This window comes from Anaerostipes hadrus ATCC 29173 = JCM 17467 (assembly GCF_030296915.1).
Lineage (GTDB): Bacteria > Bacillota > Clostridia > Lachnospirales > Lachnospiraceae > Anaerostipes > Anaerostipes hadrus.
The window spans coordinates 2,345,685-2,401,373 of the sequence record NZ_AP028031.1 but is presented as its reverse complement, the minus strand read 5'-3'; the positions used below and the strand labels follow the sequence as shown (position 1 = coordinate 2,401,373).

General features: G+C 37.2%; 70 protein-coding genes, 1 tRNA gene, 3 pseudogenes and 1 other annotated feature (2 of these 75 running past the window's edge). Of the genes and pseudogenes, 67 read left to right on the top strand and 7 right to left on the bottom strand.

Annotation, left to right across the window (positions count from 1 at the left end; genetic code table 11):
• Window positions 1-131 carry the start of a TetR/AcrR family transcriptional regulator gene (locus QUE18_RS11595; RefSeq protein WP_022091242.1) on the bottom strand. Its footprint begins 469 nt before the window's first position, so only the first 131 of its 600 coding nucleotides appear in the window; its start codon is at window positions 129-131; its stop codon lies beyond the left edge, outside the window.
• Between the two features lie 153 nt (window positions 132-284).
• Between QUE18_RS11595 and QUE18_RS11590 the strand changes: the two genes are divergently transcribed.
• The 17 genes and pseudogenes from QUE18_RS11590 (at window position 285) to QUE18_RS11510 (ending at window position 20,756) form a co-directional block, all read left to right on the top strand.
• On the top strand, window positions 285-2,354 hold the full coding sequence (locus QUE18_RS11590) for an efflux RND transporter permease subunit (RefSeq protein WP_040344394.1): 2,070 nt from the start codon (window positions 285-287) through the stop codon (window positions 2,352-2,354).
• A 13-nt stretch (window positions 2,355-2,367) separates the two neighbouring features.
• Entirely contained in the window at window positions 2,368-4,338 is a 1,971-nt protein-coding gene (locus QUE18_RS11585; RefSeq protein WP_009204001.1) for a YhgE/Pip domain-containing protein, read from the top strand.
• Between the two features lie 93 nt (window positions 4,339-4,431).
• A pseudogene (locus QUE18_RS11580) lies at window positions 4,432-4,902 on the top strand (PD-(D/E)XK nuclease family transposase); the annotation flags it as partial.
• A 110-nt stretch (window positions 4,903-5,012) separates the two neighbouring features.
• Window positions 5,013-5,316 (top strand) — a binding site (T-box leader).
• Between the two features lie 147 nt (window positions 5,317-5,463).
• Window positions 5,464-6,921, top strand: a complete 1,458-nt coding sequence (trpE, locus tag QUE18_RS11575) for an anthranilate synthase component I (RefSeq protein ID WP_009204003.1) — start codon at window positions 5,464-5,466, stop codon at window positions 6,919-6,921.
• Entirely contained in the window at window positions 6,918-8,561 is a 1,644-nt protein-coding gene (locus QUE18_RS11570) for a bifunctional anthranilate synthase component II/anthranilate phosphoribosyltransferase (RefSeq protein WP_009204004.1), read from the top strand. The genes trpE and QUE18_RS11570 overlap by 4 nt, the downstream gene beginning before the upstream one ends.
• 12 nt (window positions 8,562-8,573) lie before the next feature.
• Window positions 8,574-9,353, top strand: a complete 780-nt coding sequence (gene trpC / locus QUE18_RS11565; RefSeq protein ID WP_040344395.1) for an indole-3-glycerol phosphate synthase TrpC — start codon at window positions 8,574-8,576, stop codon at window positions 9,351-9,353.
• On the top strand, window positions 9,350-10,009 hold the full coding sequence (locus QUE18_RS11560; protein WP_009204006.1) for a phosphoribosylanthranilate isomerase: 660 nt from the start codon (window positions 9,350-9,352) through the stop codon (window positions 10,007-10,009). Before trpC ends, QUE18_RS11560 begins: the two co-directional genes overlap by 4 nt.
• Window positions 10,002-11,192 (top strand): tryptophan synthase subunit beta, encoded by a 1,191-nt coding sequence (gene trpB / locus QUE18_RS11555; protein ID WP_009204007.1) that lies wholly within the window; start codon window positions 10,002-10,004, stop codon window positions 11,190-11,192. The genes QUE18_RS11560 and trpB overlap by 8 nt, the downstream gene beginning before the upstream one ends.
• On the top strand, window positions 11,182-11,970 hold the full coding sequence (gene trpA / locus QUE18_RS11550) for a tryptophan synthase subunit alpha (RefSeq protein WP_009204008.1): 789 nt from the start codon (window positions 11,182-11,184) through the stop codon (window positions 11,968-11,970). The genes trpB and trpA overlap by 11 nt, the downstream gene beginning before the upstream one ends.
• Window positions 11,971-12,083: 113 nt before the next feature.
• Window positions 12,084-13,274, top strand: a complete 1,191-nt coding sequence (locus QUE18_RS11545; RefSeq protein WP_008390649.1) for a pyridoxal phosphate-dependent aminotransferase — start codon at window positions 12,084-12,086, stop codon at window positions 13,272-13,274.
• 26 nt (window positions 13,275-13,300) lie between these two features.
• The gene (hisC, locus tag QUE18_RS11540) at window positions 13,301-14,356 is read left to right on the top strand and encodes a histidinol-phosphate transaminase (RefSeq protein ID WP_009204009.1); all 1,056 of its coding nucleotides are present in this window, start codon (window positions 13,301-13,303) and stop codon (window positions 14,354-14,356) included.
• Window positions 14,357-14,524: 168 nt separating this feature from the next.
• Window positions 14,525-15,406 (top strand): DUF5688 family protein, encoded by an 882-nt coding sequence (locus QUE18_RS11535; RefSeq protein ID WP_009265331.1) that lies wholly within the window; start codon window positions 14,525-14,527, stop codon window positions 15,404-15,406.
• Between the two features lie 89 nt (window positions 15,407-15,495).
• Window positions 15,496-16,641: an AI-2E family transporter gene (locus QUE18_RS11530; RefSeq protein WP_008390646.1), complete on the top strand. Its 1,146-nt coding sequence runs from the start codon at window positions 15,496-15,498 to the stop codon at window positions 16,639-16,641.
• Window positions 16,638-17,486: a thymidylate synthase gene (gene thyA / locus QUE18_RS11525; protein ID WP_009204010.1), complete on the top strand. Its 849-nt coding sequence runs from the start codon at window positions 16,638-16,640 to the stop codon at window positions 17,484-17,486. Before QUE18_RS11530 ends, thyA begins: the two co-directional genes overlap by 4 nt.
• Before the next feature lie 15 nt (window positions 17,487-17,501).
• Window positions 17,502-17,987 carry a dihydrofolate reductase gene (locus QUE18_RS11520; protein WP_008390643.1) on the top strand — a complete coding sequence of 162 codons (486 nt, stop codon included), beginning with the start codon at window positions 17,502-17,504 and terminating at the stop codon, window positions 17,985-17,987.
• 274 nt (window positions 17,988-18,261) lie between these two features.
• The gene (locus QUE18_RS11515; protein WP_009204011.1) at window positions 18,262-18,966 is read left to right on the top strand and encodes a M15 family metallopeptidase; all 705 of its coding nucleotides are present in this window, start codon (window positions 18,262-18,264) and stop codon (window positions 18,964-18,966) included.
• A gap of 131 nt (window positions 18,967-19,097) precedes the next feature.
• Entirely contained in the window at window positions 19,098-20,756 is a 1,659-nt protein-coding gene (locus QUE18_RS11510) for an AAA family ATPase (protein WP_009204012.1), read from the top strand.
• Window positions 20,757-20,820: 64 nt separating this feature from the next.
• Here QUE18_RS11510 and QUE18_RS11505 read toward each other — a convergent pair.
• Window positions 20,821-21,213: pseudogene (locus tag QUE18_RS11505) on the bottom strand (peptidoglycan-binding domain-containing protein); the annotation flags it as partial.
• 405 nt (window positions 21,214-21,618) lie between these two features.
• Window positions 21,619-23,082, bottom strand: a complete 1,464-nt coding sequence (locus QUE18_RS11500) for a recombinase family protein (RefSeq protein WP_009204015.1) — start codon at window positions 23,080-23,082, stop codon at window positions 21,619-21,621.
• 259 nt (window positions 23,083-23,341) lie between these two features.
• Here QUE18_RS11500 and QUE18_RS11495 point away from each other — a divergent pair, with 259 nt between their 5' ends.
• Window positions 23,342-23,554: a helix-turn-helix transcriptional regulator gene (locus tag QUE18_RS11495; protein ID WP_009204016.1), complete on the top strand. Its 213-nt coding sequence runs from the start codon at window positions 23,342-23,344 to the stop codon at window positions 23,552-23,554.
• Between the two features lie 225 nt (window positions 23,555-23,779).
• Here the strand turns inward: QUE18_RS11495 and QUE18_RS11490 are convergent, their stop codons facing one another.
• Window positions 23,780-24,838, bottom strand: a complete 1,059-nt coding sequence (locus QUE18_RS11490) for an exonuclease domain-containing protein (RefSeq protein WP_009204018.1) — start codon at window positions 24,836-24,838, stop codon at window positions 23,780-23,782.
• Window positions 24,839-24,865: 27 nt separating this feature from the next.
• Window positions 24,866-25,255 (bottom strand): helix-turn-helix domain-containing protein, encoded by a 390-nt coding sequence (locus tag QUE18_RS11485; protein WP_009204019.1) that lies wholly within the window; start codon window positions 25,253-25,255, stop codon window positions 24,866-24,868.
• Window positions 25,256-25,453: 198 nt separating this feature from the next.
• Between QUE18_RS11485 and QUE18_RS11480 the strand changes: the two genes are divergently transcribed.
• Window positions 25,454-25,618: a hypothetical protein gene (locus QUE18_RS11480; protein WP_009204020.1), complete on the top strand. Its 165-nt coding sequence runs from the start codon at window positions 25,454-25,456 to the stop codon at window positions 25,616-25,618.
• On the opposite strand, the gene QUE18_RS11475 is transcribed toward QUE18_RS11480, so the two are convergent.
• The gene (locus QUE18_RS11475) at window positions 25,599-25,832 is read right to left on the bottom strand and encodes a hypothetical protein (RefSeq protein ID WP_009204021.1); all 234 of its coding nucleotides are present in this window, start codon (window positions 25,830-25,832) and stop codon (window positions 25,599-25,601) included. The two genes, QUE18_RS11480 and QUE18_RS11475, sit on opposite strands and share 20 nt — an antisense overlap.
• A gap of 110 nt (window positions 25,833-25,942) precedes the next feature.
• Here QUE18_RS11475 and QUE18_RS11470 point away from each other — a divergent pair, with 110 nt between their 5' ends.
• Both QUE18_RS11470 and QUE18_RS11465 read left to right on the top strand, forming a co-directional pair.
• Window positions 25,943-26,164: a hypothetical protein gene (locus tag QUE18_RS11470; RefSeq protein ID WP_040344396.1), complete on the top strand. Its 222-nt coding sequence runs from the start codon at window positions 25,943-25,945 to the stop codon at window positions 26,162-26,164.
• 658 nt (window positions 26,165-26,822) lie between these two features.
• Complete coding sequence (locus QUE18_RS11465) at window positions 26,823-27,350, top strand: hypothetical protein (protein ID WP_242852734.1); 528 nt, start codon at window positions 26,823-26,825, stop codon at window positions 27,348-27,350.
• Window positions 27,351-27,354: 4 nt separating this feature from the next.
• Here QUE18_RS11465 and QUE18_RS11460 read toward each other — a convergent pair whose 3' ends face one another.
• Window positions 27,355-27,666, bottom strand: coding sequence for a hypothetical protein (locus tag QUE18_RS11460; protein ID WP_009204026.1), 312 nt, complete (start codon window positions 27,664-27,666; stop codon window positions 27,355-27,357).
• A 314-nt stretch (window positions 27,667-27,980) separates the two neighbouring features.
• Between QUE18_RS11460 and QUE18_RS11455 the strand changes: the two genes are divergently transcribed.
• The 46 genes and pseudogenes from QUE18_RS11455 to QUE18_RS11230 form a co-directional block, all read left to right on the top strand.
• Window positions 27,981-28,130 (top strand): hypothetical protein, encoded by a 150-nt coding sequence (locus QUE18_RS11455; RefSeq protein WP_009204027.1) that lies wholly within the window; start codon window positions 27,981-27,983, stop codon window positions 28,128-28,130.
• Window positions 28,131-28,175: 45 nt separating this feature from the next.
• On the top strand, window positions 28,176-28,307 hold the full coding sequence (locus QUE18_RS11450; protein ID WP_009204028.1) for a hypothetical protein: 132 nt from the start codon (window positions 28,176-28,178) through the stop codon (window positions 28,305-28,307).
• 28 nt (window positions 28,308-28,335) lie between these two features.
• Window positions 28,336-28,563 carry a hypothetical protein gene (locus QUE18_RS11445; protein WP_009204029.1) on the top strand — a complete coding sequence of 76 codons (228 nt, stop codon included), beginning with the start codon at window positions 28,336-28,338 and terminating at the stop codon, window positions 28,561-28,563.
• 93 nt (window positions 28,564-28,656) lie between these two features.
• Entirely contained in the window at window positions 28,657-29,121 is a 465-nt protein-coding gene (locus QUE18_RS11440; protein ID WP_009204030.1) for a hypothetical protein, read from the top strand.
• Window positions 29,114-29,563: a hypothetical protein gene (locus QUE18_RS11435; protein ID WP_009204031.1), complete on the top strand. Its 450-nt coding sequence runs from the start codon at window positions 29,114-29,116 to the stop codon at window positions 29,561-29,563. The genes QUE18_RS11440 and QUE18_RS11435 overlap by 8 nt, the downstream gene beginning before the upstream one ends.
• A 10-nt stretch (window positions 29,564-29,573) precedes the next feature.
• The gene (locus QUE18_RS11430; RefSeq protein WP_167541477.1) at window positions 29,574-29,750 is read left to right on the top strand and encodes a hypothetical protein; all 177 of its coding nucleotides are present in this window, start codon (window positions 29,574-29,576) and stop codon (window positions 29,748-29,750) included.
• Window positions 29,751-29,928: 178 nt separating this feature from the next.
• Window positions 29,929-30,474 carry a rolling circle replication-associated protein gene (locus QUE18_RS11425; protein WP_009204033.1) on the top strand — a complete coding sequence of 182 codons (546 nt, stop codon included), beginning with the start codon at window positions 29,929-29,931 and terminating at the stop codon, window positions 30,472-30,474.
• A gap of 219 nt (window positions 30,475-30,693) precedes the next feature.
• Window positions 30,694-31,149 carry a VRR-NUC domain-containing protein gene (locus QUE18_RS11420; RefSeq protein WP_009204035.1) on the top strand — a complete coding sequence of 152 codons (456 nt, stop codon included), beginning with the start codon at window positions 30,694-30,696 and terminating at the stop codon, window positions 31,147-31,149.
• Window positions 31,137-31,325 carry a hypothetical protein gene (locus tag QUE18_RS11415; protein ID WP_015530768.1) on the top strand — a complete coding sequence of 63 codons (189 nt, stop codon included), beginning with the start codon at window positions 31,137-31,139 and terminating at the stop codon, window positions 31,323-31,325. Before QUE18_RS11420 ends, QUE18_RS11415 begins: the two co-directional genes overlap by 13 nt.
• Window positions 31,326-31,344: 19 nt before the next feature.
• A complete protein-coding gene (locus QUE18_RS11410; RefSeq protein WP_009204037.1) occupies window positions 31,345-31,557 on the top strand; it encodes a hypothetical protein in 213 nt (70 codons plus the stop codon).
• Between the two features lie 36 nt (window positions 31,558-31,593).
• Window positions 31,594-32,415: a ParA family protein gene (locus tag QUE18_RS11405; protein WP_009204038.1), complete on the top strand. Its 822-nt coding sequence runs from the start codon at window positions 31,594-31,596 to the stop codon at window positions 32,413-32,415.
• Window positions 32,416-32,432: 17 nt separating this feature from the next.
• Window positions 32,433-33,902: a ParB/RepB/Spo0J family partition protein gene (locus QUE18_RS11400; RefSeq protein ID WP_009204039.1), complete on the top strand. Its 1,470-nt coding sequence runs from the start codon at window positions 32,433-32,435 to the stop codon at window positions 33,900-33,902.
• Window positions 33,899-34,210 (top strand): annotated as a pseudogene (locus QUE18_RS11395) (single-stranded DNA-binding protein); the annotation flags it as partial. The gene QUE18_RS11400 and the pseudogene QUE18_RS11395, both read left to right, overlap by 4 nt.
• A gap of 5 nt (window positions 34,211-34,215) precedes the next feature.
• Window positions 34,216-34,683 carry a hypothetical protein gene (locus tag QUE18_RS11390; RefSeq protein WP_009204041.1) on the top strand — a complete coding sequence of 156 codons (468 nt, stop codon included), beginning with the start codon at window positions 34,216-34,218 and terminating at the stop codon, window positions 34,681-34,683.
• Window positions 34,684-35,052: 369 nt separating this feature from the next.
• Entirely contained in the window at window positions 35,053-35,460 is a 408-nt protein-coding gene (locus QUE18_RS11385) for a transposase (protein WP_009204042.1), read from the top strand.
• 8 nt (window positions 35,461-35,468) lie between these two features.
• On the top strand, window positions 35,469-35,810 hold the full coding sequence (locus tag QUE18_RS11380; protein ID WP_009204043.1) for a hypothetical protein: 342 nt from the start codon (window positions 35,469-35,471) through the stop codon (window positions 35,808-35,810).
• The gene (locus tag QUE18_RS11375; RefSeq protein WP_009204044.1) at window positions 35,810-36,013 is read left to right on the top strand and encodes a hypothetical protein; all 204 of its coding nucleotides are present in this window, start codon (window positions 35,810-35,812) and stop codon (window positions 36,011-36,013) included. Before QUE18_RS11380 ends, QUE18_RS11375 begins: the two co-directional genes overlap by 1 nt.
• A 40-nt stretch (window positions 36,014-36,053) precedes the next feature.
• The gene (locus tag QUE18_RS11370; protein WP_009204045.1) at window positions 36,054-36,287 is read left to right on the top strand and encodes a hypothetical protein; all 234 of its coding nucleotides are present in this window, start codon (window positions 36,054-36,056) and stop codon (window positions 36,285-36,287) included.
• Window positions 36,288-36,320: 33 nt separating this feature from the next.
• Window positions 36,321-36,737 carry a helix-turn-helix domain-containing protein gene (locus QUE18_RS11365; protein ID WP_009204046.1) on the top strand — a complete coding sequence of 139 codons (417 nt, stop codon included), beginning with the start codon at window positions 36,321-36,323 and terminating at the stop codon, window positions 36,735-36,737.
• 10 nt (window positions 36,738-36,747) lie between these two features.
• Complete coding sequence (locus tag QUE18_RS11360) at window positions 36,748-37,053, top strand: hypothetical protein (protein ID WP_009204047.1); 306 nt, start codon at window positions 36,748-36,750, stop codon at window positions 37,051-37,053.
• 8 nt (window positions 37,054-37,061) lie between these two features.
• Window positions 37,062-37,430: a hypothetical protein gene (locus tag QUE18_RS11355; RefSeq protein ID WP_154663016.1), complete on the top strand. Its 369-nt coding sequence runs from the start codon at window positions 37,062-37,064 to the stop codon at window positions 37,428-37,430.
• A 141-nt stretch (window positions 37,431-37,571) separates the two neighbouring features.
• Window positions 37,572-37,985: a hypothetical protein gene (locus QUE18_RS11350; protein ID WP_009204049.1), complete on the top strand. Its 414-nt coding sequence runs from the start codon at window positions 37,572-37,574 to the stop codon at window positions 37,983-37,985.
• 153 nt (window positions 37,986-38,138) lie between these two features.
• Window positions 38,139-39,371, top strand: a complete 1,233-nt coding sequence (locus QUE18_RS11345; protein WP_009204050.1) for an N-6 DNA methylase — start codon at window positions 38,139-38,141, stop codon at window positions 39,369-39,371.
• Window positions 39,368-39,805: a restriction endonuclease subunit S domain-containing protein gene (locus QUE18_RS11340; RefSeq protein WP_009204051.1), complete on the top strand. Its 438-nt coding sequence runs from the start codon at window positions 39,368-39,370 to the stop codon at window positions 39,803-39,805. Before QUE18_RS11345 ends, QUE18_RS11340 begins: the two co-directional genes overlap by 4 nt.
• A 4-nt stretch (window positions 39,806-39,809) precedes the next feature.
• Window positions 39,810-39,883: transfer RNA gene (locus QUE18_RS11335), tRNA-Ile, on the top strand.
• A gap of 18 nt (window positions 39,884-39,901) precedes the next feature.
• Complete coding sequence (locus QUE18_RS11330) at window positions 39,902-40,369, top strand: hypothetical protein (RefSeq protein ID WP_009204052.1); 468 nt, start codon at window positions 39,902-39,904, stop codon at window positions 40,367-40,369.
• Window positions 40,370-40,450: 81 nt separating this feature from the next.
• Entirely contained in the window at window positions 40,451-40,939 is a 489-nt protein-coding gene (locus tag QUE18_RS11325; RefSeq protein WP_009204053.1) for a phage terminase small subunit P27 family, read from the top strand.
• The gene (locus QUE18_RS11320) at window positions 40,936-42,669 is read left to right on the top strand and encodes a terminase large subunit (RefSeq protein ID WP_009204054.1); all 1,734 of its coding nucleotides are present in this window, start codon (window positions 40,936-40,938) and stop codon (window positions 42,667-42,669) included. The genes QUE18_RS11325 and QUE18_RS11320 overlap by 4 nt, the downstream gene beginning before the upstream one ends.
• 8 nt (window positions 42,670-42,677) lie before the next feature.
• The gene (locus QUE18_RS11315; protein WP_040344398.1) at window positions 42,678-43,925 is read left to right on the top strand and encodes a phage portal protein; all 1,248 of its coding nucleotides are present in this window, start codon (window positions 42,678-42,680) and stop codon (window positions 43,923-43,925) included.
• Window positions 43,922-44,767 carry a head maturation protease, ClpP-related gene (locus QUE18_RS11310; RefSeq protein ID WP_009204056.1) on the top strand — a complete coding sequence of 282 codons (846 nt, stop codon included), beginning with the start codon at window positions 43,922-43,924 and terminating at the stop codon, window positions 44,765-44,767. The genes QUE18_RS11315 and QUE18_RS11310 overlap by 4 nt, the downstream gene beginning before the upstream one ends.
• Window positions 44,760-46,061, top strand: a complete 1,302-nt coding sequence (locus QUE18_RS11305; RefSeq protein WP_242852735.1) for a phage major capsid protein — start codon at window positions 44,760-44,762, stop codon at window positions 46,059-46,061. The genes QUE18_RS11310 and QUE18_RS11305 overlap by 8 nt, the downstream gene beginning before the upstream one ends.
• 3 nt (window positions 46,062-46,064) lie before the next feature.
• Window positions 46,065-46,364, top strand: a complete 300-nt coding sequence (locus QUE18_RS11300) for a head-tail connector protein (protein WP_009204058.1) — start codon at window positions 46,065-46,067, stop codon at window positions 46,362-46,364.
• Window positions 46,357-46,716 (top strand): phage head closure protein, encoded by a 360-nt coding sequence (locus QUE18_RS11295; protein ID WP_145983801.1) that lies wholly within the window; start codon window positions 46,357-46,359, stop codon window positions 46,714-46,716. Before QUE18_RS11300 ends, QUE18_RS11295 begins: the two co-directional genes overlap by 8 nt.
• Window positions 46,676-46,861 carry a hypothetical protein gene (locus tag QUE18_RS11290; protein ID WP_040344399.1) on the top strand — a complete coding sequence of 62 codons (186 nt, stop codon included), beginning with the start codon at window positions 46,676-46,678 and terminating at the stop codon, window positions 46,859-46,861. The genes QUE18_RS11295 and QUE18_RS11290 overlap by 41 nt, the downstream gene beginning before the upstream one ends.
• Window positions 46,851-47,321: an HK97 gp10 family phage protein gene (locus tag QUE18_RS11285; RefSeq protein ID WP_009204061.1), complete on the top strand. Its 471-nt coding sequence runs from the start codon at window positions 46,851-46,853 to the stop codon at window positions 47,319-47,321. Before QUE18_RS11290 ends, QUE18_RS11285 begins: the two co-directional genes overlap by 11 nt.
• Window positions 47,318-47,776, top strand: a complete 459-nt coding sequence (locus tag QUE18_RS11280; protein ID WP_009204062.1) for a phage tail terminator family protein — start codon at window positions 47,318-47,320, stop codon at window positions 47,774-47,776. The genes QUE18_RS11285 and QUE18_RS11280 overlap by 4 nt, the downstream gene beginning before the upstream one ends.
• On the top strand, window positions 47,757-48,815 hold the full coding sequence (locus QUE18_RS11275) for a phage tail sheath subtilisin-like domain-containing protein (RefSeq protein WP_009204063.1): 1,059 nt from the start codon (window positions 47,757-47,759) through the stop codon (window positions 48,813-48,815). The genes QUE18_RS11280 and QUE18_RS11275 overlap by 20 nt, the downstream gene beginning before the upstream one ends.
• 9 nt (window positions 48,816-48,824) lie before the next feature.
• Window positions 48,825-49,259 (top strand): phage tail tube protein, encoded by a 435-nt coding sequence (locus QUE18_RS11270; protein WP_009204064.1) that lies wholly within the window; start codon window positions 48,825-48,827, stop codon window positions 49,257-49,259.
• A gap of 13 nt (window positions 49,260-49,272) precedes the next feature.
• Window positions 49,273-49,677, top strand: coding sequence for a phage tail assembly chaperone (locus QUE18_RS11265; protein WP_009204065.1), 405 nt, complete (start codon window positions 49,273-49,275; stop codon window positions 49,675-49,677).
• 26 nt (window positions 49,678-49,703) lie between these two features.
• Window positions 49,704-49,847 (top strand): hypothetical protein, encoded by a 144-nt coding sequence (locus QUE18_RS11260; protein ID WP_009204066.1) that lies wholly within the window; start codon window positions 49,704-49,706, stop codon window positions 49,845-49,847.
• Complete coding sequence (locus QUE18_RS11255) at window positions 49,837-52,032, top strand: phage tail tape measure protein (RefSeq protein ID WP_009204067.1); 2,196 nt, start codon at window positions 49,837-49,839, stop codon at window positions 52,030-52,032. Before QUE18_RS11260 ends, QUE18_RS11255 begins: the two co-directional genes overlap by 11 nt.
• 10 nt (window positions 52,033-52,042) lie before the next feature.
• The gene (locus QUE18_RS11250; RefSeq protein WP_009204068.1) at window positions 52,043-52,726 is read left to right on the top strand and encodes a LysM peptidoglycan-binding domain-containing protein; all 684 of its coding nucleotides are present in this window, start codon (window positions 52,043-52,045) and stop codon (window positions 52,724-52,726) included.
• On the top strand, window positions 52,723-54,441 hold the full coding sequence (locus QUE18_RS11245; protein ID WP_009204069.1) for an XkdQ/YqbQ family protein: 1,719 nt from the start codon (window positions 52,723-52,725) through the stop codon (window positions 54,439-54,441). The genes QUE18_RS11250 and QUE18_RS11245 overlap by 4 nt, the downstream gene beginning before the upstream one ends.
• The gene (locus QUE18_RS11240) at window positions 54,441-54,677 is read left to right on the top strand and encodes a hypothetical protein (RefSeq protein ID WP_009204070.1); all 237 of its coding nucleotides are present in this window, start codon (window positions 54,441-54,443) and stop codon (window positions 54,675-54,677) included. Before QUE18_RS11245 ends, QUE18_RS11240 begins: the two co-directional genes overlap by 1 nt.
• Window positions 54,677-55,084 carry a DUF2634 domain-containing protein gene (locus QUE18_RS11235; protein ID WP_009204071.1) on the top strand — a complete coding sequence of 136 codons (408 nt, stop codon included), beginning with the start codon at window positions 54,677-54,679 and terminating at the stop codon, window positions 55,082-55,084. The genes QUE18_RS11240 and QUE18_RS11235 overlap by 1 nt, the downstream gene beginning before the upstream one ends.
• A protein-coding gene (locus tag QUE18_RS11230) for a baseplate J/gp47 family protein (protein ID WP_009204072.1) crosses the window boundary here: on the top strand, window positions 55,077-55,689 show its 5' portion. It continues 446 nt past the right edge of the window; only the first 613 of its 1,059 coding nucleotides appear in the window; the start codon lies at window positions 55,077-55,079; its stop codon lies off the right edge, out of view. Before QUE18_RS11235 ends, QUE18_RS11230 begins: the two co-directional genes overlap by 8 nt.

The window sequence follows — 55,689 nt, the reverse complement described above, 5'->3', positions numbered from 1 at the left end:
TTAGCAACGCCAGCTTCATTTACGATATCGGAGATGGAGGTCTTCTGGAATCCCTTTTCTGTAAACAGTTGGTATGCCGTATTCAAAAGGGCATCTTGTTTCTTTTTCTTATTTAATTCGACCTTTTTCATAGTAATTTCTCCTTTCATCTTCTTTAGTATAACGAAAAAATGACCAAAAGTCAAAAACTTTCAAGAAGTTTATTGACTTTTGGTCATTTTTGGTGTATACCATTATATAGATTAAAAATGACTATTCGTCATAAATGTAGATGGGAGGATGCTATGATACAATTTGCAAAGAAATTAGTACATCATCGAAAATTCATCGTCTTCCTGGCTTTCATTTTATTGATTCCATCAACCATTGGAATCGTGAAGACAAGGATCAATTATGACATCTTAAGTTACCTTCCAGACTCTTTGGAGACGGTGAAGGGGCAGGATATCATGGTAGATCAGTTTGGAGCCGGAGCCTATTCGATGATCATTGTCGAAGATATGAATCTTCATGACGTACAGAAATTAAAACAGAAACTAGAGAAAGTCAATCACGTTGATAAGATCATCTGGTATGATGACATCGCTGATCTAAGCGTTCCCAAAGAGATGCTTCCTGAGAAAGTAAGGAAAGTTTTCTTTAATAAGAACGCAACAATGATGATCGCAATGTTTAAAGAAACAACATCATCTGATAACACGATGGAAGCAGTCACACAGATGCGTAAGATTGTTGGAAAACAGTGCTTTATCAGTGGCATGTCAGGGGTAGTTACCGATATTAAGAACCTGGTTATGCAGGAGATTCCAATCTACGTAACGATCGCAGCAGTACTTTCTCTGATCGTATTATTTGTCACAATGGAATCCTTTGCAGTTGCTTTTTTATTCCTGTTAAGTATCGGAATGGCAATTCTTTATAACCTGGGAACGAATATTTTCCTAAGCGATGTGTCCTATCTTACAATGGCATTGACTGCGATCTTGCAGTTAGGAGTTACGATGGATTATTCGATCTTCCTTCTGCACAGTTATGAGAGTAATAAGATCAGATTTGAAGGTGACAAAGAACGTGCGATGGCACATGCGATTTCGAATACATTTAAGTCCATTACAGGAAGTTCCGTTACAACGGTCGCTGGATTCGCAGCACTGTGCTTTATGACATTTGCATTAGGAGCTAACTTAGGTATCGTTATGGCGAAAGGTGTTATTATCGGGGTTATCTGTTGTGTAACAGTTTTGCCATCATTGATCCTGATCTGTGATAAATTAATTGAGAAGACACACCATCGTTCACTGATGCCAGATCTTACGAATGCATCACACTTTATCACAAAACATTATAAAACAACGATTGTAGTATTTTTAATTTTGCTGTTCCCAGCAATTTATGGAAATAATCATACAGAGATTTACTATAATATTGACAAATCACTTCCACAAAGCTTACCGAGTAATGTGGCGAATAAGAAATTAAGTGACGAATTTGGAATGAGTAACATCCATATGGTCATGATCAAGAACGGCATGAGTCAGAAGGAATTAAGCAACATGCAGAAAGAGATCGATAAAGTCGACGGAGTTGAATGGTGTCTCGGAATGAACTCCGTGATCGGTTCTAGTATTCCATCCGATATGATTCCTTCTTCCATGAAAGAAATGTTGCAAAGTGATGAGTATGAGATGCAGTTTATCTGTTCAAATTACAAATCAGCAACCGAGAAAGTAAATAAACAGATTAACGAGATCAACAACATTGTGAAGAAATACAGTCCAGGTTCTATGGTCATTGGAGAAGCACCATTGATGAATGACTTGGAGACAGTAACCAATGTTGACCTTAGAAATGTAAATATCGCGTCGATCGCGGCAATCTTTGTGATCATTTTAATTGTATTTAAATCTATTTCCTTACCGGTGATCCTGGTAGCCGTGATCGAATTTGCGATCTGTGTCAATATGGCAGTTCCATATTACACGGGATTATCACTGCCGTTTGTTGCAAGTATTGTTATCGGAACGATTCAGTTAGGTGCAACCGTTGACTACGCGATCCTGATGACAAGCCGTTATCAGAAAGAGCGTATAAATGGCAAGAAGAAAATGGAAGCGATCCGTATTGCACATGAAACATCCATGCAGTCTATCATTACAAGTGGATTAAGTTTCTTCGCAGCAACGATCGGTATTGCGATTTACTCAAATATTGATATGATCAGTGCGATCTGTACCTTACTTGCACGAGGAGCTGTGATCAGTACCGTTGCCGTAATCTTTATTCTGCCGGCAATGTTTATGATATTTGATAAATTGATCTGTAAAACAACCCTCAAGATGGGTCATTTAGAATAGGAGAGCGATTGTTATGAGAAAAAGAAGATTATCGAAAGCATTAGCAATGTTTCTCGCTGCAGCTCTTACAATTCCGGCAGCAGTACCGGTAGCAGCCAGCGAGTCCACTGCAGATAAAGAAGAAACCGTATACGTAAAAACGAATGCGAATGGAGAAGAGAAAACAGTTATTGTCAGTGACTGGTTAAAGAATTTCTCAGGTGAAGCAAAGATCAAAGATGCTACGGACCTGACAGACGTTGAAAACGTTAAGGGAAATGAGACATACAAACGAGGCAAAAAGGACAGTATTACATGGAATGCCAATGGAAAAGATATTTACTATCAGGGAACAAGTGACAAAAATCTGCCAGTATCCATGAAAGTCACATACTATCTGGATGGAAAAGAAATTTCACCAAAGAAATTGGTTGGTAAATCAGGAAAAGTAAAGATTCGTTATGAATATGAAAATCATTCCGCCGTAACCAAAACGATCAATGGAAAACAGACAACAGTCTATACACCATTTACAATGATCACAGCAGCGATCTTAAATACAGATAACTTCTCTAATGTCAAAGCAACAAACGGAAAAGTTATCTCCGATGGTAACAAACATATCGTTATCGGAGTTGCAATGCCAGGATTAGCAGACAGCTTAAACCTTAAGAATACAAGTATTGGGTCAAATTTCGATATTCCAGAAGATTTCGAGATCACAGCTGATGTAGAAGACTTCCAGATGACAGTCACAGCGACAGTTGCGAATTCCGATACATTATCAGAGTTCGGTTTAGATGATGCAGGAGATTTAAGTGAATTAACAGATTCCTTAAAGGACCTTGAAAATGCGACAGATAAGTTATGTGATGGTTCTGGAGATTTAGTAAAGGGAATTGAAAAATTAGTCACAGCCTCTGGAAAATTAAAATCAGGAACAAAACAGATTGCAGTCAGTTCCAAACAGTTAGCAACAGGACTTGACAAACTGGTCAATGGATCTACAACATTAAAGAATGGAACTAGTCAGTTAGCGAAAGGAACCAGTGTTTTACCATCATCTACAGAGAAGTTAGATAATGGAGTGAGACAGATTCTCAAAGAACTGCAGAATAGTACACCAAGCGAAAGTGATCAGGCAAAATTACAGTCTAACTTACAGAGTGCACAGACAGGAATCACAAAAGAATTAATGAATATTAAGACACAGACAGAAAGTGTTGGTGTGTCAGCGAAGACGTTAGGTGCATTAGCAGAGTCTATTGGAGTATCAGCAGCAGATGTTGGAAATCAGGCAGGAGCAATTGGAGAATTTATCAAGAATAATTATAGTTCTCTTACAGATGAGCAGAAAGCACAGCTTACAACGATTGCAGGTTCTTTAAAGACAGATGCAGAAAACTTAGGCGGTTATGCACAATCCGTAGGAGGTCAGGCAAAGAATTTAGGAACCTACGCAGGATCTATCGGAACAAGCTTGCAAGAAACACAGACAGACCTTCAGATCGTATCAGGATGCTTAACCCAGATTCAAAATCTGCTAACAAAGACAAAGACATCCACAGCACAGTTAGAATCTGCATTAAAACAGATCGCGGCAGGAACCGGACAGTTAAAGACATCATCTAAGACACTGGCATCTTCCATCAAGAAATTAGATGAAGGAGCCAAGACGTTAAACAGTGGAACAAAAACAGCAGCAAATGGAGCGAAGAAGTTAAGCAAAGGTGCCAAAACACTGGATAATGGAATGGGACAGATGACAACAGGAATTGCAACTCTGAAAAATGGAGCTGTTACCTTGAACAAAGGAATGTTAACCTTTAGAAAAGACGGTATTGAGAAACTTGTCAATACGATCAATGATGATGCAAAAGAAATCTTAGACAGAGCTGATGCAGTGATGGATGAAGGAGAAAACTATCAGACATTTACGAAGAAGGCTAGTGGAACGAAGGGTAGTGTGAAGTTTATTATTGAGACGGAAGAACTTGAGAAATAAAGATTATTTGTTATAATGATATGTGGTTTAGGACAGGAGTTTAGGCTCCTGTCTTTTTTAGTTTGATATTACAATTTTCTACAAAAAAGTAATTATAAATTGTACAGTAGTAAATTTCAATTCCATGTGATAGAATTAAGTAAATTAAAAAGTACAAAAGGAAAGGCAAGGAAGCAAGAATTATATCGATGGGCAAAATTAATTTCAGCCAGTACTTGGGAAGAAGTCAGAGAAGAATCTGAAGGAAATCATTACATGGAAAAGGTGAGGGATGAAATGATTAAGATGAGTCGAGATGAGAGTGAAAGATATTTATATCTGAGAGAACAAATGGCAATCAGGGATAAGGAAAGCCAGTTGCGAAGTGCAGAGAATCGTGGAAGACGAGAAGGGGAATTATTAAAGTTAATATTACAAATACAAAAGAAAATTCAAAAAAATAAAGAGTTACATCAGATTGCAGATGAAGTAGAGGAAGAAGTGATCAAAATTCAACCAATTTACGAAGCAATCAAAGAGCATCCAGAAGCTGATAAAGAAGAGATTTATAAAATGTTAAAATAGAAAAATAAAATATGCGAATTTTCAACAAATCAAAAATTATAATCAGAAAATTCTTGACAAATAAAAAATCGACTCATATAATATAAACAAATATTTAACAAGTTAAAGTGATAAATCCGATGAACAAAAGTAAGTAGCTCATCAAACAGTCTTACAGAGAGTGACCGGTTGCTGGAAGGTCATAGATATGTGATAAGCGAATGGATTTGTGAGGAGCACAGAGAACTGTTTATGAAACTTAGTAACTGTCGCCGTTATCCCACGTTACGGGAACGAGATATAAAAGCTTTTTATTATCGAACAAAGCGGAGTATCTTAAGTGAGGAGAGATATTTTCTAAGATATTTTAACAAGAAGAGAAGATCAGAAGATATTTCTTGAATATGGGTGGCACCACGGTCTATCGTCCCTAGTAGTAGGAACGATGGGCCTTTTTTATTTCATAAATAAAAGAAAATGTACTGCTTATGCAAAACGGCCCTATCTATAAATCATAGTATACAGATATACAAACTATGAAAAAACAAAACCACGGCGATAAATTTTGATCAGGAGGCAGATATGTTATATCCGACATTAAACAAAGTTGAAGAACTATTAAAAGAATATCAGATGGTACCTGTATTTTACGAAGTACTGGCAGATTATATGACACCGATCCGTATGTTCCAGGCACTGAGAAAAGAAGGAACGCCATGTTTCATGCTTGAGAGTGTGGAAAATAAAGATCAGTGGGGAAGATATTCCTTTATCGGGATCAATCCTAAGTCAGAGATCAAGATTTCAGGAAAAGAATTAGAAGTCGATGGAGTAAAGCAGGAAGAAGAATTCAAGATGAGCTATCTAAGTAATCTGATCAAGAAATATAAATCTCCAGTTATGGAAGATTGTCCCAAATTAACTGGAGGATTGATTGGATATTTTGGATATGACATGATCCGTCAGGTGGAAAAAAAATTAACAAATGTACCAGAAGATGATCTGAAGATGCCAGAATGCCACTTATGCATGTACGATGAGATCATCGCATTCGATCATTTAGCAAACAAAGCTGTGATCATCCAGAACATCCACAAAGGTGATAATATCAAACAAAAATATGAAGAATTAGAAGATAAAGCAGAATTGATCCTTCACAAGATGGAACGTCCGGTATCACTTTCCAAAGACAGATTTACACCTGCGAAGGCAGAAGTAACATCGAATCTTACAAAAGAACAATACGAAGCGAACGTAAAGAAAGCCAAAGAATATATCAAAAACGGTGACATTTTCCAGGTGGTCTTATCCCAGAGATTTGAGGTAGAGACAGATGTTGATCCATTTGATGTCTATCGATGCTTAAGAACATCAAACCCATCTCCATACCTTTACTTCTTTGATTTCATTGACTATCAGGTGGTTGGAGCTTCACCAGAGAAGTTAGTCAGTGTCTTAAATGGAATTGTAGCAACCAAACCGATCGCAGGAACGGTTCCAAGAGGAAAGACAAAAGAAGAAGATGATATGTTGGTAAGACAGTTAGTCAATGATCCAAAGGAAAGAGCAGAACATACGATGTTAGTTGATCTTGGAAGAAATGATGTCGGAAAAGTCAGTAAGTTTGGAACTGTAGAAGTAAAAAACTTTATGACCGTTGAAAAATATTCCAAAGTTACACATTTAGTCAGTGATGTACAGGGAAAATTAAGAGATGATGAAAATCCGATCAACGCACTGATGAGTGTTCTCCCGGCAGGAACATTATCCGGAGCACCAAAAGTAAGGGCCATGGAGATCATTGATGAGCTGGAAAATAAAAAACGAGGTGTTTACGGTGGAACCGTTGGATATCTTGGATTTGATGGAAATATTGATACCTGTATTGCAATCCGGACCGTCGTATTTAAAGATGGAAAAGGATATGTGCAGGCAGGAGCAGGAATCGTTAATGACTCTGTTCCAGAGAAAGAATTTATGGAGACAAAGAATAAAGCATTAGCCGTTGTAAATGCAGTGAAGGAGGCAGCAAGGTTATGATTTTAATGATAGATAATTACGATTCATTTACCTATAACGTATATCAGTACATTGGATCTTTGTATCCACAGATTCAGGTTGTAAGAAACGATGAAATAACGATTGATGAGATCAGAAACTTACAAAATCTAGAAGCACTTGTTATCTCACCAGGACCTGGATATCCAGACAGTGCAGGGATTTCAAAAGAGGCAATTAAAACATTCGGAAAAGAAATCCCAGTCTTGGGAATCTGTCTGGGACATCAGGCGATCGGAGAAGTATATGGCGGAAAAGTCGTTCCAGCAAAAGAATTGATGCATGGAAAAATGAGTGAGATCACAATCAATAACAAGAATCCTTTATTTGAAGGATTAGAAGATAAAATATATGCAGCAAGATATCATTCACTGATCATCGACGATGAGACATTTCCAGAAGATTTAAAAGTTATCGGAAGAGATGAAAAAGGACAGATCATGGCAGTATGTCATAAAGAATATCCGGTCTATGGAATTCAGTTCCATCCAGAATCGATCTTAACTGAAATGGGAATGAGGATCTTAGAAAACTTTTTAACAAACATCGCAGGAATCAGACTTGGAGATTCTAAAAAGGAGGAAACTATGAGCGCAGTCAATCAGGAAACATTAAAACCATTTTTAACAAAGATCGTGGAAGGAAATCATTTAACAGAAGAAGAAGCTTATAAGGCCATGGACTGCATCATGTCTGGAAATGCGACAGATGCTCAGATGGGAAGTTTCCTGACGGGTCTTCGTATGAATCATGAAACACCAGAAGAGATCACAGGATTTGCCAAAGTGATGAGAGCAAAAGCAGCGATCGTGCCAGAAGAAACAGAAGCGATCGATATCGTAGGAACTGGAGGAGACCTTACAAACAGCTTTAATATTTCTACAACATCTGCATTTGTCATTGCAGCAGCAGGAGCAAAAGTTGCGAAACATGGAAATAGAAGTGTATCCTCAAAGAGTGGTGCAGCCGATGTCTTAGAGGCATTAGGAGCAAAAATCGGATTAACACCAGAAGAAAGCAAAAAATGTTTGGATGAAGTTGGAGCAGCTTTCTTATTTGCACAGACACATCACGGATCTATGAAATATGCCGGACCAGTCAGAGCACAGCTTGGGGTAAGATCTGTATTTAATATCTTAGGACCTTTAGCAAACCCAGCAATGACAAACTATATTGTTCTCGGTGTTTATGAAAAAGAGCTGGTTCGTCCGATGGCAGATGTTATGAAGAATCTTGGAGTTAAAAGAGCCCTGATCGTATATGGAGACGACGGATTAGATGAAATCTCAATCTCATCCACAACAAGTGTCTGTGAGATCGATGGAGATGAGATCAAAGGATATACGATCAATCCAGAAGAATTAGGATTAACACTTGCCAAGAAAGAAGATATTGTTGGTGGGACAGCAGATGAAAATGCGATCATTACAAAAGATATCCTAACTGGAAAAGAACAGGGAGCAAAACGAGACATCGTTTTATTAAATGCAGGAGCAGCTCTTTATACGATCAGAAAAGCAGAGACGATCAAAGATGGAGTGAAACTGGCAGCCGAGATGATCGATTCTGGAAAGGCAAATGAGAAATTAGAACAGTTTATTGCATACACAAATGTAAAATAAATGAGGTGGAACATGATCTTAGATGATATCGTAGAAAAAAGAAAAGAACAATTACAAAGAGAAAAAGACAATATCGAGCCACAGGATATGAAAGAGATGGCATTAAATTCTAAGAATAAAAATCATGGATTTAAAGAGGCCTTAAAGAAATCTGGATTATCCGTGATCTCAGAAGTTAAAAAAGCGTCTCCATCCAAAGGTGTGATCGCAGAAGATTTTCGCCCAGTGGAGACAGCCATTGCCTATGAAGATGCAGGGGCAGCAGCCATTTCCTGCTTGACTGAAGAACATTATTTTAAAGGTGGCAGCAAATATTTTGCGGATATCAGAGCTAAGGTAGATATCCCAATGTTAAGAAAAGATTTTATTTTCGATGAATATCAGATTTATGAAGCAAAAGTCTTAGGAGCCGATGCAATCCTTCTGATCGCAGCAATTCTTTCTGAAGAAAAGATAAAGGAATTTTATGATCTGGCAAAAAGTTTAGAGATTGATTGTCTGGTAGAAGTTCATAACGAAAAAGAATTAAAGAAAGTCGTTGCATGTGGATGCGATATTATCGGAATCAATAATCGGAATTTAAAAACATTTGATGTTGATCTAAATACAACAAGTAAACTTGCTCCACTTATTCCATACGAAGCAGTATTAGTTTCCGAAAGTGGAATGAAGGATGAAAATGATATGAAAAATGTCAAAGAGCAAGGAGCCGATGCAGTTTTGATTGGTGAAACATTTATGAGATCCGATAACATCAAAGAAACAATGAAACAGTTACGGAGCTGCCTATGATACAAAATCAGATCAAAGAACAAAGTCTGAAAGTGAAGATGTGCGGCATGCGCAGAAAAGAAGATATCGCATATGCAAATGAAGTAAAACCAGATGCAATTGGATATATTTTCTTTTCAAAAAGCAAGCGTTATGTCACAGGCCAGCAGGCAAGAGAACTTGATCAAAACTTAGATCAAAAGATCTTAAGTGTCGGAGTATTCGTCAATGAAACAATTGAGAAAGTTACAGAAATCGCCAATGAAGTTCCATTAGACGTGATCCAGTTACATGGCGATGAAGATGTTATTTATATTGAACAGTTAAGACAGCAGACAGATAAAGAAATCTGGAAAGCGGTCAGAGTAAAAGATACAAAAGACATCAAGAAAGCCCAACAGCTTCCAGTTGATAAACTGTTACTGGATACATTTACAGAAGAAAAAGATATGTATGGAGGTACCGGAAAAGTAATGAATTACGACCTGATTCCAAAAGAAGGAATCAGAAAACCATTTTTCATTGCAGGCGGGCTTCACAGTAAAAATATAAAAGAAATCACAAAAAAAGTTCATCCATACGGGATCGACATTTCCAGTGGAATCGAAACGGATGGATACAAAGATTTGAAAAAAATGAAAGAAATCATGCAGATAACAGGAGGAAGACATGAATAAAATAGGAAGATTTGGAGAGTACGGTGGACAGTATGTACCAGAAATTGTAATGAACGCGGTAAACGAGTTAAATGAGGCTTATGAAACATACAAAAATGACCCAGAATTCTTAGCTCAATTACGTCAGTTATACAGAGATTACGCAAACCGTCCATCTCTTTTATACTACGCAGAGAAGATGACAAAAGATCTTGGAGGGGCAAAAGTATATTTAAAACGAGAAGATTTGAATCATACAGGTGCCCATAAGATCAACAATGTATTAGGTCAGATTTTACTTGCAAAGAGAATGGGAAAAAAAAGAATCATCGCAGAGACAGGTGCAGGACAGCACGGAGTTGCTACAGCGACTGTTGCAGCATTATTTGACATGGAATGTGTTGTATATATGGGAGCAGAAGACGTGGAACGCCAGAGTCTGAATGCATACCGTATGGAACTTCTTGGAGCGAAAGTTCATGCTGTAGAGAGTGGAACAAGAACTTTAAAAGATGCTATTAACGAGGCAATGAGAGACTGGGCTACAAATATTGAGACAACATTTTACTGCATCGGTTCTGTTATGGGACCTCATCCATATCCAACGATGGTTCGTGATTTCCAGAAGATCATCGGAGAAGAGACAAAAGAACAGATGAAGGAAATCGAAGGAAAACTTCCAGATGCTGTATTTGCTTGTGTAGGAGGCGGATCGAATGCAATGGGAATGTTTTATGACTTTATCCCAGATGAAAGTGTCAGACTGATCGGGGCAGAAGCAGCTGGAAGAGGGATTGATACGTTAGATCATGCAGCAACGATCGCAAAAGGAAGTAAAGGTATTTTTCATGGAATGAAGAGTTTGTTTTTACAGAACGAAGAAGGCCAGATCGATCCTGTATACTCTATTTCAGCAGGACTTGATTATCCGGGAATCGGACCAGAACATGCACATCTTCATGAAATCGGAAGAGCAGAATATGTGAGTATCACAGATGAACAGGCAGTCAAAGCCTTTGAATATTTATCCAAAACAGAAGGAGTGATCCCAGCGATCGAATCATCTCATGCAGTTGCAGCGGCAATGGAGATCGTTCCAACAATGAGTAAAGACCAGTCAGTCGTTATCTGTCTGTCTGGCCGTGGAGACAAAGACGTTTATCAGGTAGCAAGATACAGAGGAGTGCAGTTAGATGAAAATTAGAGAGACATTTGAGAATAGAAAAAAGAATGGGCAAAAAGCATTAGTAACTTACATCGTATCTGGAGATTATGGGTACGAAACAACAAAAGAAAATATCAGAGCTATGGTAAAAGCAGGAGCAGATGTGATCGAGATCGGTATACCATTCTCAGATCCGATCGCTGAGGGTGTTGTCATTCAGGAAGCTAGCCAGCATTCACTTGCAGGTGGTACAACACTAAAGGGAATCTTTCAGATGGTAAAAGAATTAAGAGAAGAGATCAAAGAAACACCATTTGTCATGATGATGTATCTCAATACGATCTATCGTTTTGGAACCGAAAGATTCTTTGATCTTTGTAATGAATGTGGGATTCAGGGCGTTATCGTGCCTGATATGCCATATGAAGAAAAAGACGAGATTCAGGGCGTGGCAACAGCTCATGGAGTTGACAATATCAGTCTTGTAACACCGACATCTCATGATCGTATCGCAATGATCGCAAAAGAAGCAGAAGGATTCTTATACTGTGTATCCTCCATCGGAGTTACAGGAACAAGAAGTGAATTTACAACAGATTTTGATGAATTCTTCGGTGTGATCAAGAAGAATGCAACAATTCCTTGTGCAGTGGGATTTGGTATTTCAGGACCAGAACAGGCAAAGAAAATGAGTACATACTGTGATGGTGTCATTGTCGGAAGTGCGATCGTCAAATTGATCAGTCAATATGGTAAAGAAAGTCCTGAAAAGGTTTATGAGTTTACAAAGAGCTTAAGAGATGCATTAGATGAATAAAATGATCGTCAAATGATATTACGTGAAAATTACAGCAATCAGCGAGGGTTGTTGTAATTTTCTGCATTTTTTTGTAAAATAAAACTAATGGCAAAGAAAGGAAGAGACAGATCATGTTATCAAAAGAAGTAGTAGAATTATCGAAACAGCATTCTATTATCCGTGATATTTTCGAATATGGAATGAAGAGAGCAAAAGAAGTCGGAGCAGAAAATGTATTTGATTTCAGTATCGGGAATCCAAGTGTTCCAGCACCAAAAGAAATTGATGAGACAGCACTTCGCCTGTTAAAAACAGCAGATCCAGTGGATATTCATGGATATACAAGCAATGCTGGAGTACTGGAAGTAAGAGAAAACATTGCCAAGTCTTTAAATAAAAGATTTGATACAAATTATACAGCAGCGAATATTTTTATGACGATCGGAGCGGCAGCAGCCCTTGGTATCTGCTTTAAGACATTAGTTGATGGGCCAGAAGATGAAGTTATCACATTCGCACCACATTTCCCAGAATATGCAGTATATGCACAGGGAGCAGGATGCAGATTAAAGGTCATTTCTGCAGATACCAGAGCATTCCAGATTAATTTCGAAGAATTAGAAGAAACGATCAATGAGCATACCAAAGCAATCTTGATCAATTCTCCAAACAACCCATCCGGAGTTGTTTATTCCAGAGAGACGATTGAGAAATTAGCTGCATTATTAGAGAAGAAACAAAAAGAATATGGACACAGTATTTACATCATTTCCGATGAACCATACAGAGAGATCGCGTATGATGGATTTGAAGTGCCATATGTTCCACATTTTTATAACAATACATTAGTAGCATATTCTTTTAGTAAATCCTTATCACTGCCGGGAGAACGTATCGGTTATATCGTAGCACCAAATGAGGCAGAAGATTTTGAACAGTTACTGCCAGCGTTTATCGCATCTGCACGTTTACTTTCTTATGTCTGTGTGCCAACCTTATATCAGAAAGTTGTTGGAGAATGTGTAGATTTAACTTCTGACCTTTCAATCTATCAGAAGAACAAAGATTTATTCTATAATGCATTAGTGGATATGGGATATGAATGTGTAGAACCAGGTGGAGCTTTCTATTTATTCCCGAAAGCATTAGAAGAAGATGCCAATGCATTTTGCGAGAAGGCGAAAGAATATGATCTGTTGATCGTACCTGGGGACAGCTTTGGATGCCCAGGATATGTGCGTATTTCTTACTGTGTACCAACAGAACGTATCGAAAAAGCCCTTCCATTATTTAAGAAACTGATCGATGACTATCGCAAATAAGCCAATATAGATAAAGGAGACTTTCAATGAACAGCTGGAGAGACAATGTACGAAAAGTAGAACCTTACACACCGGGTGAACAGCCAAAAGAAGAAGGTGTGATCAAGTTAAATACAAATGAAAACCCTTATCCGCCATCCGATAAGATCAAGGAAGCGATGAGTGGGATCAAGAATCTGCGCAAATATCCTGATCCTGCAGCAACTAAATTGGTAGAAGCGATCGCTTCTTATCATGGATTTAATAAAGAAGAAGTATTTGTCGGAGTGGGATCTGATGATGTGCTTGCCGTTGCATTTATGACATTTTTTAACGGTAAGAAACCAATCTTCTTCCCAGATATCACATATTCCTTCTATCCTGTATGGGCAGAATTATTCGGAATACCATATGAGAAGAAAGCAGTCAATGATGCATTTGAGATTCAGAAAGAAGATTATTACGCAGAAAATGGCGGGGTGGTATTCCCAAATCCTAATGCACCAACAGGCGCATTTTTATCTTTAGAGGTTGTGGAAGATATCATCCAACACAATCAGGATGTCGTTGTGATCGTTGATGAAGCCTATATTGATTTTGGCGGCGACACAGCGAAAGAACTGACAAGAAAATATGATAACGTTTTAGTCGTTCAGACATATTCCAAATCAAGATCTTTAGCAGGACTTCGTATCGGATATGCGATTGGTAACAAGGAACTGATCAAGGCAATGAATGATGTGAAATATTCCTACAACTCTTATACGATGAATGAGCCATCCATTGTTCTTGGAACAGCTGTCTTAGAAGATGAAGAATATTTCCAGGAGACAAGAAATAAGATCATTGATACAAGAGAATGGTTCCAGATTGAGATGAGAAAGATCGGATTTAGTTTTGCAGATTCCAAAGCAAACTTTATCTTTGCGACACATGAAAGCGTACCTGCCAAAGAGATTTTTGAAGCAGCGAAGAAAGCAAAGATTTATGTCCGTTATTTTGATCAGCCAAGAATCAATAATTATTTAAGGATTACAATCGGTACGAGAGAAGAAATGGAAACATTACTTGATTTCTTAAAAGAATTTACAGCAACAAAATAGAGATTGAATAAAAAAAGAAATTTTGAAAAATAAATTTCTTTTTTTATTGCAATCAACTGGAAAATATTGTATGATGATATGGAAATTATTTACATATGAAGACAAATGAGGGAAACAAATAAAATGGGGTTATGGCATGCGTTTTCATCCACAGAAAAGGAGAAGACCATGTTGAATGAGAAAGAATTTTATCAGTATGTAGAAGCGAATATTTTAAACTATCTTCCAGAGATGGAAGGAAAGAAAGTTATGGTGCAGAGGGTTAAGAGGAATAATCAGATATCGATGATGGGGTTGTCGATCGGAGAGACCAAGAATTATCTGGTACCAGTGTTGTATTTGGAGATATTTTATCGAAATTATTTAAGGGGACAGGAATTATCAGATACGATGAAAGATATCGCCAGAATTTATCGAGGACATCAGGTTGGATTTTATCTGGATGAGGATAAAGTTTCAGATTATGAGCATATTAAGAAGAATCTGTTTTATCGTGTGGTTAATTATGAGAAGAATAAAGAGATGTTAAAGTATACACCATACGAGCGGTTCTTAGATCTGGCAGTTACATATCGTTGGGCAGCATACCGGAATCATGACGGGATGGCGAGTGCATTAGTGAGGAACAAAGAGTTGCTGTTATGGGGTGTGACAAAGGAACAGATGATGAAGGATGCAAAGGAGAACACGGAGAAGATCTTCCCACCAGTGATGCGCAAGATTCAGTCTGTGATACCAGTAAAGATCACGGATATGGAGATTCCATTGTTTGTATTATCAAATGGAGATTATATGAATGGAGCATCCGTCATGCTTTATAAAGATCCACTGAGAGATTTCGCGAATTATATGGGACATGATCTTTATATTCTTCCAAGCAGTATTCATGAAGTGATCCTTTTACTGGATGATGAATATGTGCAAAGTTCAGAGGAACTACGAGAAATGGTTAGAGAGACAAACCGTATGGTTGTGGATCAGGAAGAAGTTTTATCAGATCACATATATCATTACGACAGAGAGAAAGATGAGATTAGAATTGCCAAGTAATAATTTGTAACGTATAATAGTTCATTAAGAGATGGAAAATGGTATGAAAATTCAAGAATATACTAATTACATCAGGGAGTGAAAAAATTATGAAACGTTGGGAAATTTATCTGGATATTATCATGGAACTGTTGGTCATATTAGCAGGTGCATTGCTTTTGATCTTTGTATTACCAAAATCAATCGTATTTTTATGGCCATTTGTAGCAGGATGGATTATTTCAATGATGGCCCACCCAGTGATCGAATATCTGGAGAAGAAGGTAAAATTACCGAAGAAGTTCGGTTCTGCGATCTTGATCGCGGCAGTTATCACAGGAATTATAGTGGTTCTTTATTTTGCAGTCAGAGGTATCGCACTGCAAGTCATCGGATTTATACAGGATGCACCAGATATCCGTCATGAGATCATGAGACAAGGAATGATCTTTCAGAAGAAGATAGAGCAATTTTTAAGTATTCTTCCACCATCTTTTGGAAAACAGTTTGATCAGTGGAGCGGATCGATCGGAGAGCTTTTCAAGAAAGCGGCATCTTCTGCAGGAGATTATGGGGTAGCACATGCAGGTGGTGTTGCAAAGGGTGTGACAAGCGGTCTGTTAGGGCTTGTTGTTATGTTATTTGCAGCTTATATGTTTTCACTGGAACGAGAAAAACTCATAGCATGGTATGAAAAATGTATTCCAGGATTTGTGAAGCATAAGATCAATGTATTTATGAAGAACTCAGTTGGAGTCTTAGTAAGTTACTGCCTTGCGCAGTTAAAGATCATGATAGTGATCATAGCGATCCTTTGGATCGGATTTTTTATTGCAGGGATTGGACATTCTTTTATCTATTCGGTATTAGTAGGAATTGTCGATATATTTCCAATCCTTGGAACAGGGACTGTGATCATTCCATGGGCAATATTTAAGCTGATCACAGGAGATATCAAAACAGCAGTTATCTTACTGATCATTTATGCGATCTGTCTGGTATTGAAACAGGTCTTGCAGCCAAAGATGATGGGAGACAGTATGGGAATCTCAGCACTGACAACGATCTTTTTGATCTACGTTGGTCTGAAATTCGGAGGATTAGGAGGAATGTTATTAGCCCTGATCCTAGGAATGTTTGTGATCAATTTATACCGATTAGGAGTGTTTGACCGTAAGATCGCATTTTTTAAACGAAGATTTGAGATGCTTACGATCAACAGCGAGGAAGAAGAAAAGGAGAACAAGAAAGAATGAGTTATGCAGATCAGGTATTTATATCTATGTGCGAAGATATTTTAGAGAATGGAACTAGTACAGAGGGAGAGAAAGTCCGTCCGCACTGGCCAGATGGAGAGTCTGCCTATACGATCAAACAGTTTGGTGTTGTAAATCGTTACGATCTGTCCAAAGAATTTCCAGCATTGACTTTAAGAAAGACATATATTAAGTCAGCTATTGATGAATTATTATGGATCTGGCAGAAGAAATCAAATAATGTAAATGATCTGAAGAGTCATATCTGGGATGAATGGGCAGATGAAGATGGTTCGATTGGAAAGGCTTATGGATATCAGATGGGTGTAAAGCACCAATACAAAGAAGGAATGATGGATCAGGTAGATCGTGTGATCTATGATCTGAAACACAACCCATACAGTAGAAGGATCATGACAAATATTTATGTCCACCAAGATCTTCATGAGATGAATCTTTATCCATGTGCGTATAGTGTGACATTTAATGTAACAAAGAAACCAGGACATGATAAGCTCACATTGAATGCAATCTTGAACCAGCGTTCTCAGGATATTTTAGCAGCAAATAACTGGAATGTTGTACAGTATGCAGCATTAGTTTATATGATGGCTCAGGTATGTGATATGGAACCAGGAGAATTAGTTCATGTGATCGCAGATGCACATATTTATGATCGCCATATTCCGATCATCAAAGAGATGATCAAACGAGAGACATATCCTGCACCGAAAGTAACGCTTAATCCAGAAGTCAAAGATTTCTATGGATTCACAACAGATGACTTTAAGATCGAAGACTATCAGGCAGGAGAACAGATCAAAGATATTCCGATCGCAATATAAGAAGGAGAAAGTAAGATGAATCTTATTGTAAATGCAGATAAGAACTGGGGAATTGGAAAGAACAATGAACTTTTAGTCCATATTCCAAATGATATGAAGATGTTTCGTCAGATGACAACAGGAAAAGTCGTTGTCATGGGAAGAAAAACATTAGAAAGCTTTCCAAATGGAATGCCGCTTCCAAAGAGAACGAATATTGTATTAACACATGATAAAGACTACGATGCAAAAGGAGCGATCGTAGTTGGAAGTAAAGAAGAATTGTTAGATGAGCTAGAAGAATATAAGGATGAAGATATTTTTATTATCGGTGGAGAAAGCATTTACCGCATGATGCTTCCTTATTGTGATACAGCTTATGTTACAAGAACAGACTTCGCATATGATGCAGATACTTATTTTCCAGATCTGGATGAGATGCCAGAGTGGAAACTTGTGAAAGAGAGTGAAGAAGAGACTTACTTTGATATTGAATATCAATTTCTTGTATATCAAAAATAATTCACTCTTTCAATGAATATTTTAAATATCAACTGCCCCGGGACCCATTCGCATTCGGATTCTCACGTAGCTGTACTAAGCTCATGAATGATCTTACGATCATCCATTCGCTAAGTGCAGACGTGTTCATACGGTCCCGGGGCAGTTGATATTTAAAATATTTTAGCTGTAGGTTATTAGCAGAAGCAAGGTATGGAGTGTGGGGCTTTGGAATATATGTTATAATGAAACCGATTAAGATAAATGATTGAAGTTTTGGAAAGGATGAGAATAAATGAATCGATCAAAATTGAAATTAACTACGATAATTGCATTGACAGCGTTTACAGTGGCTGTGATTCCGGCTTGTTTACAGAGAAAATCTGCGAATGCGGCTTCGAAATATACTTATAAAAAAGGCTTTACTTATGAGAAGATTTCTCCGAACATTGAAAAGAGGATCACGGGAAAATCTTATCGTAAGAATAATAATATTAAATTGTCTGATTTAAGATATGTACAGGTTCTTCATTATGGTTTTGATGGGAAGGTAAAAGAGGGTGAGTTGATCGTTAACAAGAAGATCGCGAAGAAAACGGTCAAGGTCTTTTATGCTCTTTATCAGAAGAAATACAGAATTGAGAGAATGAGATTGATCGATGATTATGGTGCGAATGATGAGAAGTCTATGGCTGCAAATAATACCTCTGCGTTTAATTATCGTGTGATCAGTGGAACGACGAAACTTTCCAACCATTCTTATGGAATGGCTATCGATATCAATCCAAGGATCAATCCGTGGGTCAAAGGAAATAAGGTATCACCGGCAAATGGTAAGGTGTATAAGCAGAGAAAGACGTCAAAATGTAAAGGAAAATATAAAAGATATATGATCCATAAGAATGACACAGCTTATAAGATCTTTAAGAAATATGGATTCAGCTGGGGTGGTGAGTGGAGAAGCTCTAAGGATTATCAGCATTTCGAAGTGAATAAATAGAAATGATCAACTATTGATTCTGGAAGGTTGTTGGCTATAACATGTATTGGTTTAAAGATTTAACATAATTGAACTGCGAATATATGTTTATCAATATATAATTAATAAAAGAAAGGAGGCAGTAGGAAGAGATGAAGAATCTAAATATTCCTGTTGGGATTTCGGATTTTGAGAGAATTCGAGAGTTGAATTATTATTATGTGGATAAGACCGGATTGATCAAGACGTTGTTACAGGGTGAGATGGATCAGGTGACGTTGATTACGCGGCCTAGACGGTTTGGAAAAACGATGGCGATGAATATGTTGAACAGTTTTTTGGATATCAGGAAAGATAGCAGACATTTGTTTAAAGGACTTGAGATATCTGATGAGGTCGAGATTTGTGAGAAATGGATGAATCAGTATCCGACATTATTTTTGTCTTTTAAGGATGTAGATGGAACTACATTTGAGAATGCGTTTAATTTTTTGAAATTTATTATATCTGAAGTATGTAAACAACATGTATACTTGTTGGATAGTGATGAGATAGATGAAGGGGATAAACTGGTATTTCAAAAATTAAAGACTTGTAGTGCAAGTATGATGGAAATTCAAAGTTGTATATTAAGAATTACCAATATGCTGAAAAGTTATTATAAAAAGCCAGTGATCCTTTTAATTGATGAATATGATGTTCCAATTGCAAAAGCAAGTAGTAATGGTTACTACAAAGAGATGTTAGAAATTATGAAAGGTTTGCTTAGTACAGCCTTAAAAGATAATTCTTCATTAAAGTTTGCAGTCATCACAGGATGCCTAAAGATTGCCAAAGAAAGTATTTTCACTGGAACAAATAACTTTGTATCAGATACGATTTCATCCACAAGATACAATGAATATTATGGATTTACACAACAGGATGTAGATAAGCTTTTAGCAGATGCGGAGATTGAAGAGAAAGCGGAGCTGATTAAAGAATGGTATGATGGATATAATTTTGGAGAGTTTGAAGTATATTGTCCATGGGATGTCATGAATTATCTAAGAGATCTTCAAAATGATCTGAATGCAAGACCAGTCAGCTACTGGAAGAATACCAGTGATAATGCGATCATTCGCTCCTTTATTGATTATACAGGAGCTGCTATACGAAAAAAACTAGAAGTATTGATCGCAGGTGGAAGCATCTGCCAGAAAATAGAAGAAGACCTCACATATGATTATCTACATTCATCAGAAGATAATTTATGGAGTATTCTCTATCTTACTGGATATCTTACAAAAGTCGGAGAACGTGATAAAGATGGTCAGATAGAATTAAGAATTCCAAACAAAGAAGTAAAAGAAATTTTCGAATCAACCGTAAGGAAATGGTTTGAAGACAGTGCAAGAGTTACGAATCGGAAAGATTTATTTGATGCAGTGTGGAACAAAGATGCGGATAAGGCAACAAAAGAAATCAGCACATTACTGCGAATGACGATCAGTTATTATGATTACCGAGAAAATTTCTATCATGCATTTCTTGCAGGAATCTTTGCAGGAGCAGGTTATAGTGTAGAGTCGAATAGAGAGCATGGAGAAGGACGAAGTGATATTGTAATCTACAATGATGTAACAGGACAAGTTGCAGTATTTGAAGCAAAGTATTCAAGGAAATTAGAAGATTTGGAAAAAGACTGTCAAAAGGCGTTAGATCAGATCAACACAAAGATGTATGCAAAAGAGTTTGAAGATGCTTATGAGGAAGTATTGTGTTATGGAATTGCTTTTTATAAAAAGCGGTGTTTGGTGAAGAGTAAATAGAATAAGAAATGAAAAAAAGCTCCACAAGGATGAACTTTGTGGGGCTTTTGGTGTATCTAAGATTTCAATTCAACTCCGCAATCCGGCTAACTCCAACATAGATCTCACTGATCTTATACCAAGTAGGGTAATCAACAATCCCAGTCTGTGGCAGTCCAAAAACATTCTGGAATTTCCGAACAGCATTCGCAGTAGATTCTCCATAAACACCATCCACAGCAATCGTAGGCAGAGAAGGATAATCTTTAGCAATACGATTCAATTGTTGTTGTATTTGTCGAACCTTATCTCCTCTGCTGCCGATCGTCAGATCATATCCCGGCCAGGAAGAAGGAATTCCTGAAATCTGTTCTGCGGTATTGATGTACATACTCTCTCCATAATAATATCTCAGGATTTCAATCGGAGCATATCCCTGATCGCCTAAGTATTTAGAACCCCACTGCGTCATCCATTCTGCAAGTGCGTATAAAGTAAATAAGAAAAGGCTAAAAATTATGTAGCTATATGAATTAAGTATAGCACAAAAAATACTTTTGTGATAACATATCAATGTTGTCGCACCCAATCTGGCAACAGAAAGGGGGTTTCAGCTTGGAAAATTTGCTATCATTTATTATGTCTGTATTGGCTAGCGTAGTTGCCTACTACCTATGCAAATGGTTAGACAGGCATAAATAGCGTACAACCTAACCGTGGATCTTGTCCCATTATAGACAAGAAAAAACCCCAGTATTGCAGTACTGAGGTTTTTTTCTTTTTTGTTTCAACTTGAAACATTGCTATCATTTTGCCTACTGGCATTATAGCATATGTATCTCGGAAAAACAATATACATGATTTCTAAAAAATCTGAAATGATCTAATCTTCTTTTATGTAATAGTGAAAATCTAATGTTTTATTCTCTTTGTCAAATACAATTTTTTTCACGATCGAACGGATTGCAGCTTGCTTTTCATCCTTACTGCATTGATCAGATACCAGTATATCATAAACACCACGAATTTTGTTGGGAAGTTCATTAGATTCATTTTCCGTTTTGTTATGATCCTGTGATTGCTGAAGAAGAAACTCACGTTCTTTTTGAATTTCTTCCTTGTTAGCCTTATATTCTGCCAAAGAATCAATACCATTCAGATATGCTTCTTTAATTCGTGTTTCTCTGGTAGCCAAACGTTTCAACTGAACATCCAGGATATCCTGTTGATTTTCAACAACCTTTTCTATACGTTCGCACTCTATGTAAGATTTACTCATATCTTCTTTCAAGACATTTAAAACCAATGGAACAAGCTTCTTTTCAGAAATTCCATGAGAAACCATGCATTTTCCTTTAAGGTATTTGTAGCACTGAAAATTAATGTAGGTGCGATCATGACGGTATTGCACAGACGTAGAAAGAGAAGCACCGCAGGAAGAACACTTAACAAGCCCGGACAGCCAATGTCGATGCTTTGTTACAGGTTTTCCGTTTTTAGGACGATACTCATTTTTTAAACGTTCGTTTGCCCGATCCCAAAGTTCTTCAGACACAATTATAGGAACTAGTGGAGATTTTACAATAATCCATTCGCTTTCATCATTAACAACACGTGTAGTACCATTTGCATAATTCCATCTAAGGTATCCTTTATAGATTGGATTTTGGATAATATACCTAATTGCGCGAGCCTCAAAAGCTCCACCTTTCTTGGTTTTGTAGCCTAAGCGATTCAAATGACGAGCGATCTCATAAAATCCCATCCTAGTATTGGCATATAAATTAAAAATCATGCGAACGATATTTGCCTGATCTTCAACAATGACTAGTCCTAGTCCTTTTTCTACCTTGTATCCAAAAGCCGGAGATGCCTGGAAATTTCCGCGAAGGGCGTTTTCTGTCATACCACGAAAAACGTCTTCCCCTAACTGGATAGAATAAAATTCATCAGTCCATTCGATGATGCGCTCAATAAGATCTCCATAAATGTCTTTTGTTGTTTGCTGAGTAGTACTGATTACATCAACATTGCATTTTTTGCGTAACATAGATTTATAAACAATGCTTTCTTCTTGGTTTCGTGCAAAACGATTAAATTTCCAAAGAAGTATTGCTTCAAAAGGAGAAGCAGGCTTCGTTTTTGCCAATCCGATCATTCGCAAGAAATCATGACGCTTTTTTGCTTTTCTTCCAGAAATTCCATTATCGATAAAAACATATTCGTCTGGTACATAATAACCATGTGCATCTCCCCAGACTCTAATGCATCGAAGTTGTGCATCAGGAGACAGCTCTTCTTGCATATGCGTGCTGACTCTTATATAAGCAGCTGCAATTTTTTTCATGTTATCACCTTTTCCTTTTTATAAAATATTAAAAATTTGTACAAAAAATACACCCTTGCCGGGTGCCAAGAAAAAATGATATACTTTACTTGTTGAGGGAAAAGTATTTCATCTGTTCTTGACAGGTGCAAGTGTTTTTCTGAATACCGCCTAGTTACCAGCTGGGCGGTATTTTTTTACCATTTTCCCGATATCAGCAAAATGGTTAATATTAAATTACAATACTGTACACTCTAAAGATATACCAGGAGGTACAGACTTGAATGTTAAAATTGAATATCATCTTTACCAGATCCGATCTGATAAAGGAATCAGCAGCAGGAAACTTGCTGAATTATCCGGAGTCAGTAAAAGTACGATCAACAATATCGAAAACAATCGTTATGAACCGACATTATTAACGATCTGCATGCTTGCAGAAGCATTGCATATGTCTCCAGAAGATTTGTATTCATATAATGTTACACCATGATGTCCAACATATTGGACATATCATCCCAACATCTTCCAGTACACTCTGAAAAGACTATAATACAGAGAGAGGAGGATAAAGAGATGAAAGAGTGGTATAGACAACAGATCAATCAAATGATCATGCACATCAATGATGAATTATTCTTGAAAAGAATCTTTATCATCATCAGAAATCACATCAAGAGGGAAGGCTAATCGTCTTCCTTCTTTGAAATTCAAATCCTTATGCTTCAAAATTTAGCATTTCATAAAATGTATTTTCTGAAATTACTTCTATATCTTGTCCGGATAATTTTAATTTTTCAGCCTTCTTCTGTTTATTGCTTTTACCATCCTTGATCTGAGTACAGTAGTCATTATTGCCAAGAATAAGATAATTAGTTTTCTTGGTTACAGAATTAGCCACGATACCACCAAGATCAACGACAAGCTGCATTGCGTCTTTTCGTGGCATATTTTCTAATTTTCCAGTGAAACAGCAAACTTTTTGATATAAAGGATGAAATTGGTTAAAGTCTGTGTTAGTTGTAGTTATTGAATTTATATCAATTCCACTATATTGATTTTTAATAGATTCAGTAAAATTCTCAGAAGATCCATATTTTTCAATCATAGAATCTTGTAATCGATGAAACAATTCGTTCGTTGTGACACAATCAGCCAAAGAACGGTGTGCTTCTGGAACATCAATTTGATAATAATTTGCCATATCAGCTAATCTATGGTGTGTGAGATCTTTGTGTAATCTTCTTGAAAGCCTCAAAGTATCAACAAAATCATTATGTAATTCTCGATTGAAATATTTCAAAATGCTATCGTACAAGAAATTGATATCAAAATTGACATTATGACCAACTAGAATGTCATTGGAAATAAAATCAAGAAATTCTTTTAATACAGATTGTGGCTCTGGAGCAGAGTCAAGCATTTCATTAGTGATATGAGTCAAGTTAGTGATATAAGAATCAATATAATAATATTTCTGACCAGTACTATTAAATAAAAAATCACAATCGTCAAATTCAGGATCAAATTCGAGAGCTGGAGGTTTTACCAAAGAAGAAAATGTCGATTCTACAGAATTATTTACAACTTTAATGGCACCAATCTCAATAATAGAGTCAATGGAAGTATCCAAACCAGTTGTTTCAATATCGATCACAATATAATTTTTTGGAAAATCTAAAAGACTTTTACCTTTATGACGTTCAATCTTTTTGAAATTATAATCTTCAACAGATATAGAACCAGTATCTTGATTGAAAGAAATAGTTATTGCCATAGTATCCTCCTATCTTTAGTGTAAAAATTAATTGTCTTGTTTATTCCTTTTTGCCATTCTATCAACAAGATCTGACGTGAAATTACAAATAATTTCCTGACCTTTATCATCTAAATTGTTAAAAGTGTGCATGATATCAATAATCATGTCATAAAAAGGGTTCAATTCATCGACCAATTTAGAAACAACTTCTCCAACTTCATCTTCTACCGGAAGGAACATTTCTCCTTCTCCAGATCTAAGCCAATTCTCGTTTACATTAAATTCTCTGCATATTAAAGAAATCACGGCATCTATCGGTTGGTTTCGACCAATCTCATAATTAGATACAGCTCCACGTTTTATGTTTAATTTGTCAGCGAATTCTTGTTGTGTTAGATTTAAAGATTTTCTAAGAAATTTAATACGATTATTCATACAACTAGGTGTACACCTCCTTTCCTTTATGTATCCATAATAGCACAAGAAAAAAATGTAATCAAGATAAAAAGCAACATTGTTGCGGAAAAACTATTGACAAATGCAACTACGTGACATATAATTGCAACATAAGCACAAGATAAAATGATATACAGCAACAAGTAAACGAAGCACCAGGAAAGGAGATGAGAAAGAATGAAATTTAAGGATACTAAAATAACTGTACTCATTTTAATAAGCACAGTTATTTTAGCGCTAGCTTGTTTTAGACAATGGATCAACAAAAAACAAACTAGCAAAAATGATGTTGATACAATTTGTGAAAAAATAATAAACCAAATTAATCATCTTCAATCTTAATAAGACCTAGATTTTCTAATGTGTCAATAGTGCATTGAACAGATAATTTAGAAAGAATAGGAAGAGAATTTGCCATAAGAGCTGCAAAGAAATCTTCAAAATGTGATGATTCATCATGGGACAACTTAGACATTTCTAAAAAATCAGCTTTTAATTCAATTAATTGACGTTTTTGTATTTCTGCACAAATTGAATTTAATTCAGAACGTTTCATAAAAAACTCCTTTCGTAAGACTTGGGAATGGCAGTTCCCTGTAAGTCAATTATACGGAAAAGGATGTAATTAAACAAGATAACGAAGCAACAGGAAAGGAAGGTGAAGTATTGACAGAACAAGAGATCAGGGACATGGGAGTCCGATGTGCATTAAGACATATGGATTCTCTGAGAATACAGGCAGCAGAAAAAAGAATGGCAGAATTTATAGAACCATGCGAGAATTGTCCAGAACTAGAAACTTGTGGAGCTGATTGGTCAAAGACTACAAGACTAAATAGAGAAGAATCTGGATACATCAAAAAAGCACCGAATAAATCGGTGCCATAAATAGTACTTAAGCGGACTGGAAAAGTGGACAATTTCTTTTTCCATAAGTACATTCAGAGATTTTAGGACATGAAAAATCCATTTTTTTATAATGTTTGTTTAATGTTTGTGTCTTATGAATTCTTTGACACAAAATGGAAATTTCCATTTCTGAATTAGTGTAAGGACAGACTGCTTTAAAATGTTTTGTTTTTAATTCACACATAATGAACCTCCTTCCGTAATTACTTGGGTGTGACAGCACCCTGTAAATTAATTATACGGAAAAGGATGTAATTAAACAAGATAACGAACAGCAGGAAAGAAAGGTGAAAGGAAATAGAAAAAACAGAACTAACAGAAAAGGACATTTATTGCATTGCAAGAATTATTCAAAGTTCTGTATTTGCAGGCGGATGGATATTTTATGGATGCCAATATTGTAAATACTGGAAAGAATGCGAAAAGTCTTTTGAAAATGAAAATGGGAAAATGCATTATGACGTGATTATGAACAAACTCCAACAGATTACTGGCTTGGATATGGGATTGAATGCAAGTAATCTGCCAGAGAAATTTCAACGTAATCTTAACCAGGAAAGAAGGTGAAACATTGACAGAGCAAGAGATCAGAGACATAGGAATCAGATGTGCATTAAGGCATATGGATTCTCTAAGAATGCAGGCGAAGGAAGAGAAAAAAGCAGATTTTACAGAACCATGCAAGAACTGTCCAGATATAGAATCATGCAACTGTGATTGCAGTACAACGACAAAAAAGATTGCAGACGAAGCAGGATATAACACCGATTTAGTAGGTGGAACAATAAATCTATATCGAATGAAAAGCATGGAAGTTATTGTGAATGAAAATGAAAAAGGAATGTCATTAGACATTAAAACAAAATGTCCGGTAAAACTAAGAGAACCAGGACGATTAATAAGAGGCATATATAAAGCTCGTTTAAAAGTAGCTAAAAAAATTATACGCAAAGAAAAGGAGAAGGCAAAAAAAGAAAATAAAGAAGAAGAGTTTAAAAATAAAGTGCAGCAAATTATAAACATAATGAATGTATGTGGGAATTTGGTGTTGGTACAGGATGAAGGAAAAATATTAAAGTTTGTATGTAGTGGACTAATTGGAGCTGAGGAAGAATTCTTTGAGAATATAAAAAGAGAACTCTCCGAAGCAATATCGGAGAGTTGAGAAATTATAAAACAAAATTATTTAAGAATTCAGTGATAATTTTTAAAGCTTGATCAATCAAAACGTCAGAAATCTTTTCTGCTATTGCTACCAATAAAGATTCAAGAATAACAGAAATGATGTAATTCTTTGGCTTTGGAGCTTCTGGATATTGATCATATAACTTATCAAGCTTATCAGCTATAGATTGAGGTACTGACATATTAGCTTGTTCTACAGTAAGGTCAGCTTTTAATTTAGCAATTTTCAACTCAAAGTTTCGATATTCAGATAACTTCTCATTCGTGAAATTAGATAACTCTTTATGTGTTGCCAAAATAGTGTTCTCCTTCCTTATTTACTTGGACGTGGCAGTGTCCTGTAAGTTCATTATAGGAAGAAAGATGTAAATAGACAAGGAGAATACTGTTTTGGCAACACAGGAAAAAAGTAAATAGCAAATAAGACAACAGATGGATTGACACTCCGTCCGATCGAGATGCAGGCGATTCCTGACTGCGATCCAAAAAGAAATCCTTAGCTCCGAAACCACGCGGAGCCTCCCCAATTAATCGTTTATCTATATGTGAATAAATCGGGCGGAGTGTCAATCCATCTGAACAACGAAACAAAAGAAAGAAGGTGAAAAATATGACAGAGAAAAGAAAAGACATGTTTGAAAGAACAGTGGAGAATCTTAAGAAACTGGACAAGGAATCCTTGGCGATCGTAAAGGCGAGCATCGAGATCTTGGCTGCACGTCAGCAGATGGATGAGAACACACCAACGAATGCTGCATAACAGACAAGCAGATACAAATAGACTGAAAAGAGAGGAGGGAACGCTATGGAAGAATATAAGGTAAGACGATTCGTAAATGACAAAGAAGTAAGAAAACTGACACAAGAACAGAAAAAGATGATGGCAGTGACAGTGATCAGAGCCATCGGAGCAAAAGAAAAGAAAACAGCCCGGTGAGATTCCGGGCAGGAAGGACAAGCATAAAATGGGACCAATGCAAATGAAATTATTAAACGAGATAGAGAAGTCAATGAGATTGAAGGAAAATGGAATGAATATAGCATCGGTGGTAACGCTGCAGGAAGCATGTGTAGAAGCAGCAAGAGATGTAAACGAGTACATATCTCCGTTATGTGACGCAACAGTACACATTACGATTGGAGTATTAAGATATGTTGCAGATCTCCTGGAAGAGGAGGGGGGGGCTAGATGAATCAGGAAAAGAAATGGCAAAAAAAGTGCAAGAAGCCCTACATAGCTCAACGACAGTAGAAGCATACAAGTATAAAGAGGAGAAAAAATAGTGATGAGTGAAAATAAAAAAGGCCCAGGAAGTAGCCTAGCTAACTCCCAAGGCACAAATAAAAGTTCAAACAAATTATATCATGAAAGAAACGAAGAAAGCAAGATGAATATCAGTACAGCTGTGAGCGTGCTGAAAAATGATATCGAAAGATATGATGAGCAAATGAAGATGCATGGAATAATGGGAGGAGATTTATTGGATGAAAATCCGACAATCTCTGCAATGAGAAAAGCAGTTGAAATACTGGAAAATATTAAAATAGTATATCAAAAAACTGTGATTCCAAATGAATTATATAGAGATGGAAACATTGAACATGTAAAGAAAGGCTCTGCTATAGGAATGGCAGATGAGCTGATTAATTATATAGAGTTTAAAGACAGGTATATCTTGGAACTTGATCAAAAAGAAATAGTAGGAAAATTGATGATCGTAGATATGTGTAAAGGAGCAAAAAATGAGTGATAAGACAGGGAAAATGATTCTGATCAAAGATGGAGTAAATATCGACATCTTTGATGATAAAAATATGAGTGATCGAGTGTTGATGTTTGATTATCCAGAAGGAACGAACATGGAGCAGCTGCATGAGTTTTATAAGCTAATAGGAAAAGAATGTGAGATTGTAGAAGCTGTGCATCCAAAGAGACTATACACACTAACAGAAGAACAGTATCCAGTGCTAATGCTTGTAGATGAAGAGTATTTGTATCATAAAACAGCGCAGGTCAATCCGATTGCTTCATATCTGTACGGAACAGATGTTCATGGACATCCAATCAATGGGAACGTTCTGATTATTGGAACGAAAGAAGGGTTAGACGGAATGGAATTCTGTGGAATGAATGAAGAGCAAGCCGTAGAATTACGTGAACGACTAATAACAATTAGACAGCATTTAGAATAAGGAGATCAAGATGAGATTGACGATGAGAAATCATAAATCTTATACATACAGAGCTTCCTTGATTCGCGTGGATAATAACTGCGCGATCGGGGACATTGTGGACAAGCTTGGTAAATATGAGGACATATGTGATGATCCGGAGAGATTGAAAGAAATAGTAAAAGAAAAAAGCATCCCGGAACAGTAAACTGGGATGCTTTTTCAATGCCATATTGTGGATTAAAAACCACAAATATAGTATAGCAAATTAAAAACGAAAAAGCAAGGAAATAAGCGGTTCGAATCCGCTTTTAAGACTCGATAAAAGTATTAAGTTTGAGTAAATACTAATAGATTAAACGAACAGTACAAAGAGGAGAGACAAGATGCCATATTGGATTAGAAGAGTGTACGCGGGCAAGACAGTAGAGATAAAGAAATACTACAGCCGAAAGCATAAACCAAAAGAGAAGAGAGCCAAAACTGGAGAACCAAGTAGACTAGAACAGGAGAATGTAAATATCAGAAGACAAACAGAACAGCTAAGATGGAAATTAAACTGCAACTTCCAAGCAGGAGACATGTTCATAACATTTTCTTACAGAAAGGACGAAAGACCAGACACATACAAAGAGATGTTAAAGCAGAAGGATAAACTGATCAGAGATCTAAGAAAACAGTATAAAAAGATTGGAAAAGAATTTAAGTATGTATATGTGTTGGAAACAGGAGACAAAGGCGCAAGGCACATACACATGGTGATTGAAAGCATTGATACAAAAGCAATAAAAAAATGCTGGGATCGTGGACGAATTCACATCAAGCTTCTTGACGACACAGGGCAATATGGGAAACTAGCATCCTATCTGGTGAAAGAAAAAGGACGTAAAAAAATGGAGAAATACGGGGGTAAGACATACTCCCCCATCTAGGAATTTAAAACAACCACACATCGAGAAAGATGTGATCTGGGAATGTGATTTCTTCAGAGAGGATGCAAAAAGTCCAAAAGGATACTACATAGACAAACGACACGATGAAAACAATGGCGGAGTACGAAAAGGAAGTACAGAAAGAGGATATAAATTTGTAGAGTACATTTTAGTTCAAAATGGATACAGATCCTGGAACATAGACGATGGAGGGTAAAGATGAGCAGAGCAAGAAGACAACAGTACATGCTAAGAACAGAAGCAAGCGAGCAAGAAGCAGTGATCACAATTTGTAAGTTTATGGAGAATCGTTATCCAGAATTGAAACTACTACATCATTGCCCAAACGGAGGGAAACGTGATCGCGTAAGTGCAGCAGTCCTGAAACGACAGGGAGTAAAGGCAGGAGTGCCAGATCTGCACCTTCCAGTGCCAAAAGGACAGTATGCAAGTTTGTACATCGAAATGAAGTACGGAGATGGGAGGCTTCAAAAGGAACAGAAAGAATTCTTAAAACAGGCAGCAGATTATGGAAACTTCGTTGCTGTCTGCTACAGCCAAGAGATCGCGCTAAAAGTGATCGAAGATTATGTAACACTAAAAACAGGAGAGATAATGCCGATTGAGAACAACCAGGTGTTGAAAAGATGGGAGGAAAAGAAATGGCAAAAGTAATAAAGATGGTCGCAGCGTTTGACTATCCGAATACAATGGAAAAAGTATTGCCGATAGAAGAGATTGTAGAAAGAATAACCGAAAAAGGTTACAAAGTAGAAATCGGCAAAATAGACATGATGCTTATGCAAACTGAAGGAAAACGTATTAAAGTTTACGAAGAAACTGAATTGTAGAAAACAGAGGAGAAACAAAATGGAAGCAAGAAAATGTGATGTGTGTGGAGGATTCTTTTTGCCATATATAGCATCAAATAAGATTGGCGGTAAAAGTGATTCATATAACGAGATAATAGTAAAAGAAAAAAGGATGGGATTAAAAAACGCAAATAGATATAAAGAATATGACGTCTGCGGAAAATGCAGCAAAGAATTAAATAAATGGTTAAAAGGAAACAAAGAAAACTAAGATAACAAATAAATAGCCATATTAGGAGGAAAAATCATGAAAGTAGTTGGAGTTGGAAACTTAAAAGGTGGAGTCGGAAAAACAACGACATCAACATCTCTGGCGTATCTGTTAGGAAGATATGGGAAGAAGGTGCTGATGGTAGATGCAGATGCACAAGGAAATGCTTCAGGAACTATGGGGGTATATGATCCGAACGAAAAAGGACTTGCCGGAATATTACTGGAGCAGCAAAGTACAGAAGAAACGATCAGACGCACAAGATATGAGAATGTGGATATTATCCCGGCAAACATGTGGCTGATGCAGGCAAACGCTCAACTGCTCTATAGTATGGAAAACCAGATAGATCGCATTGAAAAAATGCTGAATGATGAATGTATCAACAACAAATATGATTATGTGATCTGTGATTGTGGATTGTTGCTTGATGTAACAGTGCTAAATGTGGTTAAAGCATCGGATTTGTTAATAATTCCGGTCAAAGCAGGAGGTTATGGAATTGATGCGGTTGAAAACATGATTGAGCAGACAAAAGGAATTCATGAAGGGCAGCAGGTCAAGGTCTTAATGACGATGAAAACTGGGAATATAACAAACAAAGATACAGCACAGTGGCTAAGAGATACATATAAAGACAAGATGTTCAAAACAGAAATTAGAAGATCAGTTGTTGCAGAAAAAGCAGAAACAGCAAAAAGACCACTTCCAGAAATGTCAAGAGGAAGCAATGCAGCGAAAGATTACAACAACGTGATCAGAGAAATTATGACAGACGAAGAATGGAATGCAGCACAAGCGTATATCGAATCAAAGCGAAGAAACAAGAAGACTGGAAGATTCCAGAAAGTAGACTAGGAAAGGAGGGAAAAGACATGGCAGGATTTAACGTAATGGACATGCTTAATAAGACAAGCAAAGAAGGAATCGAAGAGAAGCCAAAGGCACGATTCAGAACAAAAGACATAGATATCTATAACATTTACGCAAACGAAGACAACATAAGTGATCAGATCGGCATCGATGAAAAGGCAGCAGAGATCAAACTTCTTGGACTGCTACAGCCATTAGAAGTTATGTATGAGCCTAACCAGAGCGGAGAAGAATACAAGCTGATCGGTGGCGAACGAAGATGGAGAGCATTAAAGAAACTGGTAGAGGAAGAAGATCTCAAGGAATTTAGGGAAGCAACATGCCAGATCAGAAAGCCACGAAGCAAAAATGAAGAGATCATAGAGCTATGCATCTCCAACAGTTACAGAAAAGCAACACCAGAAAAAGAACTGGAAAGAATCAAATTATTGACGGATGCACTGAAAGATGCAAAGGCAGCAGGAGAGAAGATAATGGGCTACGATCTAGAATCTGGAAGACTGAGAGACATAGCAGCAAAGATTCTTGGAAAGAAACCGACACAGATCGCAAATGCAATGAGCATCAACAACAATTTGATTCCGGAACTGAGAGAGCTGTTAGAAAAACAGGAAATCAGCTTTTCGACAGCAGTGGAGATCGCAGGACTGGAAGAAGATGAACAGGAAGAAATATATAGATGGTATCCGGACAAGATCATAACTGTAAAAAAGATAAGAGAATACAAGCAACGCATCCTGGAAGAACAACAAGAAGCAGAGCTAAAGGAAACAAGACAGGAAGCAGAAGCGGACGAAACCGAAGAAGAGGAAGAAACAGAGATTGAAGGACAGATGGAAGAGGAAAGAGATTTTCCGAAATATTGCCCGACAGAACATAGATTTGAATTTGCAATCAAAGCATTTGCAGAAAAAATAAGAGAAGACATAGGAAACACAGCGGTAAACAGCCTATCGGAATTAAGAGAATATTTTATAGCAAGATTCGAAGGCACAACCAGTGAAGGGGCGCTGGTAGATTTGAGATTCTCCGGATGGTGGGAAGTGAAAAATGACAGAGTTAAAATAAGCGATCCATATGACAATGTAATTGTAGACATGACGCTAACAATGGCAGCAAATGTTACATATCAAATACTAAGATCAGAAGAGCAGAAAGAAGAAACAGAACGTGTGGAGATTCCGCAGATGAACAAGGTGGAAGTACCAGGAAGCAAATCAGACGAGCGAAGACACCGCCTAAAGCTTGCAAAGATGTTCTTTGATGCAGTGGACACAGGAAATAAGTCATTCGAACTGCAAAAAAATGATAGAAACTATCAGATCGGAGACGTCCTGGAACTGCACGAGATGAGTGACGGAGAAGAAACAGGAAGAGTAACAGAGAAACAAGTGATCTATATCATGGAAGGGTTTAAAGGCTTGGAAGAAGGATATTGCATCCTGGGACTCTCAGAAGTGGAGGATATATGAACAAAGTAATGCTAATGGGCAGATTAACCAGGAAGCCTGAGATAAGTTGGAATGAAGACGATCTGTGTATAGCAAGATTTACTTTAGCGGTAGACCGCAGATTTAAGCGAGAAGGGCAGCAGGATGCAGACTTTATCGGATGCGTTGCATTTGGTAAAGGGGCAGAATTTGCAGACAAATGGCTGGATCAAGGAATCAAGATCGCACTGGAAGGAAGAATCCAAACAGGGAGCTATACAAAAACAGACGGAACAAAAGTGTACACGACGGAGATCGTGGCAGAAAGTATGGAGTTTGCAGAAAGGAAAGAACAATGATCGAAGGGATAAAGAAGATCAGAGAAGCACTTAGAAAGATAACGACAGGACTAAGGAAAGATGGAACGATTAACGTACATCCAGAATGCGAGAGTTACATAAAAGAAAAGTTAGAAGAAGGAGAAAGGCACACAAATAAAAAAATAGAAGTACCAGGAGAAGCAATAATATTTGCCGACGGAGAAAAAGTCGCAAAATTAACGAACATTAAAAATGTTCAAATGCAGGAAGAAGCAGCAAAAGGCAGCAAGATTGTATATGGGACGATAGAACTAAAAATGCCAAAAGTGTATGAATGGGAAATTGATATAAGCGATATAAAAAGAGAAACAAGAAAGCAAAAGAGAAAGCTGCATAATGCAGGAAACAATAAAAGAAAAATGAATGGACAGCCACTAAAAAGATTTATAGCAAAGCAAAAGGTCCGAAAAAGAAAGGTGTCCGAATCGGACACAATGAAATGATGCACTACTGGTAGTAACCAGATGCAATATACCACAAGTAACTATTAACAAAACGCATAAGAAACAAAGAAGTCATGTATAAGCCATGAGATCTATTAGCCTACTGCCGAAAAGGCAGCAGGCAGAAAGGAGAACAGACAGCTTAATTCTTTACCTGAGAGATTCTTTTAGCAACTATTAACAAAGTTTTATTATACATTATCAAGTTTCTGTTTATTTATAACACAATCATTATTATTTTTTTACAAATCACAAACCACAAACGAAGAATCACAGGGATTTAACATGATTAGACAAAAAGAAAGAACCAGTGATCACGGTTAAATACACTGCATCAGGTGAAGAACTAAGCTGTCTGAGAACAAAATTATGCAATATACAGAAGAATTTAAACGAGGCATCGTAAGAACGCTACTAGCATCAGGGATGACGAGGAGAGAATTTGCAGACAAAACAAAAATAACCTTGATGACATTAAGAAAGTGGGTAAAGCAATATAAAGATGAAGAGATAGAAAAGGTAGACGATAACAATCGAAAAAAATACAGCGAAGAATACAAAAAAAGAATAGTAACTCAAATGTTATTTGATGGAATAACATACAAAACGATGGCAAAGAAAACAGGAATCAGTCCACAAATGCTGGAGTACTGGGATAACAAGTATCGCTATATAATAATCGCCGATCATGAAAAAATGATAAACAAAAGAAGAAAGAAAGTTAAAACAGGAGCAACGTGGCACCGATACGGAGCAGGAGCAGGAAGGTACGAATAGGAGAAAAAATGAAGATAAACGAATATATAAAGGTATTCTATGAGAAAAATGACGACATACGTCCGCTACCATGGATCATGTGCAGAGATGGATTCAGGATGAGTGTACAAGTTGGACACGGAATAAACAGCATCCCGAAGCATATTATTAGCGCTGAAGAATGGAAAAACGGAAAAAGATATATATGTGTAGAATGCGGAGCGCTAAATGCAGAGGAAGAAGCCCTAAAACCATATGCAGAAGATCCGGAAAATTTATTGGAAACAATATATGCATACGTACCAGCAAACCTGGTTGATGTAATTATAAAAATACATGGCGGAATGATGGATGAGGAGGCAAAAAAATAATGGCAACGATTAGAAACAGGTTAGGAAAAATTCATATGTTTACACAAGGACGAGATTTGGGCATACCTAAATACCTTGCAGAAAAAGGATTGGATGTAAATGTAGAATATGTGAGAAACGGAATAGACGACGGGATGCTGGCAATCGAAGCATTCGAAACAAAAGAAGTAGAAAAGGAAGAAGAACATGACAGATTCAGATAAAGAAGTATTATATGCATGGGAAAGGAGATAGTGAAGATCTATGTTAATACAAGCAGAAGATAAAACAATTGTGAATACACAATGTATACGAGATATATGGATTTACAAACATCAGTTAAAAAATAATGAAAATAAATACTATGTTGAATGTGACATGACAGGAGGTATGTCTAAAACTGTTAAGACATGTAATACAAGAGAGGAAGCAGAAAAAGCACTAGAACAAATACTTAGTCAGTACGACAGAGGGCAGAGAGTCATTAAGATCAAGTAATGACAAATCCATATTTAGAAAGAGGTAAATACAATGAACGAAAATAACTTAGGAGGTAGGATTGCTGATTTATTGAAAAAAAGCGGACTGACACAGAGAGAGCTTGCTAACAAAGTTGGTGTTACTGAAGCTTCCATGTCACGATATATCAGCGGAGGCCGAATCCCTAAAGGACCAACTATTTCCAATATAGCAAATGCGTTACACACCACTTCTGATTACTTATTGGGGACAGAAGAAGATATCACGAAGGAACAAAAAACCATTGCCGGAATCGCAGGAGCTGTAAAAGAAGATCGAGAGAAAAGCAAAACGGTAACTGACATCCTGGAAGAAGTGAAGCAGGAGATATGCGATGATTATTGCAAGTATCCAACTATTGTAAATGACAGAGAAGATCTATTTGCGGATGACAGTCCTTGCATGGAATGTCCGTTAAATAAATTATAGGAGGAAAAAAATGAACAAGAGGAATGATGAAGAAAATGCGTGCTTGGTTGTACAGTGCGCAAATTGCGGAAGAATACATGTGTATTTCAGGAAATGGAGAGACGGAGAAAGCTGTTCGCAATGTGGAGGCGGACCACTTCGGATGCTAGGAGTTCCGACTGTACGCGGAAACAAAGAAAACCAAGTAAAAATTAGAGTATCTGTGGAACGTGAAGAATTGGACAGGCTCATGAAAGATATGGATAACGTTAATAAGCTGGCAAATGAAGCTTATGACAAGATAAGGAAATTTGGCAAAATTAAGATTGAATGTTAGGAGGCAAAATGAACAATTTATTAATAAAAGCACTTATTACAGTAATGGTAATAGATGCAGGAATGCATTTTTATTATGCTTATAAAAAGAATGTCTACCAAAGCCTAAGATTTTTAACATTGACGGTATTAATGGCAGTTTCAGTTGGAGCAGCATTAACAAAACAAGAAATAGATAATGTATGGGAAAAAATGACGATAATAGAGCAAAAAATAGAAATGCAAGAGAAAGAAAAGAAGCCGGAAGAATTGAACAAAAGGAGTGATACAAAATGGGGCAGCAAGATTGTCCGTGCCTTAAATGCGATCACGGAGGAGAAAGAGAAAAGCGAGTCGAATGCAGAAGAAAGTGCACAGAGTTTGTTGCATGGAAACTAAGTATGCAGGCGATAAGAGAAAAGAAGAAAGAAGATAAGAATAAATTCTATTCGGAAACGAAACTAAAATATTACAGGCGAAAAGCGATGAGCAAAAAATTTGGACGGAAAAGGTAGCAGATCGTCGACTGGAGGAGATAGGATGCAGAATATAAGACCGGTATCAGAAAAGAAATGGGACATAAGCAATCACGCGTTTTATCAAGCGTATCATTTTGCAATGAGATACAAAGAATTTAAGGACATTCTTAGATACAAAACAAATACTGTTGGTAGTCCAAAATTTGGAGATACGACAGGATCTGGAGTAACAAAGAGTGTAACAGAGGAATTGGCAATCAAAAGAGCATGGGCAAAGAAGAATTGCAAGATGATAGAAGAATCAGCAAAGCAAGCGGATCATCAGCTGTATAAGTACATTCTAAAAGCAGTAACAGAAGAAGGAATAACATACAAGTACCTGAAAACGGTGATGAATATACCAGCCGGAAGGAACTACTTCTATGAAAAGCGAAGAAAGTTCTACTACATCCTATCCAAAAAGTTAGACGACTAAAAATGTAAATTAAAGAAAATAAAGGAAAGAGAGGGACTCACATACAATTCAAAGTGCTATTATAGTAGCATGAATAAAAAAGGGAACGAGAATGTAAGCCATACGGCAGCAGATCTGGTTTCCTTTTTTAATTTACAACATGGAGAATAAGTAATGGAAGATAGAAAAAGTCTGTTAGAGATATTTGGAGTAAAAGAAAGCTATAAACTGTCGGATAAAATATTGGAATATCTGCTATCTGATCAGGCAGCAGATAAGATACAAGAAGTTAAAGATGAAGGATATACAGAAATTCGGGACATCTTCCAGGAAGAGCAAGGAGATAGAAAAAATCTTAAACAGGATTTCACACCAGATTGCATATGCCAGATTGTAGCCGAAATTATGAAAGATGGAGACAATATTGACATGTGTTCAGGCACAGGAGCATTGAGTAAATGGGCGAATAAAACAAGAGGAATAAAAATCAACGAATACGAATATTCGGAAAGAACAATTCCGTTTGCGTTATTGGATGCATGTGTAAATGGAATGACCGGAATGATTAGTAGAGCTGATTGCTTAAGATCACAGATATTTGAAAGCTATGCGCTTGAACAGTGCGGAGAAATATCAATACCAAGACAGGTAGAAAGACAGAATCCAGATCAATATAAAAACATTATTATGAATCCGCCATATTCAATGAAGTTTCCGGATACAGACGATTATGAAATATTAGGCTGGAAGATTCCAAAGAGCAAAGCAGATTTTGGCTTTATATTAAGAGGTGTGCAACATCTAAAGGAAGATGGAAGGCAGATTGCAGTGCTGCCACATGGAATATTATTTAGAGGAGCACAGGAAGGAAAGATAAGAAGATGGTTAATTGAAAACCATATGATCAGCGCAGTGATCGGAGTTCCTGATAAATTGTTCTTGAATACTTCGATTCCAGTTTTTTTGCTAGTGATTGAACATAATTCAAAAGATGTGCTTTTTATAGACGCATCAAAAGAATTTATAAAGAAAGCAGCACAAAACGATATGGAAGAAAAACATATCGAAAAAGTAGTGAATACATTTTTAAACAGGAAAGAGGTTGAAAAATATTCATACATTGCAAGCTATGAAGAGATTGAAGAGAATGATTTTAACCTAAATATCCCAAGATATGTAGACACATTTGAAGAAGAACCACTTCCGGATGTTAGACAGATTTTGAAAGATCTGAAACAAATAGATGAAGAAGAAACAAAAATAAAAGCCGATCTGTATAGCATGTTGAATGATTTGACAGAAAGTAAGGAAGATATGGAAGTTGTAGAGATGCATAAAAACATATTAAAACCAAAGAAACCAGCAAAAGAAGTAATTGGACAGTTATCATTTGAGGGATTGTTATGAATTTAAATACAAGAAAAATAAATATTTATGACATATGTAATGTAGAACGTGCAGTATCTGGGAAAGAGTATAAAGCAGGTACTTGCTTTATAAAGCTGAGTGCGGTAGATGAAAGTGTTGGACAAATTAAGGATAAAGGATTGATAGATCAAAGATATGCAGTGTTTGAACCAAAAGATAAGATCAATACTGATTATATGTTTATTGCAATTGAGAGGTGTTTTCCAAACTTCTTAAGACGATACAGGACAACAATCAATTTACAATTTGGGACATTAAAACACTTCCAAATTTATTGGCATGACAACGAGGATGTGCAGAGATATGTGGTTAATAATATGAGGATGGTTAATGATGAGATACAGCTATTAGAAGAACAGATACGATTAGAGAAAGAACAGAAAAGATGGTATCTGAAAAAGATGATGATTTAATTATGGACCTCTAGCTCAGTAGGTCAGAGCAGTCGGCTCATAACCGATCGGTCCAGGGTTCGAGTCCCTGGAGGTCCAGTAGAAGGAAGTGATACAATGCCAATTTATAAACGATGCAGCAAATGTGGGAAAAGAATTCCATCCGGTACAACATGTGAATGCATTAAGCAGATCAGACGGCAGCAGAAGAAGGAACGAGATAAGGACTACGATCAGCACCGAAGGAACAAGACACGCGCTGCATTCTACAAGACAAAAGCTTGGAGACTGACAAAGGAAGATGTACTCACACATTACATGTATATAGATCTCTATGCATACTATCACGATGGCAAATTCATACCAGCGACAATGGTTCATCACATTGTTCCGATATCGACAGACTATGCGAAGAGACTAGACAGAGGGAATCTTATAGCGCTAAGCGACAAGAGTCATGGGATAGTGCATAAAGCAATGAGAGAAGGAAGAGAAGAAGAGATGATCCGCTTGCTTCTTGAATACAAAGAGAAATGGAAGAAAAAGGAAAATTCAGAGGTGGGAGGGGTGGTCAAATTGTTTTGATCATTCCTATAGACCGCACGCCCTAGATTTCTTTTCACAAAATTCTAAATATAAAATTTGAAAAATGAAAGGAGTGAGAAAATGCCACGCAAACGAAAACCACTTGCAACACAAAAAGGGAATCTGACAGTTGCACAACAGGAAGACAAAAAACTGGAAGAACGACTTGTGCTCACAGGCAAGGAAACCCTAGCAAAACCGCCAACTTGGCTCATTGATGCCAGGGCTAAAAATGAATTTAAAAGACTTGTAAAAGAGTTCGAAAAAATGGAAATTGATGTGATCGGTAACCTGGATGTGAACAACCTGGGGTGCTATTGTAATGCGTTTTCTTACTATATTTCAGTTACAAAACAGCTCAAAAAAGAGAATAAAGTGATTAAAAAACCGACTCAAAATGGCGAAATTTTGGTTAAAAATCCACTGTGTGATCTGCAAAAAATGTATTCAGAGGAGATGAGGAAGTTCGCATCGATGTGTGGACTCACGATAGATTCGAGACTGAAAGCGGCAACGATTGCGAGAGAAGGCATTGATAACGAGATCAATGATGAATTCGGTGACATATGACAGTAAAAAACAGGCTGATCAGGTATGCAACCGACTGCATTAGCGGAAATATAATCTCTTGCAAGAAGCATAAACAGGCATGCAGCAGATTCTTGAGAGATGTGAAAAGGGAAGAAAGTGGGGAAGCCTCTTTTTACTGGGACGACCAGGAAGCACAAAAAATTATCAAATGGTTTAGCTTACTGCGACATTCAAAAGGAGTCCTAGCAGGAAAGCCGATCAAGCTGACAGAATGGCAGCAGTTTCATTTGTGCCAATTGTATGGTTGGAGAAGAAAAGAGGATGGGTATAAGCGGTTTAAGAAAAGTTTTATAGAGGTTGCACGAAAAAACGCAAAGAGCCAGGAAGAAGCAGGCGTTGCATTGTATGAGATTTCTGTGCAGGCAACAAAAAATAAAGAAGTTTATGAATACTATACAGCAGGTGTGAAACGAGATCAGTCTAAGATCGTATTTGAAGAAGCAAAACTGATGCTGAACGGATCGCCATTGAGAAAGAAGTTTAAACTTACAAATAATGCGATCACACATGTAAAAACAGGAAGCTATATAAAAGCATTGTCAAAAGAAGATGGAAAAACTGGAGACGGAACGAACCCAGCCGGGCTGATTGTAGACGAGTACCACCAGCACAAAACAACAGAGTTTCTTGACCTTGGACTTGGATCGAATACAAAAGAATCTTTGTTGATGATCATCACAACAGCTGGAATGGATCTGACGTATCCTTGCTATACACAGGAATACGATTACTGCAGCAAGGTGTTAGATTCTAATATTGATGTTGAAAATGATACATATCTGATTGACATCATGGAAATTGACCAGGGAGATGATATTGGAGATGAAGAAAACTGGAAGAAAGCGAATCCAATCAGAATGTCATATCCGGCCGGGCGAGAAAAAATCCGTGGAGATTACGAGATCGCAAAGGTAATTCCAGAAAAAATGATAGCCTTTTTAACAAAAATGCTGAACATGTGGGTACAGCAGAAGGAAAATGGCTACATGAATATGGAAAAATGGAAGAAATGTGAAGTGAAAAAACTTCCGATCGACATCAAAGGGAAGCCAGTTTATGTTGGCTTCGATATGTCTTCCAAAATTGATTTAACGTCAGTAGCGTTTGTGATTCCGTATAGAAATGGGAAACTGGACCAGACAGGAAGAGAAATCACAGAATACATTGTATTATCTCATTCGTTTATTCCAAACCAAGAAAAACTAATGGAAAGAGTATTCAGGGATAAAGTTCCATATGATGCATGGGAGAGACAAGGATTCATAACAATAACAAATAGCGAAATCGTGGACCAAAACGTAGTAATGGATTACGTTCTTAATTTTTGCAAAGAAAATGAACTGGATATCCAGACATTATGCTTTGATCCGGCAAATGCAAGTAAGATCATGATTGATTTATCGAATGAAGGCTATATTGTTGAAGAAGTTTATCAGAGCCACAAATCCTTGAATGAAGCAACAGAGGGATTCAGGGAAGAAGTGTACATGGGAACTGTATGCTATTTGTATAATCCGGTTTTGAATTACTCAATGAGTAATGCGGTGATTAAAAAAAATAATGGACTGATCAAGATCGATAAGGATGCAACATCCAAGAAGATTGATCCAGTAGATGCGACGCTGTGTGGCTATAAATTAGCAAGGTATCACGAATTTAACAATATCAGACAAGAAGCGTTAGATGAATTTTTAGCAAATGAATGGTAGGAAGAAAAATGGGAATAGCAGCAAACATTATAAATAAAATAACAAATTGGTTTAGAGGATCTCCAACAAAGGGAATGTCAGAAGAGGACTTTGCAGAATGGCTTGGAATTGGATACAGAAATAAGAGTGAATTGCGAGAGGTAACTTACTACACTTGCATGAAAATCTTATCGGAAACAATGGGGAAACTGCCAATTAAGGTTTATGAATGGCAAGGGAGCAAAGGAAAGGTTAGAGCAGATCCGGACGATACATCCAAACTACTAAATGAAAGACCGAATCCACATATGACACCATCTATATTCTTTGCAACAGTTGAGAACAATAGAAATCATTATGGGAATGGATATGTATGGATTCAACGAAGAATTTCCAGGAATGGAAGCGAAAACGTAGGCCTTTGGATTATGCAGTCAAATTGCGTGACACCGATCTATGATAACAAGGGAATATTTGCTGGAGAAGGCAAGATCTATTATCAATATACAGATCCGCTGGATGGAGAAATGTATGTATTTCCAGAAATGGATGTGCTGCACTTTAAAACGTCAATGACGTTAGATGGATTAACAGGAATCCCGGTACGAGATATGCTTGGAGATGTGGTAGAAGGGGCATCACAGAGCCAACAGTACATGTCGAATCTGTACAAAGGCGGAATGACTGCATCGATGGCACTACAGTATTCTGGAGAAATTGATGAATCAAGGATCAAATTATTGCAAAAGAAGTATGATAAGTATCTTTCAGGCCCGAAGAATGCCGGAAAGATTGTGCCAGTACCAGCAGGTATGCAGCTACAGCCATTAAATTACAAGCTGACAGATGCACAGTTCTTTGAACTGAAGAAATATACAGCGTTGCAAATTGCAGGAGCGTTCGGAGTCAAGCCGAATCAGATCAATGATTATGAAAAGTCGTCCTATGCAAACAGCGAAATGCAGCAGCTGTCATTCTTAGTTGATACTATGTTATTCCCTCTGAAACAGTACGAAGAGGAATTAACGTACAAATTGTACATAGGAACAGATAAAAGCTGTAAATTCAACGAAAAAGCGATCCTGAGGACAGACTCCAAGACACAGATGGAAATACTTGCTCAGGGAGTTCAAAACGGAATGCGTAAGGTAAATGAAGCACGAGAACTGTTAGATCTTCCAAGAGATCCGGATGGAGACGTGCTTCTTATGAATGGAAACTTTATTCCGGTCAAAATGGCAGGAGAACAATATAAGAAAGGAGAAACGAGTGCTTGAAAGAACTAAAATTTTATAACAAAGATCGTGACGGAAACACAAAAGTTTGTGGATCTATGACGATTAAGAACCAGACAGATTCCTCAGCGGATCTGTTTTTTTATGGGGATATTGTAAGCGAAACATGGCAGAGCGAATGGTATGAAGACGATATGGCACCGGGAGATGTAAAAAAATTCCTTGATCAGTTGGACGGAACTGAAAACATTAACATCCATATCAATTCTGGCGGTGGTTCCGTGTTTGGCGGTATTGCAATCTACAACATGCTACGCCGCAACAATGCACACAAGACAGTGTATGTTGATGGATTAGCAGCAAGCATCGCATCCGTCATTATGATGGCAGGAGATGAGATCGTAATGCCTAAAAATGCAACAGTTATGATCCATAAGCCATCGGCAAGCTATTTTTTTACAACAAAAAATGCGGATGATCTGCGAAAGGATGCAGAATCTCTGGATACTTGCCAGGAAGCGATAATGCAGACATACATGACAAAAGCCAAGGTAGACAAAGAAGAAATTGAACAAAAAGTAAATGATGAAACATGGTTAACCGGAGAAGAGGCAGCAGAGTTATTTGACATAAAAGTCGAAGAAGCAAACGATGCAGTCGCATGTGCCGGAAGCTCCATGTTTTTTTGTTACAAAAATGTCCCAACAAGCCTGACTGCGCAGGGTAAAAATGCCAAGAAAAAGGATGAGCAGAGGCCTTTAAGCAGACAGGATATAAAAGAAATTTTCAACGAATCTTTTAGCGAGTACCAGGCAAGGGAAAAAGAGAAAAAAGAACTATTAGAAAGCTTAAACAAGTATGGAGAAAGGAAACAGAATGGATAAGAGAGAAATTGCAGCAAAAATTACACAGAAGAAAGAAGAGATCAAGAATCTGATCTCCCAGGATAAGTTAGAAGATGCAAAGAATGCAAGAAAAGAAATGCAGGAGCTTCAGGAGAAGTATGATCTTCTTGATGAAATGGAAAAAGAAGAAGGAGATAGTGTAAAGAACCAGGCAGCAGCAGGAAAAGTAAACGAAATCAAAGGAAAGAAAAACGTAGTATCTGCACTTGTAAATGCATTAAGAGCTGGGTTTAAAAAGAAACCAGTTGCAAAGGAAGATATGGAAGTGCTGGATGCTATGAAAGAGGGATCTGACGAAGATGGAGGCTTAACAGTACCAGCGGATATCTCTACAACGATTAGAACACTAAGACGTTCCGAAGATGCCTTAGAAACGATCGTAAGGACAGAACGCACAACAAAGGTAAAAGGCAGCAGAGTGTACGAAGTGAATGCAGATTCAGTTCCATTCGATACAGTAGACGAAGAAAGCCAGTTTCCTGATGTTGCAACTCCAGTTTTAAAGAAAGTTGAGTATGTGATAAAAAAATTCGGTGGAATCTTAAAAGCTACATATGAACTGCTGGAGGATTCCGACGAAAATATTATTTCTTACCTGGAAAACTGGATTGCAAGAAAAGTAAAAGCAACAAGAAATGCACTAATCATTAAAAAATTGGATGAAATGACGGATGGTTTTGAAATTGAAGCAACATCTGTCGATGATCTGAAAAACATCTTTAACGTCGAATTAGATCCGGCATTAGTCGCAGGATCGAAAGTGTTAACAAACCAGAGTGGTTTTAACTGGTTAGACAAATTAAAAGACAAAGAAGGAAATTACATCTTACAGAAAGATGTAACAAATCCGTCCAAAAGATTATTATTCGGCACATATCCGGTTGCAGTTATGTCTAATAAGACGATCAAAAATGGAGCTACTGGAAAGGTGCCGATTTATTGCGGAAACTTTGAAGAAGCGATCACACTGTTTGACAGAGAAAAGCTTACAATCGGAATTTCTACAGAAGCAGGAGATTTATGGAGTAAAGACCAGACTGGAATTAAAGTACGTGAACGATTAGACTGCCAGATCGTCGATGATATGGCGGTATATAAAGCAGAAATTCCGGCAGATCAGATCTCAGAACCAACAAAAAAATACAGAAGATCAGAACTGGAAGCAATGACTGTAGACGAAATTAAACAGCTTGCAACAACTAAGAGCTACACAATTACAAAGACAAAGAAAGATGAGATCATTGAAGAGTTTATCACAGCTCAGAAAGGATGATAAATGGATGCTGATGTACGTTCACAGCTTCTTGAAGAAGCAAGCGAGTATCTGAAAGTTGAAGAAGATGATGTAGTATTCAATCTTGCGTTCGATGCAGCATGTGAAACAGTGGCGGCAGCAGTTGGAAAGTTTGATGAAAACAGTGCAAGGATGAAACTTGCACTGTTTTTGATCATGCAGCAATTGTATGATAACCGATCTATCCTGGAAACAAAGAATAACGAGAAAATTTCGTGTATTGCAAGAACGATCTTATTGCAGTTACAATTGGAAAATTATTCGGAGGATGAAGATGATTAACATCGGAGACATGAATAAAAAAATAGAGATCTATGGTTTTGGATGGGATAAGGATGAACTTGGACAAAAAATCAGAAAAGAAAAGTTAATTGCCAGAGTATGGGCAAAAGTTCGCCTGATCCGATCTTCCGAATCAATCAAGCTTCTGAAAAACGAAGCAACGGAAGAAATGCAATTTACGATCAGATATCGAAAAGGAATTGATAAAAACATGAAAATTCGATACAAGGATCAAATGTATGGAATTGATTCGGTAGAAAATGAAAACGAAGCGGATAGATTTCTGATACTGCATGCGGAGGCTGTAGAAGATGAAAATAAGAGCGAAAACAACATTTGTAGGTACATTTAACATGAAAAAAGATGAGATCAAAGAATGTGACGATCGAAGAGTCGTAAATGATCTGAAAAAACTTGGATTAGTAGAAGATGTACCAGAAGAAAAAGAATCGGTGTCCGATTCGGACACAATGGAGCAAAAAAACGATGTCAGATGAAATTGATTTTGAATTCGACACTGCTACGTTCGATGAATTACGAGAGAGTCTGGAGAAAGTAGCAAAGAGGTATCCGGATTATGCAGAAAAAGAACTAAAAAAAGAAGGAAGAGAATTCAGCAAGGCTGTAAGAAAAGAAGCTTTATCCGCTACAGATAAACACACAGGAAATCTTACAAAAGGATTCCGACTAGGACCAGTAAAGCATATCAATGGTGTAATCCTGGAAGAATTTATGGCAGAGGGAAGAAAAAATCCGCACTGGCATCTGGTTGAAAATGGTCATGAGATCATAACGCCATTTAAAAAGAATGGGAAAAAACTCAAAAATGGTGGTAAATGTGTTGGCTTTGTCCCAGGAAAAAGAATTGTATCAGCAGTTCTGAAAAACTGGGGCGGAAAGCACGAAGAACGACTAAGAAGAGTCTTACAAAGAGTAAAGGATGATGCAGGACTATGATCACGATTGATGACATGAAAAAAGCGGTCGTAGCCGCATTAAATGAGAACTTTGATTATCCATGTTACGAATTTGGAGTCGTAGAACAAATGGAATATCCGTGTTTCTTTGTACGAATCACGGAAAATGGAGAGCTATACACGAAAAACAGGTATCAACAGCGTTACGCTGTAGAAATTGTTCTTATGCATGAAAGAGGCGAGTATGGACAGGAAATCAAAGTATTGAAAGATATTGAAAAAATAAAGCAAATCTTTTTATTTGCGATGCAGACGGAAAAGAAAAAGGTTCCGATCATGAATTTTGGAATGGAATACACCGGAGAACGTGGAAATGTTCCACGGATCACATTTGATTCAGAATTCCTGGACGACTTATACAAGCCATCGGATGCACCGCTAATGAAAGAATTAGAAATGAAGGAGGACCTAAACAATGGGAATGCCAAGCATTAACATTATATTCAGAGAACTTGCAAAGACATTTGAACAGAGAAATGACAACGGAATTGTTGCTTTAGTCCTTGCAAATAATTCTGGAATGAATCCGAAAGAATACAGACCGGGAGATGATCTGGATGCTTCGATTGCAAAAGATGCAAAAATACAAATCCAGTTTGCAATGGAAGGTGGAAGAGAAAAGCCGCAGAAAGTAATCTGCTTTTTTGGACAGTCTGAATATGCAGATCTTGATACGATCCTGGATGAACTAGACAATGTAAAATTCGATTATCTTACATTCGGATCAGCATTACAGGAAGATCAGAAAGCAAAAGTAACGAAATGGATCAAAGAAAAAAGAGAATCAGGAAAGAAAGTAAAGGCAGTTCTTGCAAATACAACAGCGAACGATGAAGGAATTATCAACTACACGACTGAAAGTGTGACGATTAGTGGAGAAGAATATGATGCTGACAAGTTTTGCTCAAGGATTGCAGGAATCCTTGCAGGAACACCGCTTACAATGAGCTGCACGTACACAGTTCTGGAAGATGCAGAAAGCTGTACAAAATTATCCAAAAAAGAAATGGATGAAAAGATTGATGCAGGGGAGTTTATTGTGTTTAGGGATGGTGATTACATCCGTGTTGCAAGGGGCATCAATTCATTAACAACTGTATCAGATACAAAAACAGATGATTTTAAAAAAATAAAGATGATTGATGTGATGGATCACGTTTCGACCGATCTTACAGATACGATCAAAAACAACTGGTTAGGGCAGTATCCGAATAATTATGACAACAAATGCTTACTATTAGCGAATTGCCAAGAATATTTGGATGGACTTGTATCAAGAACAATTTTATCAAGTGCGTCAATCGAAATTGACATCGAAGGAAACAAGAAATACCTAGAGAGCAAAAACGAAGACACTGTGAACATGACAGAAGATCAGATCAAAAAAGCACTTACCGGGGAAAATGTTTTCTTAAGTTCACAGATGGGAATTCTTGACGCAATGGAAAACTTTAATATAGACATTGTAGTTTAGGAGGTACAAATGAAGACATTTGAAGATAATGACGTAATCAACGGCTCATGGGGAGAAGTATGGGTCGATAATGATTATATGGCACAAGCAACAGCACTGGAAGCAACAATCAAATTTACAAAAACAGACGTACCGCAGACAGGAAGATTGAATTCAGGAAAAAAAGTAACAGGTATCGAAGGAAGCGGAACGCTGAAATTAAATCACGCTTCATCTTATTTCAAAAAAAGAATTCTGACAGATATCAAAAATGGAAAAAACACACCATGCACGATTATTTCGAACTTAGATGATCCGACAGTGAATGGAAATGAGCGAGTTAAATTGACGAATTGTACGTTCGACGAAGTGAAACTTGTTGACTGGGAAGCAAACAAGTTAGGAGAAGAAAGTATTCCATTTACATTTACAACAGCCGAAATGCTGGATACAATCGACGATTAGAAGGAGAAAAAGAATGAATTTAATTGATAAATTATTAAGCGTAGACAAAGAAGAACTGACAAAAGAATGTACAAAAACATATCACAGTAAGAACATGGAACGACTGACTGGAGATGGAGAGATTACGCTGCGAAAAGTCAAAGAAAGAAAGCTGAGAGAACGTGCATTAAATACATTGGACAAGAAAGGAAACTTACTCCTGGTAAATGCACATGATTCAGATCTCCTTGTATTGATGGACGGAGTAAAAGAACCAAACCTAAAAGATGAAAGACTTTTAGAACATTTTGGAGCAGCAACACCAAAAGACTTAGCTGAATTATTGTTTGATGGAGAGATACAGGAGATCTCAGATGCAATCAATAATTTTTACAAGGACCAGGAAGACGAAGCAACAGAGAATGATGTAAAAAACTAATCTATGAAGACGGAGAAATCAACACAATGTATTGGTTATTTCGTCTTCATAATATTTTACCAAGAGATTTTACAGAAATGAGCAGTCATGAACAAATGATCATGGCTGCTTTTGTACATCAAGAGATTGAGGACATTAGGAAGGAGAATGAACAACTAAATGGCAAATAGATTTGTAGATGCAACGTTGCGTTTAGTGGATAAGTTCTCCTCTCCGCTTTCCAAAGCAACCGCAGAAATGCAAGCGAAGGGAAGACAGATCCAGAAAACGGCAAATAGCATCAAAAGAACTGGAAAAAACTTAGAATCCGTAGGGACATCGTTGGAAAAAAAGGTAACGGTGCCGATTATCGGAATCATGGCCGCTTCTGGAAAAATGGCGGACACATTTGAAAAGGATATGGGGCAGGTAAACACACTGCTCGATAATCATAATCACTTGAAAAGCTATAAAAACATGGCAATCAAGACATCAAATGAAACAGGCATAGCACTGCATACGATATCCGAAGGAGTTTACCAGATGATTTCCAGTATTGGAGACTCTGGAACAAAAACACAAAAGATTTTCAATGTTGCGGCAAAAGCTGCAAAGGGTGGCGGATCATCTGTACAGGAATCCGTGGCACTGATCAGCTCTGCTATGAAGGGGTATGACAGTGTAAATGTAAAAACAGCACAAAGCATCTCAGACATGGCTTTTCAGACTCAGAAATTAGGGGTCACAACCTATAAAGAATTAGCGGCATCGATGCAACCGCTATTCCCGTTGGGAAAATCATTAAATGTGTCATACCAAGAACTCTTTGGATCTATGGCAACCTTGACAGGTGTTACTGGCAATACTGCGGAAGTTACAACACAGATGAAAGGGTTGTTCACAGGTTTGTTAAAACCAACAGAATCCATGAGCAAACTGATGCAGAAATACGGCTATGAAAATGGTCAGGCTATGATAAAAGCAGAAGGAATGCAGGGAGTGCTGAAAATCTTGCAGAAAGAAACAGGTGGGCAGTCAAATAAGATGGCTCAGCTTTTTAGCAATTCAAGAGCATTAACCGCAGCGTTGGCACTGACTGGAAGCCAGTATGAAACGTTCAAAGAGAAGACTGCAAAGATGGGGAAAGCTCAGGGATCAACGGAAAAAGCTTTACAAGATATGCAGACATCTATGAGTAAGCTTCGAAAAACAATCAATGTTGTAAAAAATTCATTAACTGTATTTGGAAGTGCAGTATTACAGGTAGTAGTACGGCCAGCAACAAAGGCAGCGAACAAGCTCAGCGAGTTGACAGATAGATTTTCGAAGTTGTCTCCAGAAACGCAGAAATTTATTGTGAAAGTAGCATTGATTGTAGCGGCAGTTGGTCCGGCGATCGTGATTATCGCGAAACTAACACAAGGAGTTGGTGCGCTGTATTGGAATGTCGGAAGAATGATAAAAACTGTCCAAGGGGCAGAAAGTTTTGCTTCTTTAATTACTCCGGGTGGAAAAATTGTTTTGATCTTGACAGGAATTGCAATTGCTGCGGTTTTGGTTTACAAAAATTGGAATAAAATTACGGCAGCAGCAAAAAATATGCAAAAAACGGCAGTCACAGCATTGAATGCAGCAGGCGTTGATACGAAAAAACTAGGATCAACTGTAAAGAGCATTGCTAAGACAGCTAGTTCAGCATTTGGAACGATAGGAAAAGGAGCAGGAAAGATTATAAGTGGCTTAAGACCAGTAGCAACATTTCTTTCTGGAGCATTTAAAAAAGCATTTACTATCGTTTTATCATTTGTAGTAGCAAGATACTCAGGATGGCTAAAATCGACGATTGATGTTGTACATGGAGTCACAACAGCATTTAAAGGAATTATAGAATTTATTTCAGGCGTATTTACTGGAAACTGGAAAAAGGCGTGGAATGGAGTAAAAAATATATTCAAGGGAGCGTTTGAAGCACTTGTTGGCATTGCAAAAGCTCCACTTAATACAGTGATTGGACTTGTGAATACAGCGATCAGTGGATTAAATAAAGTTAGCGTAAAAATTCCATCATGGGTGCCTGGAAAATATGGTGGAAAACAATACGGTATCAATATTCCTAAGATTCCAATGCTAGCAAAAGGAACAAATAACTGGAGCGGTGGAATTGCGCAGATCAATGAGAAAGGTGGAGAAATTGTAGATCTTCCAAGAGGAAGCAGAGTTTATCCACACGACGATTCTGTCAGAATGGCACGGAATGAAGGAAAGAAAGTCTACAAGATAGAAAAACTTGCGGACACAATCATCGTAAGAGAAGAAGCTGACATTGATAAAATTGCTGAAAGAATTGCAGACAAACTAGAAGCAGTACCAGCATAAGGAGAACGTTATGGAAATATGGTTAAACAATGGAAATGACAAGATCCGGTTCCCGGTATTGCCATCAAGTTTCAAAATCGGAACGTCACAAAACAACACGTCAGAAAATGTGCATAGAAAAGGAGAAATAAATCTGTTAGGCGAAAGGAACTTAGAAACAGTAGAGCTAAGTTCCTTTTTTCCAGCTCAGGAATATGATTTTTGTCAGTACAAAGGATTTAATACAAATCCATATACGTACATCAATAAGATAAAGGACTGGAAACAGAACAAGATCACTCCGACACTTGTGATAACTGGAAGAGCCGATTTTAACAAGTATGTATCTATAGAATCTTTGGAGTATGGAGAAGAAGATGGATCAGGAGATGCAGCATTTACAATCAGTTTAAAAGAGTACATCACAATATCTTATTCAGAAACAAAGAAAAAAACATCGGGAGGGAAAAAAGTAAAAAAGAAATCTGGAAAGAAAAGAAACTCAAAGAGTAAAAAGACTATAAAATATACCGTTCGATCTGGAGATACATTAAAAAAGATTGCCAAGAGCAAAACAGGAAAATCTGCCAACGCTTCGAAGATCTATGCAAAGAATAAAAGCGTGATCGAAAAAGCGGCAAAAAAACATGGTAGAAGAAGCAGTAGTAAAGGAAGATATATTTATCAGGGAACGAAGTTGGTGATAACGGTATGAAAATTACATGGAAAGGAAATGACATATCTGATCTGGTTAATACAGTAACGTGGTCAGGAAGTGCTTATTCATCTGCACGATCCTTAGAATTTGCTCTTCTAAATCCAGCAGGAGATCCGAATGTAAAAACGCCAAACATAAAAACAGGCGATCTTATTTGTTTTTATGATAGTTCCAAGAAAAAGTTTCATGGAAAAGTTACAAAAAGAGAACGAAAAGGCGAAGCAGGTACAATAAGCTATACAGCGTACGATTATTTATTGTATCTGACCAGGAGCAAAGGAACGTACAAATTCAAGAAAAAAACGCCTGAACAGATCACAAGACTGATTTGCAAAGATCTGAAAATTAAAGTAAAAAACATTGCAAAAACAAAAGTAAAAATTAAGAAAATGCTTTTTACAGATAAAGAATATTACAACATGATTCTTGCAGCGTATACAAAAGCCCGAAAAAAAACAGGAACAAACTACCAGATCTTAATGGAAGGTGATCAATTATCAGTGATCAAAAAAGGAAAAATGTTAGATGTTACGCTAAATCAAAGCGAAGGCATAACAGAATCAAGTTATGAAGAAACAACTGATAACATGATCAACAAGGTTGCAATTTACAACTCCAAGAACAAAAAAATCGGTACAGTATCTAATAAAAACTGGATCAGCACATATGGAACATTTCAGGATTCTTTATCTGTTGAAAAAGGAAATGGAAAAAAAGAAGCAAAGAATACATTAACAGGATTAGAAAAAACAGCATCTCTAACAGCAATTGGAGATATAAGGTGTATCTCTGGTTATGGAATCAAAATTCACGATGTAGATTCTGGACTTGACGGAAATTTTTGGATTGAAAATGATTCACACACTTTTGAAAATGGAATCCATACAATGACGCTAGAACTGGCGTTTAAAAATATCATGGAAACAGAAAGTGATGATACCGAATCAAGTTCAAGTTCTGGAACTGTAAGTACAGGCATATTAAACGGAAGAAAAGTGAAAGCCTTATTTACAGCATATTATCCGGCATCAAATAAAATGGAGGGTGGACATTATGATTGTAAAGGAAAGAAGCTTGATCCAAGTAAATATACATGTGCTGCACCTGGTTCTGTGAAATATGGAACGCAAATACAAGTGCTTGGAACAAAAACGAGCAGAGATAAAAAAGTTCATAAGGTTAATGATCGTGGTGGCGCAATAAAAATTGTAAATGGCGTGTATCACTTTGACTTGCTCATGAAAACAAAAGCTCAGTGCAACAGATTTGGAAAACGAACAGGATATGCGATCATAGGAAATGGAACAGGATTCAAACAAAAGAAAGTTGATACCAAGCAAGCAGATAAAGTAATATCAAAAGCCAAAAAATACATAGGAAAAGTAAACTATGTATTTGGAGCATCGTCACCTGATTTGGGAAAAAGTGATTGTTCAGGTTTTACGTCATTTGTATTTCGAAAGGCGACAGGGAAGCAGATAGGAAGAAGTGCAAACGTTCAGGCGACAAGAGGAAGTAAGGTACAGAAAAAAGATCTGAGAAAAGGAGATCTTGTAATCTTCCAGGGAACATACAAAGCAGGACCATCGCATGTTGGCATTTACATCGGATCTAATAAATTTATTCATTGTTCTAATGCTGGAGTAAGAATAAGTAGCTTACAAAATGGTTACTATGCAAAACATTGGATGCAGGGAAGGAGAATCTTGTAATGAACGCATATGAAAGAATGTTAGAAGTTATGAGAAAACAAGGAAAAAAAGATAATCCGGCATCAATTGAAATTGCTTATGTCTCAGATGGACAAGTAATCCATCATGGACAGAAATTGGACAAAGATGATTATTTAATTACAGAAGGATTATCTCTGAAAAATGGAGATAAAGTTCTGATCGTACAGATAAACGATGAAGAATATGTAGTTATATGCAAGGTGGTGAGTGCGTAATGTTTCCGTTTGAGAAAGATACAGAAGAATTAGAAGAGGAAGAAGAAATTGAATATTATCCGAAAGAATATGATATTGATTTCTCTTCTGGAAAACTAAATGGGAAAATAGCAGAAGGAGCAAGAGCGTTAGCTGTATGGGCGTATTTTACAATTAAAATTGAAAGATATCGTTTTGTGCAGTATTCGTGGGAATACGGATCAGAAATCAATGATTTGATAGGATATACGCATTCTGATGAATATGTAAAAAGCGAGATAAATCGACTCATAACAGAATGCTTGGAACCGAATGCCTATATCACAGGCATAACAGATCTTGAAGTAGACAGAAGCAAAGAAACAATGAATATAAAATTCAGATTGCTAACAGAGTATGGAGATGAGGAGATGAATATAGATGTATGAAGATATGACAATGGATGTGATCATGGAAGAAATGATGGAAGAAATGCCAGATGGATTGGATACATCTGAGGGATCACTAATTTATCACTCATGTGCAAAACACGGAGCAAGACTGGAAGAAGTATATACAGAATTGTCGGCACTTGTTGATAATCAGTACAGCGACACTGCTGATCTGGATCATTTGGTAAGATTCGGACAAGAAAAAGGTGTGTACATAGAAGAAGCAACACCAGCACAATTTGAAGGTGTATTTAATGCAACTGTACCGATTGGAACGGAATTCAGCGGAGATGATTACAACTACATTGTAACAGATGTGATCAATGAAGAAGAACATAAGTATAGACTGGAATGTGAAGATGCAGGAACAGAACCAAATGGATGGACCGGAGATCTTATGTGCCTGGACGACATCGACGAGTTAGAAGATGCACAGTTGACGAAATTATTGGTTCCAGGAACAGACGAAGAAGATGAAGAATCTTACAGGATGCGAATAGAAGATTCTTTTGGAATTAAACCGTTTGCAGGAAACAAAGCATACTACAAAGAAGAAGTAGAAGCGATCGATGGAGTTGGTGGAGAAAAGACATACAGGAGAA

Bases quoted from the DNA above. Each gene is read 5' to 3' on its own strand.
- QUE18_RS11590 (WP_040344394.1), top strand. From the start codon at position 285: ATGATACAATTTGCAAAGAAATTAGTACATCATCGAAAATTCATCGTC.
- QUE18_RS11585 (WP_009204001.1), top strand. From the start codon at position 2,368: ATGAGAAAAAGAAGATTATCGAAAGCATTAGCAATGTTTCTCGCTGCA.
- trpE (WP_009204003.1), top strand. From the start codon at position 5,464: ATGTTATATCCGACATTAAACAAAGTTGAAGAACTATTAAAAGAATAT.
- QUE18_RS11570 (WP_009204004.1), top strand. From the start codon at position 6,918: ATGATTTTAATGATAGATAATTACGATTCATTTACCTATAACGTATAT.
- trpC (WP_040344395.1), top strand. From the start codon at position 8,574: ATGATCTTAGATGATATCGTAGAAAAAAGAAAAGAACAATTACAAAGA.
- QUE18_RS11560 (WP_009204006.1), top strand. From the start codon at position 9,350: ATGATACAAAATCAGATCAAAGAACAAAGTCTGAAAGTGAAGATGTGC.
- trpB (WP_009204007.1), top strand. From the start codon at position 10,002: ATGAATAAAATAGGAAGATTTGGAGAGTACGGTGGACAGTATGTACCA.
- trpA (WP_009204008.1), top strand. From the start codon at position 11,182: ATGAAAATTAGAGAGACATTTGAGAATAGAAAAAAGAATGGGCAAAAA.
- QUE18_RS11545 (WP_008390649.1), top strand. From the start codon at position 12,084: ATGTTATCAAAAGAAGTAGTAGAATTATCGAAACAGCATTCTATTATC.
- hisC (WP_009204009.1), top strand. From the start codon at position 13,301: ATGAACAGCTGGAGAGACAATGTACGAAAAGTAGAACCTTACACACCG.
- QUE18_RS11535 (WP_009265331.1), top strand. From the start codon at position 14,525: ATGTTGAATGAGAAAGAATTTTATCAGTATGTAGAAGCGAATATTTTA.
- QUE18_RS11530 (WP_008390646.1), top strand. From the start codon at position 15,496: ATGAAACGTTGGGAAATTTATCTGGATATTATCATGGAACTGTTGGTC.
- thyA (WP_009204010.1), top strand. From the start codon at position 16,638: ATGAGTTATGCAGATCAGGTATTTATATCTATGTGCGAAGATATTTTA.
- QUE18_RS11520 (WP_008390643.1), top strand. From the start codon at position 17,502: ATGAATCTTATTGTAAATGCAGATAAGAACTGGGGAATTGGAAAGAAC.
- QUE18_RS11515 (WP_009204011.1), top strand. From the start codon at position 18,262: ATGAATCGATCAAAATTGAAATTAACTACGATAATTGCATTGACAGCG.
- QUE18_RS11510 (WP_009204012.1), top strand. From the start codon at position 19,098: ATGAAGAATCTAAATATTCCTGTTGGGATTTCGGATTTTGAGAGAATT.
- QUE18_RS11500 (WP_009204015.1), bottom strand. From the start codon at position 23,082: ATGAAAAAAATTGCAGCTGCTTATATAAGAGTCAGCACGCATATGCAA.
- QUE18_RS11490 (WP_009204018.1), bottom strand. From the start codon at position 24,838: ATGGCAATAACTATTTCTTTCAATCAAGATACTGGTTCTATATCTGTT.
- QUE18_RS11485 (WP_009204019.1), bottom strand. From the start codon at position 25,255: ATGAATAATCGTATTAAATTTCTTAGAAAATCTTTAAATCTAACACAA.
- QUE18_RS11480 (WP_009204020.1), top strand. From the start codon at position 25,454: ATGAAATTTAAGGATACTAAAATAACTGTACTCATTTTAATAAGCACA.
- QUE18_RS11475 (WP_009204021.1), bottom strand. From the start codon at position 25,832: ATGAAACGTTCTGAATTAAATTCAATTTGTGCAGAAATACAAAAACGT.
- QUE18_RS11465 (WP_242852734.1), top strand. From the start codon at position 26,823: ATGCAGGCGAAGGAAGAGAAAAAAGCAGATTTTACAGAACCATGCAAG.
- QUE18_RS11455 (WP_009204027.1), top strand. From the start codon at position 27,981: ATGACAGAGAAAAGAAAAGACATGTTTGAAAGAACAGTGGAGAATCTT.
- QUE18_RS11450 (WP_009204028.1), top strand. From the start codon at position 28,176: ATGGAAGAATATAAGGTAAGACGATTCGTAAATGACAAAGAAGTAAGA.
- QUE18_RS11445 (WP_009204029.1), top strand. From the start codon at position 28,336: ATGGGACCAATGCAAATGAAATTATTAAACGAGATAGAGAAGTCAATG.
- QUE18_RS11440 (WP_009204030.1), top strand. From the start codon at position 28,657: ATGAGTGAAAATAAAAAAGGCCCAGGAAGTAGCCTAGCTAACTCCCAA.
- QUE18_RS11435 (WP_009204031.1), top strand. From the start codon at position 29,114: ATGAGTGATAAGACAGGGAAAATGATTCTGATCAAAGATGGAGTAAAT.
- QUE18_RS11430 (WP_167541477.1), top strand. From the start codon at position 29,574: ATGAGATTGACGATGAGAAATCATAAATCTTATACATACAGAGCTTCC.
- QUE18_RS11425 (WP_009204033.1), top strand. From the start codon at position 29,929: ATGCCATATTGGATTAGAAGAGTGTACGCGGGCAAGACAGTAGAGATA.
- QUE18_RS11420 (WP_009204035.1), top strand. From the start codon at position 30,694: ATGAGCAGAGCAAGAAGACAACAGTACATGCTAAGAACAGAAGCAAGC.
- QUE18_RS11415 (WP_015530768.1), top strand. From the start codon at position 31,137: ATGGCAAAAGTAATAAAGATGGTCGCAGCGTTTGACTATCCGAATACA.
- QUE18_RS11410 (WP_009204037.1), top strand. From the start codon at position 31,345: ATGGAAGCAAGAAAATGTGATGTGTGTGGAGGATTCTTTTTGCCATAT.
- QUE18_RS11405 (WP_009204038.1), top strand. From the start codon at position 31,594: ATGAAAGTAGTTGGAGTTGGAAACTTAAAAGGTGGAGTCGGAAAAACA.
- QUE18_RS11400 (WP_009204039.1), top strand. From the start codon at position 32,433: ATGGCAGGATTTAACGTAATGGACATGCTTAATAAGACAAGCAAAGAA.
- QUE18_RS11390 (WP_009204041.1), top strand. From the start codon at position 34,216: ATGATCGAAGGGATAAAGAAGATCAGAGAAGCACTTAGAAAGATAACG.
- QUE18_RS11385 (WP_009204042.1), top strand. From the start codon at position 35,053: ATGCAATATACAGAAGAATTTAAACGAGGCATCGTAAGAACGCTACTA.
- QUE18_RS11380 (WP_009204043.1), top strand. From the start codon at position 35,469: ATGAAGATAAACGAATATATAAAGGTATTCTATGAGAAAAATGACGAC.
- QUE18_RS11375 (WP_009204044.1), top strand. From the start codon at position 35,810: ATGGCAACGATTAGAAACAGGTTAGGAAAAATTCATATGTTTACACAA.
- QUE18_RS11370 (WP_009204045.1), top strand. From the start codon at position 36,054: ATGTTAATACAAGCAGAAGATAAAACAATTGTGAATACACAATGTATA.
- QUE18_RS11365 (WP_009204046.1), top strand. From the start codon at position 36,321: ATGAACGAAAATAACTTAGGAGGTAGGATTGCTGATTTATTGAAAAAA.
- QUE18_RS11360 (WP_009204047.1), top strand. From the start codon at position 36,748: ATGAACAAGAGGAATGATGAAGAAAATGCGTGCTTGGTTGTACAGTGC.
- QUE18_RS11355 (WP_154663016.1), top strand. From the start codon at position 37,062: ATGAACAATTTATTAATAAAAGCACTTATTACAGTAATGGTAATAGAT.
- QUE18_RS11350 (WP_009204049.1), top strand. From the start codon at position 37,572: ATGCAGAATATAAGACCGGTATCAGAAAAGAAATGGGACATAAGCAAT.
- QUE18_RS11345 (WP_009204050.1), top strand. From the start codon at position 38,139: ATGGAAGATAGAAAAAGTCTGTTAGAGATATTTGGAGTAAAAGAAAGC.
- QUE18_RS11340 (WP_009204051.1), top strand. From the start codon at position 39,368: ATGAATTTAAATACAAGAAAAATAAATATTTATGACATATGTAATGTA.
- QUE18_RS11330 (WP_009204052.1), top strand. From the start codon at position 39,902: ATGCCAATTTATAAACGATGCAGCAAATGTGGGAAAAGAATTCCATCC.
- QUE18_RS11325 (WP_009204053.1), top strand. From the start codon at position 40,451: ATGCCACGCAAACGAAAACCACTTGCAACACAAAAAGGGAATCTGACA.
- QUE18_RS11320 (WP_009204054.1), top strand. From the start codon at position 40,936: ATGACAGTAAAAAACAGGCTGATCAGGTATGCAACCGACTGCATTAGC.
- QUE18_RS11315 (WP_040344398.1), top strand. From the start codon at position 42,678: ATGGGAATAGCAGCAAACATTATAAATAAAATAACAAATTGGTTTAGA.
- QUE18_RS11305 (WP_242852735.1), top strand. From the start codon at position 44,760: ATGGATAAGAGAGAAATTGCAGCAAAAATTACACAGAAGAAAGAAGAG.
- QUE18_RS11300 (WP_009204058.1), top strand. From the start codon at position 46,065: ATGGATGCTGATGTACGTTCACAGCTTCTTGAAGAAGCAAGCGAGTAT.
- QUE18_RS11295 (WP_145983801.1), top strand. From the start codon at position 46,357: ATGATTAACATCGGAGACATGAATAAAAAAATAGAGATCTATGGTTTT.
- QUE18_RS11290 (WP_040344399.1), top strand. From the start codon at position 46,676: ATGAAAATAAGAGCGAAAACAACATTTGTAGGTACATTTAACATGAAA.
- QUE18_RS11285 (WP_009204061.1), top strand. From the start codon at position 46,851: ATGTCAGATGAAATTGATTTTGAATTCGACACTGCTACGTTCGATGAA.
- QUE18_RS11280 (WP_009204062.1), top strand. From the start codon at position 47,318: ATGATCACGATTGATGACATGAAAAAAGCGGTCGTAGCCGCATTAAAT.
- QUE18_RS11275 (WP_009204063.1), top strand. From the start codon at position 47,757: ATGGGAATGCCAAGCATTAACATTATATTCAGAGAACTTGCAAAGACA.
- QUE18_RS11270 (WP_009204064.1), top strand. From the start codon at position 48,825: ATGAAGACATTTGAAGATAATGACGTAATCAACGGCTCATGGGGAGAA.
- QUE18_RS11265 (WP_009204065.1), top strand. From the start codon at position 49,273: ATGAATTTAATTGATAAATTATTAAGCGTAGACAAAGAAGAACTGACA.
- QUE18_RS11260 (WP_009204066.1), top strand. From the start codon at position 49,704: ATGTATTGGTTATTTCGTCTTCATAATATTTTACCAAGAGATTTTACA.
- QUE18_RS11255 (WP_009204067.1), top strand. From the start codon at position 49,837: ATGGCAAATAGATTTGTAGATGCAACGTTGCGTTTAGTGGATAAGTTC.
- QUE18_RS11250 (WP_009204068.1), top strand. From the start codon at position 52,043: ATGGAAATATGGTTAAACAATGGAAATGACAAGATCCGGTTCCCGGTA.
- QUE18_RS11245 (WP_009204069.1), top strand. From the start codon at position 52,723: ATGAAAATTACATGGAAAGGAAATGACATATCTGATCTGGTTAATACA.
- QUE18_RS11240 (WP_009204070.1), top strand. From the start codon at position 54,441: ATGAACGCATATGAAAGAATGTTAGAAGTTATGAGAAAACAAGGAAAA.
- QUE18_RS11235 (WP_009204071.1), top strand. From the start codon at position 54,677: ATGTTTCCGTTTGAGAAAGATACAGAAGAATTAGAAGAGGAAGAAGAA.